The 57671-nt window shown below is 33.2% G+C and carries 55 protein-coding genes, 2 riboswitches and 1 other annotated feature (2 of these 58 cut by a window edge); of the genes, 3 read left to right on the forward strand and 52 right to left on the reverse strand.

Translation table 11 applies throughout. The features are described 5' to 3' along the window. From ACYQ3D_RS03315 to ACYQ3D_RS03350, 8 genes are all read right to left on the reverse strand, one after another. Positions 1 to 1325, reverse strand: the 5' portion of a protein-coding gene (locus tag ACYQ3D_RS03315) for a UvrD-helicase domain-containing protein (RefSeq protein ID WP_459836202.1). The gene continues 388 nt to the left of window position 1, outside the view; only the first 1325 of its 1713 coding nucleotides appear in the window; the start codon lies at positions 1323 to 1325; its stop codon lies off the left edge, out of view. Next, a complete protein-coding gene (locus ACYQ3D_RS03320) occupies positions 1322 to 3073 on the reverse strand; it encodes an ATP-dependent nuclease (RefSeq protein WP_459836204.1) in 1752 nt (583 codons plus the stop codon). The genes ACYQ3D_RS03315 and ACYQ3D_RS03320 overlap by 4 nt, the downstream gene beginning before the upstream one ends. A gap of 719 nt (positions 3074 to 3792) precedes the next feature. Further along, positions 3793 to 3993, reverse strand: a complete 201-nt coding sequence (locus ACYQ3D_RS03325; RefSeq protein WP_459836206.1) for a YjzC family protein — start codon at positions 3991 to 3993, stop codon at positions 3793 to 3795. Between the two features lie 19 nt (positions 3994 to 4012). Continuing rightward, on the reverse strand, positions 4013 to 4327 hold the full coding sequence (locus ACYQ3D_RS03330; RefSeq protein WP_459836208.1) for a hypothetical protein: 315 nt from the start codon (positions 4325 to 4327) through the stop codon (positions 4013 to 4015). Between the two features lie 227 nt (positions 4328 to 4554). Then, positions 4555 to 5016, reverse strand: coding sequence for a PIN domain-containing protein (locus ACYQ3D_RS03335; protein WP_459836210.1), 462 nt, complete (start codon positions 5014 to 5016; stop codon positions 4555 to 4557). A gap of 70 nt (positions 5017 to 5086) precedes the next feature. Next, a complete protein-coding gene (locus ACYQ3D_RS03340) occupies positions 5087 to 6229 on the reverse strand; it encodes a helix-turn-helix domain-containing protein (protein WP_459836212.1) in 1143 nt (380 codons plus the stop codon). Between the two features lie 337 nt (positions 6230 to 6566). Continuing rightward, on the reverse strand, positions 6567 to 7844 hold the full coding sequence (locus ACYQ3D_RS03345; protein WP_459836216.1) for a restriction endonuclease subunit S: 1278 nt from the start codon (positions 7842 to 7844) through the stop codon (positions 6567 to 6569). Between the two features lie 18 nt (positions 7845 to 7862). Then, positions 7863 to 9491 (reverse strand): type I restriction-modification system subunit M, encoded by a 1629-nt coding sequence (locus ACYQ3D_RS03350; RefSeq protein WP_459836217.1) that lies wholly within the window; start codon positions 9489 to 9491, stop codon positions 7863 to 7865. A 246-nt stretch (positions 9492 to 9737) separates the two neighbouring features. Here ACYQ3D_RS03350 and ACYQ3D_RS03355 point away from each other — a divergent pair, with 246 nt between their 5' ends. Beyond that, complete coding sequence (locus tag ACYQ3D_RS03355; protein ID WP_459836218.1) at positions 9738 to 10145, forward strand: hypothetical protein; 408 nt, start codon at positions 9738 to 9740, stop codon at positions 10143 to 10145. A gap of 68 nt (positions 10146 to 10213) precedes the next feature. Here the strand turns inward: ACYQ3D_RS03355 and ACYQ3D_RS03360 are convergent, their stop codons facing one another. The 6 genes from ACYQ3D_RS03360 to ACYQ3D_RS03385 all read right to left on the reverse strand — a co-directional run bounded on the left by ACYQ3D_RS03360 (position 10214) and on the right by ACYQ3D_RS03385 (position 20180). Beyond that, positions 10214 to 14641, reverse strand: coding sequence for an AAA domain-containing protein (locus ACYQ3D_RS03360; RefSeq protein ID WP_459836220.1), 4428 nt, complete (start codon positions 14639 to 14641; stop codon positions 10214 to 10216). Positions 14642 to 15195: 554 nt separating this feature from the next. Continuing rightward, a complete protein-coding gene (locus ACYQ3D_RS03365; protein WP_459836223.1) occupies positions 15196 to 15576 on the reverse strand; it encodes a desulfoferrodoxin in 381 nt (126 codons plus the stop codon). A gap of 214 nt (positions 15577 to 15790) precedes the next feature. Then, positions 15791 to 16921, reverse strand: coding sequence for a glycerate kinase family protein (locus ACYQ3D_RS03370; RefSeq protein WP_459836226.1), 1131 nt, complete (start codon positions 16919 to 16921; stop codon positions 15791 to 15793). Between the two features lie 140 nt (positions 16922 to 17061). After that, complete coding sequence (locus ACYQ3D_RS03375; protein WP_459836228.1) at positions 17062 to 19023, reverse strand: sensor domain-containing diguanylate cyclase/phosphohydrolase; 1962 nt, start codon at positions 19021 to 19023, stop codon at positions 17062 to 17064. A 198-nt stretch (positions 19024 to 19221) separates the two neighbouring features. After that, positions 19222 to 19425, reverse strand: a complete 204-nt coding sequence (locus ACYQ3D_RS03380) for a cold-shock protein (protein ID WP_459836230.1) — start codon at positions 19423 to 19425, stop codon at positions 19222 to 19224. Positions 19426 to 19514: 89 nt separating this feature from the next. Then, positions 19515 to 20180 (reverse strand): hypothetical protein, encoded by a 666-nt coding sequence (locus ACYQ3D_RS03385; protein ID WP_459836232.1) that lies wholly within the window; start codon positions 20178 to 20180, stop codon positions 19515 to 19517. 322 nt (positions 20181 to 20502) lie between these two features. Between ACYQ3D_RS03385 and ACYQ3D_RS03390 the strand changes: the two genes are divergently transcribed. After that, entirely contained in the window at positions 20503 to 21093 is a 591-nt protein-coding gene (locus ACYQ3D_RS03390) for a hypothetical protein (RefSeq protein WP_459836234.1), read from the forward strand. A 33-nt stretch (positions 21094 to 21126) separates the two neighbouring features. On the opposite strand, the gene ACYQ3D_RS03395 is transcribed toward ACYQ3D_RS03390, so the two are convergent. The 5 genes from ACYQ3D_RS03395 to sfsA form a co-directional block, all read right to left on the reverse strand. Next, positions 21127 to 22089, reverse strand: a complete 963-nt coding sequence (locus ACYQ3D_RS03395; protein WP_459836237.1) for a D-2-hydroxyacid dehydrogenase — start codon at positions 22087 to 22089, stop codon at positions 21127 to 21129. A gap of 256 nt (positions 22090 to 22345) precedes the next feature. Then, a complete protein-coding gene (gene metK, locus ACYQ3D_RS03400) occupies positions 22346 to 23524 on the reverse strand; it encodes a methionine adenosyltransferase (RefSeq protein ID WP_459836239.1) in 1179 nt (392 codons plus the stop codon). 226 nt (positions 23525 to 23750) lie between these two features. Next, a riboswitch (SAM riboswitch) is annotated at positions 23751 to 23849 on the reverse strand. Positions 23850 to 23910: 61 nt separating this feature from the next. Beyond that, the gene (locus ACYQ3D_RS03405; protein ID WP_459836241.1) at positions 23911 to 24990 is read right to left on the reverse strand and encodes a GerAB/ArcD/ProY family transporter; all 1080 of its coding nucleotides are present in this window, start codon (positions 24988 to 24990) and stop codon (positions 23911 to 23913) included. Between the two features lie 235 nt (positions 24991 to 25225). Next, positions 25226 to 25789, reverse strand: coding sequence for an ECF transporter S component (locus ACYQ3D_RS03410; protein ID WP_459836244.1), 564 nt, complete (start codon positions 25787 to 25789; stop codon positions 25226 to 25228). 65 nt (positions 25790 to 25854) lie between these two features. Beyond that, a riboswitch (FMN riboswitch) is annotated at positions 25855 to 25980 on the reverse strand. A gap of 90 nt (positions 25981 to 26070) precedes the next feature. Then, positions 26071 to 26766 carry a DNA/RNA nuclease SfsA gene (gene sfsA, locus ACYQ3D_RS03415; protein WP_459836246.1) on the reverse strand — a complete coding sequence of 232 codons (696 nt, stop codon included), beginning with the start codon at positions 26764 to 26766 and terminating at the stop codon, positions 26071 to 26073. 108 nt (positions 26767 to 26874) lie between these two features. Between sfsA and ACYQ3D_RS03420 the strand changes: the two genes are divergently transcribed. After that, positions 26875 to 27510 carry a polysaccharide deacetylase family protein gene (locus ACYQ3D_RS03420; protein ID WP_459836248.1) on the forward strand — a complete coding sequence of 212 codons (636 nt, stop codon included), beginning with the start codon at positions 26875 to 26877 and terminating at the stop codon, positions 27508 to 27510. Positions 27511 to 27599: 89 nt separating this feature from the next. Here the strand turns inward: ACYQ3D_RS03420 and ACYQ3D_RS03425 are convergent, their stop codons facing one another. From ACYQ3D_RS03425 to ACYQ3D_RS03585, 33 genes are all read right to left on the reverse strand, one after another. Continuing rightward, positions 27600 to 27977: a carbonic anhydrase gene (locus tag ACYQ3D_RS03425; RefSeq protein ID WP_459836250.1), complete on the reverse strand. Its 378-nt coding sequence runs from the start codon at positions 27975 to 27977 to the stop codon at positions 27600 to 27602. Positions 27978 to 28056: 79 nt separating this feature from the next. Then, on the reverse strand, positions 28057 to 28773 hold the full coding sequence (locus tag ACYQ3D_RS03430; RefSeq protein ID WP_459836252.1) for an ABC transporter ATP-binding protein: 717 nt from the start codon (positions 28771 to 28773) through the stop codon (positions 28057 to 28059). 2 nt (positions 28774 to 28775) lie between these two features. Further along, positions 28776 to 30419 carry an ABC transporter permease gene (locus tag ACYQ3D_RS03435; RefSeq protein ID WP_459836254.1) on the reverse strand — a complete coding sequence of 548 codons (1644 nt, stop codon included), beginning with the start codon at positions 30417 to 30419 and terminating at the stop codon, positions 28776 to 28778. A gap of 168 nt (positions 30420 to 30587) precedes the next feature. Continuing rightward, positions 30588 to 31694: a group II intron reverse transcriptase/maturase gene (ltrA, locus tag ACYQ3D_RS03440; protein ID WP_459835761.1), complete on the reverse strand. Its 1107-nt coding sequence runs from the start codon at positions 31692 to 31694 to the stop codon at positions 30588 to 30590. A gap of 848 nt (positions 31695 to 32542) precedes the next feature. Further along, positions 32543 to 33595, reverse strand: a complete 1053-nt coding sequence (locus ACYQ3D_RS03445; RefSeq protein ID WP_459836257.1) for a Fe(3+) ABC transporter substrate-binding protein — start codon at positions 33593 to 33595, stop codon at positions 32543 to 32545. A gap of 232 nt (positions 33596 to 33827) precedes the next feature. Continuing rightward, a complete protein-coding gene (locus tag ACYQ3D_RS03450; RefSeq protein WP_459836259.1) occupies positions 33828 to 34625 on the reverse strand; it encodes an ABC transporter ATP-binding protein in 798 nt (265 codons plus the stop codon). Further along, complete coding sequence (locus ACYQ3D_RS03455; protein WP_459836261.1) at positions 34603 to 35508, reverse strand: ABC transporter permease; 906 nt, start codon at positions 35506 to 35508, stop codon at positions 34603 to 34605. The genes ACYQ3D_RS03450 and ACYQ3D_RS03455 overlap by 23 nt, the downstream gene beginning before the upstream one ends. An 11-nt stretch (positions 35509 to 35519) precedes the next feature. Then, entirely contained in the window at positions 35520 to 36506 is a 987-nt protein-coding gene (locus tag ACYQ3D_RS03460; RefSeq protein WP_459836264.1) for an ABC transporter substrate-binding protein, read from the reverse strand. Between the two features lie 328 nt (positions 36507 to 36834). After that, entirely contained in the window at positions 36835 to 37278 is a 444-nt protein-coding gene (locus tag ACYQ3D_RS03465) for an S-ribosylhomocysteine lyase (RefSeq protein WP_459836266.1), read from the reverse strand. 14 nt (positions 37279 to 37292) lie between these two features. Then, complete coding sequence (gene coaBC, locus ACYQ3D_RS03470) at positions 37293 to 38492, reverse strand: bifunctional phosphopantothenoylcysteine decarboxylase/phosphopantothenate--cysteine ligase CoaBC (RefSeq protein ID WP_459836268.1); 1200 nt, start codon at positions 38490 to 38492, stop codon at positions 37293 to 37295. A 9-nt stretch (positions 38493 to 38501) separates the two neighbouring features. Next, on the reverse strand, positions 38502 to 38708 hold the full coding sequence (gene rpoZ, locus ACYQ3D_RS03475; RefSeq protein ID WP_459836270.1) for a DNA-directed RNA polymerase subunit omega: 207 nt from the start codon (positions 38706 to 38708) through the stop codon (positions 38502 to 38504). An 18-nt stretch (positions 38709 to 38726) separates the two neighbouring features. Next, positions 38727 to 39299: a guanylate kinase gene (gmk, locus tag ACYQ3D_RS03480; protein ID WP_459836273.1), complete on the reverse strand. Its 573-nt coding sequence runs from the start codon at positions 39297 to 39299 to the stop codon at positions 38727 to 38729. 24 nt (positions 39300 to 39323) lie between these two features. After that, entirely contained in the window at positions 39324 to 39578 is a 255-nt protein-coding gene (remA, locus tag ACYQ3D_RS03485) for an extracellular matrix/biofilm regulator RemA (RefSeq protein WP_459836276.1), read from the reverse strand. Positions 39579 to 39865: 287 nt separating this feature from the next. Beyond that, a complete protein-coding gene (gene ileS / locus ACYQ3D_RS03490) occupies positions 39866 to 42655 on the reverse strand; it encodes an isoleucine--tRNA ligase (protein ID WP_459836278.1) in 2790 nt (929 codons plus the stop codon). A 246-nt stretch (positions 42656 to 42901) separates the two neighbouring features. After that, positions 42902 to 43131 (reverse strand) — a binding site (T-box leader). Positions 43132 to 43220: 89 nt separating this feature from the next. After that, positions 43221 to 43922, reverse strand: coding sequence for a 5'-methylthioadenosine/adenosylhomocysteine nucleosidase (locus ACYQ3D_RS03495; protein ID WP_459836280.1), 702 nt, complete (start codon positions 43920 to 43922; stop codon positions 43221 to 43223). A 307-nt stretch (positions 43923 to 44229) separates the two neighbouring features. Continuing rightward, positions 44230 to 44475 carry a TM1266 family iron-only hydrogenase system putative regulator gene (locus tag ACYQ3D_RS03500; RefSeq protein ID WP_459836282.1) on the reverse strand — a complete coding sequence of 82 codons (246 nt, stop codon included), beginning with the start codon at positions 44473 to 44475 and terminating at the stop codon, positions 44230 to 44232. Further along, the gene (locus tag ACYQ3D_RS03505; protein ID WP_459836284.1) at positions 44460 to 44978 is read right to left on the reverse strand and encodes a DivIVA domain-containing protein; all 519 of its coding nucleotides are present in this window, start codon (positions 44976 to 44978) and stop codon (positions 44460 to 44462) included. The genes ACYQ3D_RS03500 and ACYQ3D_RS03505 overlap by 16 nt, the downstream gene beginning before the upstream one ends. A gap of 13 nt (positions 44979 to 44991) precedes the next feature. Continuing rightward, the gene (locus ACYQ3D_RS03510) at positions 44992 to 45780 is read right to left on the reverse strand and encodes a photosystem II electron transport protein, Sll1252 family (protein ID WP_459836286.1); all 789 of its coding nucleotides are present in this window, start codon (positions 45778 to 45780) and stop codon (positions 44992 to 44994) included. After that, a complete protein-coding gene (locus ACYQ3D_RS03515) occupies positions 45781 to 46062 on the reverse strand; it encodes a YggT family protein (RefSeq protein ID WP_459836288.1) in 282 nt (93 codons plus the stop codon). Beyond that, positions 46063 to 46875 (reverse strand): pyrroline-5-carboxylate reductase, encoded by an 813-nt coding sequence (gene proC / locus ACYQ3D_RS03520; protein WP_459836291.1) that lies wholly within the window; start codon positions 46873 to 46875, stop codon positions 46063 to 46065. A 31-nt stretch (positions 46876 to 46906) separates the two neighbouring features. Next, the gene (locus ACYQ3D_RS03525; protein WP_459836293.1) at positions 46907 to 47275 is read right to left on the reverse strand and encodes a cell division protein SepF; all 369 of its coding nucleotides are present in this window, start codon (positions 47273 to 47275) and stop codon (positions 46907 to 46909) included. Beyond that, on the reverse strand, positions 47275 to 47970 hold the full coding sequence (locus ACYQ3D_RS03530) for a YggS family pyridoxal phosphate-dependent enzyme (RefSeq protein WP_459836295.1): 696 nt from the start codon (positions 47968 to 47970) through the stop codon (positions 47275 to 47277). Before ACYQ3D_RS03530 ends, ACYQ3D_RS03525 begins: the two co-directional genes overlap by 1 nt. 51 nt (positions 47971 to 48021) lie before the next feature. Then, a complete protein-coding gene (locus ACYQ3D_RS03535) occupies positions 48022 to 49338 on the reverse strand; it encodes a PhoH family protein (protein ID WP_459836298.1) in 1317 nt (438 codons plus the stop codon). Positions 49339 to 49358: 20 nt separating this feature from the next. Further along, a complete protein-coding gene (locus ACYQ3D_RS03540; protein ID WP_459836301.1) occupies positions 49359 to 50282 on the reverse strand; it encodes a biotin/lipoyl attachment domain-containing protein in 924 nt (307 codons plus the stop codon). 95 nt (positions 50283 to 50377) lie between these two features. Beyond that, on the reverse strand, positions 50378 to 51028 hold the full coding sequence (gene phoU, locus ACYQ3D_RS03545) for a phosphate signaling complex protein PhoU (RefSeq protein ID WP_459836304.1): 651 nt from the start codon (positions 51026 to 51028) through the stop codon (positions 50378 to 50380). 62 nt (positions 51029 to 51090) lie between these two features. After that, the gene (locus ACYQ3D_RS03550) at positions 51091 to 51777 is read right to left on the reverse strand and encodes a response regulator transcription factor (protein ID WP_459836307.1); all 687 of its coding nucleotides are present in this window, start codon (positions 51775 to 51777) and stop codon (positions 51091 to 51093) included. 291 nt (positions 51778 to 52068) lie between these two features. Continuing rightward, the gene (gene phoU / locus ACYQ3D_RS03555; protein ID WP_459836309.1) at positions 52069 to 52716 is read right to left on the reverse strand and encodes a phosphate signaling complex protein PhoU; all 648 of its coding nucleotides are present in this window, start codon (positions 52714 to 52716) and stop codon (positions 52069 to 52071) included. A 49-nt stretch (positions 52717 to 52765) separates the two neighbouring features. After that, the gene (gene pstB, locus ACYQ3D_RS03560) at positions 52766 to 53521 is read right to left on the reverse strand and encodes a phosphate ABC transporter ATP-binding protein PstB (protein WP_459836312.1); all 756 of its coding nucleotides are present in this window, start codon (positions 53519 to 53521) and stop codon (positions 52766 to 52768) included. Between the two features lie 12 nt (positions 53522 to 53533). Continuing rightward, on the reverse strand, positions 53534 to 54385 hold the full coding sequence (gene pstA, locus ACYQ3D_RS03565) for a phosphate ABC transporter permease PstA (RefSeq protein WP_459836315.1): 852 nt from the start codon (positions 54383 to 54385) through the stop codon (positions 53534 to 53536). Continuing rightward, positions 54385 to 55278 (reverse strand): phosphate ABC transporter permease subunit PstC, encoded by an 894-nt coding sequence (pstC, locus tag ACYQ3D_RS03570; protein WP_459836317.1) that lies wholly within the window; start codon positions 55276 to 55278, stop codon positions 54385 to 54387. Before pstC ends, pstA begins: the two co-directional genes overlap by 1 nt. Before the next feature lie 23 nt (positions 55279 to 55301). Further along, positions 55302 to 56216, reverse strand: coding sequence for a PstS family phosphate ABC transporter substrate-binding protein (locus tag ACYQ3D_RS03575; RefSeq protein WP_459836320.1), 915 nt, complete (start codon positions 56214 to 56216; stop codon positions 55302 to 55304). Positions 56217 to 56516: 300 nt separating this feature from the next. After that, positions 56517 to 57473: a PstS family phosphate ABC transporter substrate-binding protein gene (locus tag ACYQ3D_RS03580; protein WP_459836322.1), complete on the reverse strand. Its 957-nt coding sequence runs from the start codon at positions 57471 to 57473 to the stop codon at positions 56517 to 56519. A 126-nt stretch (positions 57474 to 57599) separates the two neighbouring features. Continuing rightward, positions 57600 to 57671: the 3' portion of a glycerophosphodiester phosphodiesterase gene (locus tag ACYQ3D_RS03585; protein ID WP_459836325.1), read on the reverse strand. 630 nt of this gene lie beyond the right edge of the window; 72 of the gene's 702 nt are visible here — the last part of the coding sequence; the start codon falls outside the window, past its right edge — the gene reads right to left on this strand; it ends in the stop codon at positions 57600 to 57602.

The raw sequence follows: 57671 nt of genomic DNA on the forward strand, positions 1-57671 counted from the left end.
CTAATTTTTTTATTATTTATATTAAGAAAATCTGATAGCAAATTGTTTACTAAAACTCTAAATTCTTTTTCTTTTTGTAGTTGAATATTATTTTTTAGCAAATGTTCTTCTATATTTCTTTTAATAGCTCTAATATTATTGACTGATTTTTTTCTCTCAAATTTAGCTACAGATCTTATTAAGAAAAAAGTAGAGCTTTTGATATTTTTATGAGGTAAAGCTCCTAATCCTACTAAATTATATTTATCTCTAAGCTGTCTGTTTATTTTAGAACAATCATTCCACCACGGAGATAAAATAGCAATTCCATCTTCTGTTACTCCTGATTTTTTTAATTCATCAATACAATTTGATATTAACTTTATATTATTCTTGCAATTATTATAATGACAATAAGAACAGGATTCGGACTTATTTTTTGAACTACAATTAAATAATTTAACTTCATAATCCAAATCTTTAAATTTTGATTCATTTTCAACTTCAGGATGGTTCTCAAATATTGAAGAATAAGTATTAATTATATTCCAAGTTGAACGATAAGTCTTAATTAACGAAATTATAGAAGTATTAAAATTTTCTTTAGCTTTATTAAAAACTTTATCCATTGTTCCTGCAAAACCCATAATAGATTGTTTAGGGTCTCCAACCATAAAAAAACTACATTTATTTTTCGAATTAATCATTTTAAAAATTTTATACTGAAATTTACTTGTATCTTGAAATTCATCTATTAAAATTTCATAAAATTTATTTGCTAATGAAGTACATACAAAATCATTTTCTTTAACTATTTTATATGATCTATAAAGTATTTCATTAAAGTCTATTAATTGATAATGATCTAAGTATTTAAAATAATAACTTGCTATTTTTTTTAAGGAATATTCATTCCTCCAATCTACAGAAGTATTTATTTTCCCCTGGAAATTTCGTTTTATCTTATTCAGATCTCTAATTTGTAAATCTATTTCTTTATGTTTCTTTAAAATATTTATAAAATTATTTTTTTGCTCATAACTTATAATTTCAGGTTGTTTCCAATCATATAACCAACTAAATGGTCGTAATATATACTCTAAACAAAACTTATGAATTGTTCCCACAAAAAAATCTTTCTTACTATCTAATCGTGAACTTATTTCATCTGCTGCAGCATTAGTATACGTAATAAGGGCCAAAGTTTTCCCCTTAGGCATTTCTTCAAGCTTATACTTAGCTCGTCCTAATAAAGTTCTTGTTTTTCCAGAACCAGGTGAAGCAGAGACTAAAACATTTCCAGACTCTTCAACAGCATCTTTTTGTTTTTTATTTAAATCTTTCATTCTAATTCAATACCTTTTTTCCTAGCTATAAATCTTATTGCATCTTCAATATAACTAGGGATTTCAAATTCTTTATCAATTTCTAAAGTTAGCTGTTGAGCAAATCTACCTTTCTTTATTGTCTTATCTATTTTTGTAATCAGTTTTTCACTCCATTTATCACTTTCATATTTAATTAAATCATTATACGATTGGTTATGACCAAGTTTAATAAAACAATTTCTTAAATAGTCTTCATTAGTTTCGTATGGAAACAAATCAATTTCTAAAGTATATTCTCCATTAAAAACTTCAACTCTATCCTCAATTTCTAAAGCTAGAGCATTTTTTACAGCAGTTGTATATTTTTGTTCTTCATCTTCTATTTCTTTTTTATCTCCATCAATAATTACTGCAACTGGTATTTCTAGGTGCTTATCTTGAAAAAATTTCATAAAATTAGAAAAATGTCTCCCATATATCGGAATTATAGAAATATTATATTCAGCAAGATCAATTCCAAACTTTTTTTCACATATAGCAGGTATTATAAACTGCTCTGCTACTCCCTCAACTAAAATAACCGCTGAAGAGAAAAATAATTCACTTCTAGTAGCATCTAGATATCTTTTTAATAAATTTTCTTCCCTATAAGTAAAATCTGCAGTTAAAAAAGGAGAAAAAGAATCTACCTTTTTATTTTCATCTTCATATAGTAAAGATAAATTCTTAAACTTACAATCACTAGCAATATGAGTAGAATGAGATGTCATCAAAACTTGTGTTGAAGAAAGATCTTGTAAATTAGAAAAAAGAATTTTTTGCAGTTGAGGATGTAAATGTGCCTCTGGTTCTTCAATTAAAACTATATTTATTTCATCTAATTCTTTTTCATTTTCAAGTTCGGCAATAAACAATGTTAAATATAATAGATTTTTTTCTCCTAAACCTAATGTTTTAATAGGCACTTCTTTATTTTTTACTGGTTTATAAAGAAGCTCTAATTCATTCCAAATATCTTCATCAAAATCAGAAGAAAATCCAAGTGAAATAGACGGAGAAAAATAATCCCCTGCAATATTTAAATTATTAGTATTTATATCTCGTTCCATTTTTGGTATAAAAGATAAATCATTAAGCTGCTCAGTTGAATTTTTCAAAATACTACTTACTTTTTCTAATTCATCATCACTATTTTCTCTGGATTGACAGTAGTTACTTAATAAAGATTGATTTTTACCTCTTAAATCACTATATATATTCCTAAAATCATTAAGATAAAAAACATTTATTCCATCTAAATTTCTTAAATAAATCTTTTTTTGTGAATTGACTATCTCTTCAAATTTTAAACTATTACCTCCACCATAAAGTTGCCAGTTAAAATCTTCTATTTTGCATTCTTCCATCTCATCTAATGTACCATCAAACTTATTCTTATGAGCATAAACATAAGTTACCCTCATTGTATCATTTGAAATTTTTAAGCAATGAAAAAGAGGATGTGAATCTAAATTAACTCCACTTAACTCCACACTAATCATAATATGATTATCTAAACAAGGTTTTTCATATCCATTAAAATCTTTAATCTTTAAGTTTCTAACTTTATAAGATAATTGCCTGTCCAAAACTAATCTTATAGCAAATAATAAATTAGTTTTCCCTATATTATTTTCTCCTATTATAGTTTGATAACCATCACAAAAATTTATAGTCATATCTTCAAAATTTCTGAAATTCTTAATTGAAACTGATTTAATATACAATGAATTTTTACCTCCTTTAGATTTCTTATTTTTTTAAGTTTAAATTAAACTCTGATTTATTGCTGATTTTCCTCAAATCACAAAAGTAATCAGTCCAAATCTCATCTAACTTATCCATTCCCCATATAAATCTACTTTCCCTATTAATATGAAAGGAATTTATTATAGCTTGTAATCGCGCTTTATCATAAAAAACTAAACATACATTAATAATTACTACTACTTATCAATATTTTTAACCTTTGAATACTTATTCAATAATTCATTCCAAAATTTTCAATCATCTACTGTTCTAAAAAGATCAGTTCTACCATCATAAAATCTAAGCTCAATAACTGTTCTTCTATTATGTACATTAGAAAATCCATTAAGAGCATAACCTAGGTGCTCAGATAAATTATTTTTAATTACTAATTCTTTATAACTTATAAATCTTTTATTTTCTAGATGTGTAAAAACTAAATTTCAAACTGATTTTCTAATATTATATCTGAATCTTCGACTTACTTTTTTCATAATATTATCAATAATTCTCTCAATTTTAACTTTATATATCCCTCCATATATTTTTAACATATTTCGATAAAATAAAAAAATAAGTATATTTAGTAATTATATTCCTAAATAGTTATTTCTATATTCTTCCCTTATTCCCTTTAAATTGACAAAATAAAAAGTACCGAAGAAACCCCGGCACTAAAAAACAATTAATTCAACTATTATGCATATGAAGTCATTCGCCAAATAGCACCTTTATCACAAGAATTTATAGGAGAAAAAACCTCCCCTCTTTTTAATCGAATCTTCTTTTCCTCAGCCGTTGGTCTAGGAGTAGTCGTACCATCAACATATCTTACCCATTCATAATAAGCATTAGCAGATGAAGTATTACCAGTATTATAAGTATCACCAATTGCCATAAATATCACTCCTTTTGTTTTAAGAATATTGTCCCCAATCTCTATCTACAAACCAATTAGGTTCCCAATGTACATAATTACCTGGTTTAAAGCTTTTTTCTAATATCTTCAAATCAACCAACTGTCCAGGTAATATAGATAAAACATGAGATCCTTCAGGACTATTTAGATCATGAAAATGAAATCTATTTCGCTTATCCTTATACTTTCGACTCGGGCCAAAATCAAATGGAACACATTTTCTAGTGATTCTTCCCTTTTCTTTACTATCAAACACTATCTCTACTAATTTCTTATTTTTAATTGCAGAGATAAAATCCTCACGTAAAGACATATTTACACCTCCTTTATCTTTCCTAATAATTACATTTCAATATGTAACTCTATTTTCCTTCATAATAAAACCAATAATCCATTTTATATCTAAAAAATAACATTTTTCTACAAATAACCAAGTGGATAATATCAACTATTATTCCTTCTTTTATTACAAGAAGATCAAATAGGCACACAATAAAAAAAGCAGCCGAGACCTTGTTAAGGCCCAACTGCTTTAAAATATCATTCAATCGAATAATGTCCAAAAACTATATCTTTCAATCTATTACTCAAATAACAAGTAGACTCCTCAGAAAATAAAAATTTAAGTCCTTGTTTCATTATTTCAAAAGATATCAAATTATTCTCATAAGCCGAACAAATAACACCTAAAGCTCCAGTAATCTCTATATCATACTTTTTACATATTTCTCTTACAGGCTTATCATTACTAATTGCCAGTATATCTGCTTCTCCTGCAATAGCTATTACATGTCTATCATACTCAGATAACTTTTTAGCCATTTTATCACCAGAATTTCCTAATTCCTTAAAAATACCAAATCCTAAATTAGTTTCAAAAACTCCCTCTTTATACTCTAAATCATCTAAACTATCATGAATATTCTCATCCTCCAAAATAGGTATTGGGATAATAACTTCACTAAATAATTGATTTAATATAAGCATATAATTTTCTTCCAAAGCCGCTGTTAACTCCATAAAATCAGTTAATATATTTTTATCAAGAACTACACTTTTACCATAAAAATTCTTAAGCCGATTCGTATCCAGTATTCTTCCACCTCTTAACTTTCTTTCTCATCTCTAAAACAGATAAATTTAAGGCTTCAGCGGCTTTATTAACAGTGATTTTCTCCTCAATAACTAATTTTCTAACTAAAGCAACTAACTTCTCATTCTTTTTAATATATTCTCTTGAATTAGGCTCTTTAGTCTCAAATCCCTTTTCCCTTAATCTCTTAAACAATGCTCCTAAAATCCTTCCATCAATTAAACCATTCTCCTTTAACGCCATAATTAAACACTTAGCACTTACTCCAAACTCCTGTTTTTTCTCAATAATTAAGTCCAAATCAACATAACCATCAAAATAATAACTATAACCCTCAAATACCTTCCCGGGTACTAAAAATGACATAGCAAAATGATCGGCTGCTTTCTCTCTAATATCCTTAATTTTTGAATTACTATATTTTAATTCATTAAATTCCTTACTATATTCCTCTCGATGTAAGATTAAATGACCTAATTCATGAGCAACCGAGAAAACCTTTCTCTCCTCTGGAATATCCTCTCGATCATTAATAAAAATAAAAGCTCCCTTATCTTTAGAATAAGCTGATAACGCATCTAAATTTTGATCATCAATCTCTTGAGCTACAATATTTATATTATTCTCTTCAAATAAAGTAAAAACATTAATATTAAGAGCATCATCTACTCCCATATACCTTCTCTGCTTTTCAGCAATTTTTTCAATTATTTTCTTCTCCTTATCAGATAACTTATCTCCTTTGAGCTCTAGATTATACTCTTCAGGAATATAATCCTTAATTTGAATATCACTCAATTCAATTATCTCATGATAAAGATTAAACCTTTTACTTATTTTCTCCCTTAACTCCTTATCAAAATTATTCTCAGGATCATCAGCTCTAAACATAAAACCAATATCAACCACTTCACTATCCTCAGTTAAAAAATAATCAATTGATTTATTAAAATGTTTTGCAATCTGATATAACTTACCACTATCTAATACCCTTTCTCCATTTAAATACCTAGCTATAGTCTGACGAGTAACACCAATAATATCTCCCATCTCTTCTTGGCTATAATTATACTTATCTTGCATCTTTCTTAAATTCTCGCCAATTACTTTAGCAATATTCATCTTATTACACCTCCTATAATAATATATAATTATCTCAACATAATGTTATTATTTATTTACTTTATTGTTATATTGTATTTTATATTGTAACCAATTATTAACATTATTATACCATACTTTCTTAAATATTAAAATCACTTCCTATAAAAAATACCGGACTTCCTAGCCCGGTACAACATAAACTCTATTTTATTATTTTTAATTTAAATTCTTTCTTTTAATTTTCAATTATCAATTGTCAATTCGTATTTCCCTACGAGTCTTAAAAAACCCTCCGTGATTAGTGATATCCTCTATCTTTAATTGATTTTTCTATTTATTATCTATTCTTTACTCTTTATTCATTAATTCTTATCTCCCCTGACATCAACTTAGGAAGTAAAGCGTCTCTCAATTCTTTTAAAGCTTGATTTTCTTCTTTATTTTCTATTATTTTAGTTCTTAAACTTTTAGTTATCTGTTCAAATTTTTTCAACACACCATTATCTTTAGGCAAAGCAATTTTTTTATTTAATATATATTTTTTATCAGCATGAGGAACTGCAGAACCTGTAGTATTATTCATAAACTCTTCCTCATAATATTTCAATAGAAGGTATATAAACTCTTTTGAAACTCTATCATCTATAAGTTTTATTTTAGCTAAAGTAGATGCTACTATTCCAGATAAACCGAAAAAAACTTTCCCAGACCTAGAACCATCCATTACCATCATTGTATCATTCTCATCAGCTAAAACTACATTTTCGGGTTTACCATATCTTTTCTTTTTACCAGTTAAAACTGATATAGTTAAATACTTTAAATATCCTTCTTTTTTCTCCTTAACTTTATCTTCTGGCGTTTTTCCTTTTACAAACTCAAACAAATCACCAAATTCAACTATATCCCATCCCTCAGGAATTTCACCTAATTCACTATCTGCAAAATTTGCATCTTCAAATTGATTAAATTTAATAAACCAACCTTTGAATATTGATTGTATCATTTCTTCTAAAGTTTCATTCATTTGATTATTTATTTCTATTTTTTGATCAATTGTTGATAATATATTTGCTATTTCTTTTTGTTCTTCTAAAGAAGGTAATAAAATTGGTAGTTTCCTTTGAGCTGTAATTCCTAAATATAGCCTTGTAGAACCACCAGCCCAATTTTTTAATAAACCTTGAAATTTATGAAAATCAAAATAATATTTAAGAAAATAATTATCTAATTTATTAGTATCCTTTATTCTATAATAGGTTACCTGAGGCGTTAACATTATATACTCTGTATCTATATTCTCTACTATTGCTGTTCTACCTATAGTACCCTTATGAGATAACAGTACATCCTCATTTTCTGAAAATCCTTTTCTCAAATTATCTGCTTGTTCCTTCTTAATAAATTTGCAACTATTAAAATCTATCTGCCCATCATCACTAATATCAGCAGCCATTATAAATGGAATCCCAGAATCAACATAATCATTACTTTTAGGATGTCTACCTCCATGATTACCATCTAAAGGTTTATATAAAACTTCTTCATCCATTAATTCCTTAACTGTTTTAATTTCCCAATCATAAGGTATATCACCTATTAAACTATCCTTACATTCAGTTTTACCTTCCATACTATCCCCCCCTTTCTCCTAAAATTCAAATCCAATTTCCTTTAAGTTTTCTCGAATCTCATCTTCTAACTTATTAGACTTCGCAAATTGTTCAGCTAATTCATCAGTTAATCTATCCATTTTATCTTCAAATGGCTCATCATCTTCATCTTTCTCAGGAATACCAACATATCGACCTGGCGTTAAGATATATTCATGTTCCTTGATTTCATCTAGTGTAGCCGATTTACAGAATCCTTTTACATCTTCATATTCAATTATTGCTTGTTCTTCCTCTTCTTTAACTTCTAAATGTTCTCCTCGTTTTATTTCTTCTTTATCTTTAGTTTCAACCATCAATTCTTCATTATCGACTCTCAATTGTTTCTCTGGTTGTTTCCACGCATGATAAGTATCGGCTATTTTCCGAATATCCTCTTCTGTTAATTCTCGATGAGCTCGTTCAACTAGTCTTCCTTGTTTTCGAGCATCTATAAATAATGTTTCTCCTCTTCTTTCTCTTTCATTAGGTTTTGCTTTATTTCTAGTTAAAAACCATAAACTAACTGGAATTCCAGTCGAGTAGAATAATTTATTAGGTAAAGCTACAATACAATCTACCAAGTCATGTTCTAATATACTTTCTCTAGTTTCTCTTTCATTCGATTGGTTAGTTGATAGTGAACCATTAGCTAGTACAAAACCTGCCGTTCCATTTGGAGCCAAGTGATGAATAAAGTGTTGAATCCAAGCATAATTAGCGTTACCATTATACGGGATTCCATATCTCCATCTTCTATCATCAGCCAGATGTTCTCCTCCCCAATCACTTACATTAAATGGAGGATTAGCTAAGATATAATCAGCTTTTAAATCCTTATGTGAATCATTATGGAAACTATCAGCAGGCTTACCACCTAGATTCCCTTCAATTCCTCGAATCGCCAAATTCATCTGACACAATCTCCAGGTAGTAGGATTAGATTCTTGACCATAGACAGACAAATCATCTAATTTCCCCTGATGTTCTTCAACAAACTTTTCACTCTGTACAAACATACCACCACTACCACAACAAGGGTCATACACCCTACCTTCATAGGGTTCAACCATCTCTACTAATAGATTAACTATAGAATGTGGAGTATAGAACTCCCCTCCACCTTTACCTTCTGCACTAGCAAATTTAGATAAAAAGTACTCATAAACCCGACCTAATACATCCTTTGATTTACTTTCTTTATCGCCTACTTTTATATTACTAACTAAATCTACTAATTCACCTAATACTCTTTTATCTAATGTGGATCGCGAATAATTCTTACTCAATACTCCCTTTAATCTACTATTCTCCTTCTCAATTGCTACCATTGCATCATCAATAATCTGCCCAATCTCTGGCTTTTTAGCATTAGCCTTAATATTCTTCCAACGAGCTTCTTTAGGCACCCAAAAGATATTCTCCATTAAATATTCATCTTTATCCTCTGGGTCAGCATATTCAATCTCTTCTAATTCCTGATACCGTTCCTCAAAAGAATCAGAAATATACTTTAAAAATATTAATCCTAATACAACATGCTTATATTTAGCAGGATCCATATTATTTCTTAACTTATCTGCTGCTTTCCATAAATCTTCTTCAAATCCAACTTTAGCTTTTGACATATATTTAATCCTCCTAATTAATATTTTTATTCTATGTTCTTTACCCTCTACTAATTAAGATTTAAATATAAAAGACTATTATCCTTCCTAGATTATAATAATTACTAAAAAGAAACCAACCTTTAAAAGAATTGATTCTTTTATGCTTTATAATAAAATCTCTTCTAGAGAGCCAATATTAATTCTTCATATCCTAAAAACAAAACTAATATAAATGATAATGAACAAAGGTGGGAGGTGATTACAGTGGACTGGGATATCTTGGACAGTCGTGAGTTATCAAGTGGATCTAATGGCTCAGGAGAAGAATGTTTTGTTTCAATTAGCCCTCGTAGAATCTATATTAGCAAAAAAGCAACTAACTTAATCGGAGTGGATAAAAGATGGGCAATGTTAGGACTTAACCAAGATGAAAACTTGCTAGGAATGAATTTATTATCAGAAAAAAAAGATGGTGCATTTTATCTTAAAGAAAGTAGCGGAAAAACAAAATCATTATGTATTAATAGTAAAAATCTAGCTAAAAAAGTAATTGGGTTTGACATAAAAAAGAGAAAAAGATATCCAATCCATAAAGCAACTAAAGAAGAAATTAAAAAGTATAAGATACCCGAAAAAAATATGTACATTATAGATTTAAACCAAGAATTATAAGTTAAAAACTATTTAATATAAGCTTAATTATACCCCTGAGTGTTATACTCAGGGGTATAACCCAACTTTTATTCTTCTTTAGTAACTGCTACTTCTTTAATTTCTTCCTTTAGCCTTGGCTTAATACCTAACTCTTCTAACCGAGGTAGAATCGACTTCATAGCTCCTTCAGGATCTCTATAGAATTCAGTTCCTGATACTCGCCAGAACTTCCAACCTACTCTCTCTAGCTGACGCTGTCTCATTCTATCATCCCACCATTTTTCTGGTGGATGCCATCTATCTCCATCACATTCTACTGCTAAACGATTCTTAATTCCTTCAACTACCAAATCAATTCTATAGTTTCCTACCTCTACTTGAGGAGTAACCTGATACCCCCTCTCTGTTAACCAATCATAAACTTCTTCTTCAAAAGGAGAATCCATCACTTCTTTTGGATTCTCTAGTTCTTCTCGGCCGACAATTCCATTCTCGATATAGTTTAGTAATTTATAACGCATATCTTTTAGATTCTGTAAATCCGCTCCTAATTCTACAGAATGGAATAAAATCAACTGATCTTTAGCTCTGCTAACTGCTACATTAAATCGTTGTTTTTCACTTTCTTTAGTCAAAGCTCTAAATCTACGATTATTTGCTACTACCATTGATAAAATAATTACATCTCGTTCATCTCCCTGGAAGGCATAAGCATCACCAGCTAAAAAGTCATGTTCCTCCTGTTCTCTAGGAGTTAAATGATTATCTATCTCATTAAAAATGTATTTTGCTTGTGCTTTACCCTTTAAAGAAATAACGCCAAATGTTTTATCTTCATACCGAGGATCATTAGCTAATTCCTTTAACTTTTTACAAATAGCTTCTGCTTCTGGTTTATTTATTCTACCTCTATCATCTATATACCCTTCTTCGATAAGATTACTTTCTAATGTAGGTTTTAATTTTTCTGATTCAGGTACATTTCGTAATGGTAATATTTCCTGATTATAAAATTCTTGATTACTAAACTCTATGATCTCTGGCACACAACGGAAGTGTTCTTTTAACATTAATTTAGCTTGAGCATCAAATAACATATCTGCTATATCATACAGACTAGTTTTTAAATCCATCATATTACTATAAGGTACATCTTCTAAGTGCTGCTCAATAAAAGAGTTTACTTGGTCATGAGGAATTCCTACTGCACTTGGACTGATCTGTTGGTCATCTCCTACTACTATTACCTTCTTAGCTCTAGATAAAGCTAATAAACTTCTGATATCACATTGGCTTGCTTCATCTATAATTAAGACATCAAAACAACCAAATTCTTTAGGAATTGTTTCTGAAATTCTATAGACAGACATTACCCAGACTGGAACAGCATTTTTTGCTTCTTGCATATGCTTTTGCGCCTCTTTTCTCCATTTTGGTGCATACTTACCTGTTCCTTTACCTAATCTTTTAATCGCTTTCTTCCAAGCATTTAAAGCATTCACATCTGCTTGAGATATATTCTCTTGTAGATTTAATTTAGTCATTACTAATACTAACTTTTCTTTTATATCTCTTAACTCTTGTTCAAATTTCTCTTGTTCTGTTTCTAATTGAGCAATTTTACTTTCTCTCTGAGCTATATCATCTAAATAAGAATCTAAAATTGCATGTTCCCAAGCTTCTTCCCAACTATTAAGCTGAAGATCTTCTTGTTTTAAATTAGGATCTAACCAGTTATTGGCCCAATTAGGAGCTTGAGTTGCTAACTTATCCACTAATTTCTTAAACTGTTGATAATCAGGAGTAAAATTTTCTAATTCTTTAACTTGTTTATAACTTACTTCCCACTGTGAAGTTTTTTCTTTAACTTGGGCCAAATCAGCAGGTAAACAAGCTACTAAATCTTCTACTACTGGATGAGCCTTCTCTTCTTGCAAAATAGTTAAGTTCTCTTTTAATTCTTGATAAGTTTTTTTAGCCTCGGTAAATTCTTTTTGCTCTTGCTTAATTTTTAACGCTTGATAAATATTCTCTAACTCTTGGTCTAATCTTTGGTCTATAACTTTATCTACTCCTACTATACTCTGTGCTAATTCAGTCTGTAATTTAGGTTTTAGTTGATATTGGTATTCAAAAGCAGACTTTAGTTTCTGATGAACTTCTTTAATTGATTGAAAATCAGCTTCAGCTGATAATTCTGGTAATTGATTACCTAGATTCTGTCTTAATCCTGACCAAGCTGTTATAAATTCATTAATCTTTAATTTTAATTCAATATATTTTTTTACTTGTTGCCAATCTTCTTGCTCACTAGGTTGTTTATTATTAACTCTTACCTCTTGTAAAGCTTCTGCTTTACCTCCATCAAAGAATTTAGTAATAAAGCTTAACCAACTCCAAAGGTCTTTCCCTGATTTTACTCTTTCTAAAACATAATCTACAAAATCTTTATAATCAACTAAAGCAACATCAGACTTTAATTCTATATTAGTCATTAAGCTTAAACTTTGTTGTAAATTATCTATTGTGATAAAAATAGAATCTAATTCATCTATTGCATCCTGTAATTGATCTTTAAGTTCAGTTTTTTCCTTAATTAAAGTATAGGCCCAAGAACCTTTAATTAAATTATAAACTTCTACCCCCTCTGCTACTAGAGTAAGAACTTGATCTAAATCTTGATCAGCTGTTAACAATAAATCAGAAAAATAATCAGCAGCTTTTTCTTCTAATTGATTAATTTTGTCTAAACCTTGAGCCAACTCCCTAAATTCTTCCGGTGTAACTAAGTTACTTAACTTGGGAATTTTATAATTAGATAACTCATTAAGTCTTGGTAATAACTTAGCTCGTAAAGTTATTAATTCTTCGAACTCACTATCGGTTATAGGAATTTCAGCTTCTAACTTAATAACATCTTGATTATCTAGTTTAGTTCTCTTAGCTTTATAATCCGGTTGGTCAATAAACCAATCATAATCACTTTCTTCCTCTGTTATCTTTTTAGCTACTTCTGCTGGGGTTAAAGGATAATTTAAACTAGCAGTCATAACTTGCAGCTCGGCTTCAGCTAGGTGTTTAAGCTCTGTTTCAATCTTTTGTAATCGTTTTTTGTGAGTAGAAAATTTATCCTTTAGTTCCTTAACGTCCTCTTTTAATTTACTATGTTGTTCATTAGATACAATTTCTGAAATATAAGAAACCGCTTCTTCTAGCTTTTGTTTCCGATTAGCATCATCTTGTAAGACACTCATACATAATGCTCGTAAAGACTCTGGTAACATATCTCTTAAAACTTTTAATGCTTGATCTTTTTGACTAGTGACTAATACTCTTTGCCCCTGAGCCATGAAGTGAGAAACTAAATTGGCAATTGTATGACTCTTACCAGTTCCTGGTGGCCCTTGCACAAGTACTCCATCTGATTGTTCTAAACAATCTAAAATCTGGATCTGTTCCTCATTGGCAGCTTTAGGAAATAAAACTTCTTGGTCTAATAATCCTGTCCATTCATCATGAAAATCTCTTTGCTCCCAACTAAAGGAATCCTGTTCTGGTTCAGAAATTATTCTTTCTAAGCTACCAGGTAGCTTAATGTCTTCTTCTTCTAATTGCCGATTAAACTCTCTAATATCCTTCAGTAGTTCATTTTGATTTCTTTTTCTTACAAATAGAACCCAACCATTAACTATTTTTAAATTTTTAGTTGGCCTTAAATTCTGTTTAGCAAAATCAACTACTCTTCCATCTGCTGTTAAACCACTAGCTTCATAAAATAAATCTAAATATGGATTATCATGTTCATGTTTTAAATCATTAAATACCTTTCTTATATTCTCTACCTTAGTAACCCCTATATCAATTAGTGGTTCTAATTCCAAACTCCAGTCTGCATCATCAGGAACTACAACTTTCATTTTATTTTCTTTAGCCTGATGTTTAATGATCATATTTTGGGTTAATAAAGGATGTTTAATTAATTGATTATTTTCTTTCCAGACTACTAAACCATAACCTAATACTAACTCTAAATTTTCTTCGTACTGTAATTCTTTATGCACATTAAATAACTCATCAAATAAATTTATATTTTCCTGTAAAGGCTGTACTTCTTTGGCCCATTCGCGCCACTTTTTTATGTATTCTATAAAAGCAATTCTTCGTTCAGGAAGATCATAAAATTTTCTCTTGCCCTTAGCTTCCTTTTCCAGTTGAGGGCTAATAATCTTTGGTTCTGTAGTAGGATCCTCTGCTACTTCAACCCAACCTTCTAAAATAGTAGGTAAAGTAGGTTGGGGAGGTAAGTCACTTCTTTTTAATTCTAATAATGAATCTTGTAAATGATAAAACTGATCTGCTATCTTTATATCATCAACTTCTGGTAACTGATCTTGATATAATAAAAACTTATTATGATCTTCTAATCTATAAACAACTTTATGTCCTAATTTAACTATATCATCTAAATAATCAAATAATCTTGTTGTTCTATCGACTAATTCAGACTGCGCCACTATTGGCCCTCCTTTTTTGAAATTCATTACAGTTTATATATCAACTATTTACTTAAAAATTACTTTTTCTAATTTTAGTTTATACCAAAAAAATTATTCTAATAAATTCCAATTATAAAAAACAGCCAATTTAAACTAGTCCCCACATTAATCTCGCATAATCATGCCACTAATAATTTAAATTCCTATACTAGCAGCTATCACTGCAATAGCAATCGGACCGATAGTCCAAGGTGCTGCTGGAATTATAGTTCCGTATAGGTTCATATAAAGATGACCAACCATTTTTCTATTATATCATATATATCCATTGACCACTTTCATTTATATGAATAAGTAGTTAGTTACCATTCTTTAACCTAAATGAGGGAGCTCATTATAGTATTATCTTACCAATTAGGCTACTTTAACTCATACTTCCATCTAACATAATATTCATCAACTAAATCTGATACTTTATCATCTTTAATGGCTCTAAAAATATTTTTTATAGTTTCACCTAAAGATAAAGAGCCACAGGAATATTCCTGTGGCTCTTTATCTTTAGATTTTATTTAATTTTTCCATAATCCATGTACATTACAATATTCTCTAACTTTGAGTATTTCATCTGCAGCAACAGCAAATACAGCTTTTGGTTCATCACTAGAACTCAATTCAGCTCTTAGTACTTGATCAGCAGTTAAAACTTCAATAAATCTAATGGAATGTTCCTCTTCCATTGGATGCAAAGTTGTTCCAACTACAACTTCAACGCCTTCTTCTACTTCATTAACTACTGGAACATGTTTTTCATTAGCTGCATCCTCAGTTTGTTCCTCTAATTTTTTCATATCTTCTCCACAACATACTAAAGCAGGTTTTCCAGCTTCAGCAACTTCTACTACATTACCACAAATATCACACTTATAAAGGTCTCTTCTTTCAATACCCATTAATAATTCCCCCTTTAAATTATTGAATTAATTTTAATTAGTTATTACTAAATCTAATTAAAAATACCAATATTGCCTCTATGTATTATTATTCAGGAAAGTAATAATAATTCCTGCTTATTTTCAAAATTATTAATAATCTGATAGTTTATTAAGTCTACTGACACTAAATCCCTCCTTTTTATTAGCTACTTAGCAGTTAAACACCTAACTGCTAAGTAGTAATTAACATTCGTCCAATATTTGCTCCAGTTTCTACTAATAACTCTGGTGTTTCTTCCATAGCCTCCTCTAATTCTAATGGTCTATTAATTATAGAAAAGCAAGCATCAATCCCTATTTCATAAACTTTATCAGCCTGAGGACCTAAGCTACCTGCTACCCCAATTACCGGCAATGAATATTTTTTAGCCACTCGAGCAACTCCAGCAGGCACCTTACCATAAATCGTCTGTGAGTCAATCAATCCCTCACCTGTTATAACAAGATCTGCTGTTTTCACCTTTTCTGCAAAATTAATAGCTTCTAATATAATATCTATTCCTGACTTCAAATCAGCCTCTAAAAAAGCCAATAAGCCAGCTCCTAGCCCTCCTGCTGCGCCTGCTCCTGAAATATCATTAACCTCTATTCCTAAATCTGAGTTGATTACAGCAGCAATTTGTTGCAAACCTTGATCCAATCTTTCCACCATAGCAGGAGTGGCTCCTTTTTGGGGGGCATAAACATAAGCAGCTCCTTGTTTACCATAAAGAGAATTATCTACATCACAAGCAACTTGAATAGTAGTCTCCTTAAGTCTAGGATCCCTATTAGATAAATCAATCTTTTCTATCTGTTCTAACTGACCTCCTCCAAAACCTATTTCTGTTCCTTTAGAATTTAGAAATTTGACTCCTAGTGCCTGCGCCATACCTACTCCACAATCATTAGTAGCACTACCTCCAATCCCAATAATTAAATTTCTACAGCCTTGATCTAAAGCAGCTTTAATCAATTCTCCAGTACCATAAGTAGTGGTCTTGGTCGGATCTCTCTTTTCTTCTGGAACTAATGGTAATCCAGACGCAGCAGCCATCTCAATCACTGCTGTGTCATTATCTCCTAAAATCCCAAAGTAAGCTTCAACCTTATCTCCTAATGGGCCAACTACCTCTGTGGTTATTAGTTGACCATTTGTAGCAGCAATTAAAGAGTCAACTGTTCCTTCTCCTCCATCTGCCAAAGGAACTTTCTCTACTGTTAATTGGTCACTAGCATTTTTTAATCCTTGCTCCAAATTGTTAGCTACTTCGCTAGCAGTCAGACTTCCTTTAAATGAATCCGGAGCTATTAATATTTGCAAGTTAATCACCTCTGTTATAGATCTTATTACTACTTTATCTTTTCCAACAACTCATTAGCCTGGGGATTAGCAGGATAAATAGGAAGGGCTTGATTTAAATATTTCCCTGCTAATAAGAAACAAACTTAGTAACTGGCTGTTTACTTTCTATAGCCATTATTTCCCCTCCTATCATCCACAAGTTCAATAAATAAATCTGCTAGTTGGGGATCAAATTGACTCCCAGCTCCTGCTTTTATTTCTTCTAACGCTTGTTGTTTACTCATGGCTTCTTTATAAGGGCGATTATTAGTCATCACATCATAAGCATCTACAATAGAAATTATTCTAGCACTAAGTGGAATTTCTTCCTGTTTTAAACCTTGCGGATAGCCTGATCCATCCCACCATTCATGATGGCTTAAAATACCTTGGGCAATATCATATAATCCGGAAGAGGATTCTACAATTTGAAACCCTATTTTAGGATGCCTTTTCATTTCTTCCCATTCTTCTTCAGTTAAAGAACCCGGCTTTAAAAGTATTTGATTGGAAATTGCTACTTTACCTAAATCATGTAATCTAGCAAGCAATTTTAAATTATCTAATTTAGAATCAGATAAATTTAATTCTCTTCCTATTTCTAAAGCTAATTCTTTTACCCGTTTACTATGTTCTACAGTTTCATTAGTTTTCTTTTTCAACGTTTCTTCTAAGGAAGAAATAACACTATTGTGAAAACTTTTACTTTCGCTCAATTTTTTATTATACATCCAATCATCAGCTTCTTTCCACACTTCATCTATATCTTCATTAATATTTGTTTTAGTTGCATAACCTAAACTAATACTAACTTCTAACAAGTCCAGATTCCTTTGCTTACATTTTTTCTTGATTCGGGAACATATTTTCTTAGTATTTTCTTTAGTAGTTCGAGGTAACAAAATTACAAATTCATCCCCGCCCCATCGAGCCACTATATCTTCTTTTCTACAAGAATTTTTTAATATTTGAGCTGCTTCTGCTAATAACTTATCTCCAACTTGATGACCAAAGGCATCATTAGTTAACTTAAGTCCATTAATATCCCCCACTATCATACTTAATGGTAATTGGCTTTTAGAATTTAATTCTTTAAGTTTTTGTTCAAATCCTCTCCTATTATACAACCCAGTTAGGCTATCATGAAAATTCAAATATTCAATTTTCTGATTAGCTTTTCTATTTTCAGTTATATCTTTAGCATTACAGATTAAATATTCAACTTGGTTATCTTCATCTAATTTAGGTGACATAGTAACTAATAATAGTCTTTTTTCTCCTTGATAATTTTTAATCCAGGACTCAAATTCAATTTGTTTCTTGTTGTTAAAAACTAACCTATTAAGAGCAATATACTTTTTAGCTTGTTGAGGACTAAAAAGTGACCTTATATTTTTATTTTTCAATTTTTCTTTGCTACTTCCTAAAAAATTAGCATGTGCGTCATTAACAATTCCATATTTATTTATATCTTTTAAATACCAGACTTGAATTTCTATGTTATTTAATAAAATATCTTGTTGTTCATATAAGGTAAAATATCTTTCTTTACTCTCTTTAAGCTCAGCTAAAAATTGTAATCTTAAACTATGAATAACATAAGATGTAAAACTGATTAAGAGTACAACAAACACATATAAATGCTTATTTAGCAAAGAATCAGAAGTTAAAAAAACAGATAAACTAACTATTAAAGCAATAATTGCATTATAATATCTTAATTGCAAGATTGTTCTCAACATAAAATCAGCAACTATAATTACTGCTAAAATACTAATTGCATAATTTATTGAATATTTATTCACATAAGCAAAATATATCAGCTGGAAGGTAGAAATATATATCAGTAAATAGATTATTTTATATAAATTACTTTTTATTACATCACTAACAAAAGAAAAAAATAAAACGATTAAAAATAACAAAGAGGTGAGCACTCTTTGGTGCCTAGGGAAAGGATCAACTCCAGAAGCACTTATTTTATAAACTAAACCAAAACTAAGATATAAAAGGATTATGATCACTAAAATAATCCGATAAATCACTACATCATTACTTGCACTAAATATCTTTCTTATCATTTTATATCCCTCACTACTTTTAGCAATAAGAATATTAATCCTTATTCTCTTTCTAATTTTTAAATCTTTAAATTTAAATTTCTATAATAAGTTTATTATTCCTTTGATTTTTACAATACTTTCTTATCTAAATAAATCATACAAAAAATAACAAAACCCCCGGAAAATTCCGGGGGTCACAGCCGTAATCTATATTAGTTATAGCTTAACGACATCTTCAGCTTGAGGTCCACGATCTCCCTCAACTACTTCAAATTCTACTGATTGATCATCTTCTAAATTCTTGAATCCATCTTCCTGAATTGCAGAAAAATGTACGAATACGTCGTCTCCTTCTTCTCGCTCAATAAATCCATAACCTTTCTTCTCATCAAACCATTTAACATTACCTTGTTCTTTCATTATACAAATTCCTCCTAGTAGTTTAAAAATTTCTTTCTCAATCCATTTAAAATAATAACACATAACCCCTTGCTTGTCAAATAATTTTCCTAAAAGTTTGCTTTTTCCTCCAATTGACGATAAGCAGATACACAAGCTCCTAAGCTACTAGGATAGGTTACAAAAATCAGTGGTATCAAAAAAGGATGAACTAAACTAACTGTAATTAAAGCTACTACTAAAAATAATAGAAAAAATATTTTTATACTGACACCTCTAGTTAAGGCAAAACTCTTTTTAAAAGCTGCAAATAATTCTATTTCTTTATCTAATAATAAATAACTAGCAAATAAAAACTTAGTATTTAAATAAGCCAAGCCACCTAATATAACAACCAATAAAATACTTAAAACTAACTCCGGATGTAAATTTAGAGCCATATTAAGTACTACAATTGGCATAACTACTACTCCTAATAAAACTAAAAAGCTTAATAAAAACATAAATAATTTAATTAGTGTATCAAAGTCAAAGATAAAATCTTTAAATTCAGCTTCTTGCTCATCATATAACTTAAAGATCAGATTAATTACACCATAAGTAACCAGCACTCTAAGTAGATTGAAAATAACTTCCCCTTTAAAGCCAAAAGATCTTCCTAGCTGTAATAGAGAAAACCACAAAAAAGTTGGTAAAAAGAATAAAGTGAAATTATTCTTTAGAATCTGCCATCCAACATCAAATGCTTCCGTTAAAGAAAAATCCTTAGCCGTCATATAAGTTCTCTCCTTTAAATATTATTTGCCTTTTTAGCTTGAGTAGCAAACTCTTCCTCAGATAAATCTTTATCTTCTACATCATCAATAATCTTCTAATTCCCTTTTTCACTTTATATATGTATTATCTTAAATACTACTAATTAAATTCCTTGATTCAACATAAATATATAATTAATTAGTAGTTACTAAAACTATATATCAATTTTATAATAAATAGCCTTCTAACTACCTTAGGACTAGCTAACTAACCTAAACACTACTATAACAGGATTATAATCTAACTTAAATTTCCGATAATATTATTAAAGGAGGGGCTACTATGAATCAAGATGAAATTAAAAAAATCAAAAAGACGTCCCCTATCGTTAAGACAAATCAATATCATAATGACCATACTGCTCAACAAAATAAGGGCCAACAACAAAAGAAGCCACGACACAGTGACTTTCTTACTTTAACAGAAGAGTACAAACCTGATAAAAACCAAGAAAAACACCAAGAATCCTACCCAGACTTAGAAGAAAAATTAAAAGTTGATACTAAACAATGGGGAGTAGAAGTGATTTCAGAAAAAATTTTAGATTTAATTAAAGAAAAATATCATCAAACTCCTACTAATTTAAAGTCCTTTGCTCATCAAATTAAGAAAATTATTAATATCAGTTATAAAAAAGCATATACAGCATTAACACCTTTACCTACTGATAGTCATAAATTAATCAATGCTACCTATAAACAGACAAGAAAAAAATTAACTGAATGGATTGCAAATAAAACTGAACCACAAAAATTAGTATCTCAGCCTACATTAAAAAATCTACAATTAGAAATAACTGAACTTTTCTTAGAACAAGGTCGTTATTTCAAAGAACAAAACACCTTACAACCTACTATCAATCTCCAAGGGTAAAGCCCGGGAGATCCCGGGCCAACTTTCTAACTTTTAGTAACCTTCCTCAAAATCAACTACATTCTCCAATTCTTCTCCCTGTAGATAATGTTTTAGGTTTTCACTAAAGATATTGAAACTTCTAACTCGATTAGTTGGTGAAGACCCAGCATGATGAGGAGTTAATAACAGATTTGATAAGTCCCATAATGGACTATCCTCAGGTAATGGTTCCGGAGTAGTAACATCCAATCCAGCTCCTGCTATCCAACCTTCAGTTAAGGCCTGTAGCAAAGCAGATTGATCTATTAAACCTCCTCTACCAACATTAACAAGAAAAGCATCCTCTTTCATCAATTGCAATTCTTCAGTTCCAATTAAACCTTTTGTTTCTTCGGTGATCGGTAAAGCTAATACTATATAATCTGACTCCTGTAAAACCTGATTAAGTCCTGTAGTATCATAAGCTTGATCAACATAATCCGGTACCTGATCCACACTTTTTTCTACTGTTACTACTCTAGCTCCCCAAGCATGAGCTCGCCAAGCAACTTGTGTTCCTATATCTCCTAAGCCAATAATTCCTAACTGAGACTTAGCCAGGTCTTTAGTAACTTCTAAAGGTTGCCACTCTTTCTTTCCTTGTTGTTCTAGATACTGAGGTAAATTCCGATTAAAAGCTAAAATTAAGCTAAACACATGTTCGGCAATCGGAAGACCATACACCCCACTAGAATTAGTCAAAATCACATCTTGATTAGGATACAAATCCCGGTCAACAAACTCACTTGCTCCAGCACTAGGTAAATGTAGCCACTGTAAGTTTTTAGCTTCTGCTAATTGCTCCTCCTTTGGCCAACCAAAAATAACTTCTGCCTGCTGAATCAGCTCCCTAGTAACCTGACCTGGTCCAACCTCTGTTAGCTTAATTGAAGAATCTAATTCTTCCAGACTAGATAATTGTTGAGTAGTAAAATCATGATCAAACATCATAAGAATCTCTAATTTTTCTGGCACCTTATCCCTCCCTTTATTATAGTTTACAACAAATACAGTCTATAGTCATTATTCTCCTGATTAGCTGTGTGCTATGAGTTATGAGTCGTGAGCAAATTCAAAATCATAAATACAGTTCAAATCTCTTTAAAGGTTTTGAATTAGCTCATAGCACACGACACATAGCAGACAGCTAATAGCTATTGCCAGAAAGTATCACTTAAAACGATATTTAAAATAATAAATACCGCCCTACTAACAGGCGGCATCACTTAACTTATAAATTTGCTTTTTCTTTTAAACTAACAGCTTTATCAGTCCGTTCCCAAGGTAAATCCAAATCAGGCCGACCAAAGTGACCATAAGCAGCTGTAGACTGATAGATAGGCTGGTTTAAAGCAAGATCTGTAATAATCTGCCCCGGCCGTAAATCAAATTCCTGCTCAATTAAATTTTCAATTTTGCTTTCAGCAATCTTAGCCGTACCAAAAGTATCAACCATAATTGATACTGGCTGAGCTACTCCAATAGCATAAGATAGCTGTACTTCACATTTATCTGCTAAGCCTGCAGCTACTATATTCTTCGCTACATAACGAGCTGCATAAGAAGCAGACCGATCTACTTTAGTAGCATCTTTACCAGAGAAAGCTCCTCCCCCATGACGAGCACTACCCCCATAGGTATCAACGATTATCTTTCTACCTGTTAAGCCAGCATCTCCCTGGGGACCACCAATTACAAAACGTCCAGTAGGATTAATATAATATGTAGTATCTTCATCTAACAACTCATCAGCAATTACAGGCTTGATTATCTCAGCAATCACATCTTTTCTTAGTTTCTCCAAGCCAATATCAGGATGATGTTGAGTCGAAACTACCACAGCATCAGCCCTCACTGGTTGATCATCTTCATACTCTATTGTTACCTGTGTCTTACCATCAGGTCGCAAATAATCCAGTGGTCCTTCTCTTCTTACTTCTGCTAACTTCCGGGCCAACTTATGAGATAGGGTAATCGGCAACGGCATCAATTCTTCTGTCTCATCAGTAGCATAGCCAAACATAATACCTTGATCTCCTGCCCCAATCTCCTCAGCTTCTCCTTTTTCAGCCTCTAGTGCTTCATTAACTCCTTGAGCAATATCAGGTGATTGTTCATCAATTGATGTTAATACAGCGCAAGTTGCCCCATCAAAGCCATACTTGGCTCTAGTATAACCGATATCCTTAATCGTCTTCCGGGCAATTTTAGGAATATCTACATAACATTCAGTAGAAATTTCTCCTGCAATTAGTACCATCCCTGTAGTTACTGTAGTCTCACAAGCTACTCTAGCCTGGGGATCCTTAGCTAAAATAGCATCCAAAATAGCATCAGAAATCTGATCTGCTACTTTATCTGGATGTCCTTCTGTAACTGATTCTGAAGTAAAAAAACTTCTCTCTGTCATATTAATAACTCCTTTCTCCACAACGAGATCTAATAGTGTTTCACTTTTTAATAAAAAATAACTAACAAAAATTCAACAGCTAGTTCGGAAAAAAGCTTACTTGCAAGCTTTCCGGAATGAATTTTAAGATTGCAGAGATTAAAGTGTAACTTTATAAAGTTACACTTTATATCAAAAAAATCAAATAAAAAACTCTCCTAAATACAGGAGAGATAGCAAACTGACTAATACATCTCCCCAGTGATCTGGCAGGAATTAGCACCTTTCCTAAATAGGCGGTTGCTGAGCTTCATCGGGCCTGTCCCTCCACTACTCGTGATGCATTACCTTATTCTTTTTTTGTCACTATAATCCTATCATAACCACAAGATTATGTCAATCACCAATTAATTTCTGCCTGCTTTATTACCTAAGAATAAATAAATTATCATAAATAAGATCGGTAAAGGTAAATAAAAATAAATTATTTCAGCAAAAACAATATTTCTTATGATAGCTTCTAAATACACGTCTTTATATTGAAATAAAGAAAATGAACCAATAAAGACTGCAATAGGAATAATAATACTTTTATCATTTCTTAGTTCAAACCACTCTACAACTACTTTATGACCAACAAAATAAAAAATACCTAATTTTAATGCTGCTCCAACCACCCAAGTTGAAAAAACAATAATTTCTAATCCTCTAATACCAAATTTAATTATATCATAAAAAGGAAAAGTCAAATTAGCAACTAAATCAACCCCTAACAAACTTACAGACAATATATATAACATAATAGTTATTAATTGAATAACTAAATTACTCCCTAAACTATAATAAATAACTTTAGATTTATCTTTAAAATAAGGCTTGAGCATTAATAACAAATTAGGAACTAATAAAAACCAATTACTAGGAAAGATACTTCCTCGCACTATTGTCAGCAGATCAAATTCTACTGGTTGCAGACGCTTAAAATCCAATACACCTGGGTTTAAAAGTATAAGTAAAAAAGAAATCATAATCATAGCAAGCACAGCTATCATACCTAAGTGAACAACTCTTGCTAGCGATTCAATACCTACATAGACTAAATAAACTGCCAACCCACTTAAGATCAGATAAATAAAACCATAGGATATACTAGGCATCACAAATTTAATATAATAAGCCTCTTCAAATAATATAAAGCCTGCATCATATAAAATTATAATCATATAAGGCACAACTACTAATTTCCCTAATATTGGCCCTAATAACTTTTTACAATCTTGGACAATAGTTTGATTAGAAAAATTAAAACTCAACTTTAAAGTGAAATACTGTAATATACCTCCCAATCCCCCCGCTACCATAACTAATACCCAGCCTAATTGCTTGCCGTCTTCAGCTAATCCAGCAGCTGCTGTTAAAATAAGTGTTGGTAAAACAATTGCTAAGCAGATATAAAACACTTGATTTGCAGTTATCTTTTTCTTCATCTAATCACCTAATTATATAATCGATGCTATGATTAGTTTTATTAAGTAATTAAATATTATACAAAATATACTACATTTTTCATAACTTAATTGCTATAGAGTATTTCCTCTCTTAACTACTAGATAAGAGTGAGAAAGCTCTTACCTAATACACTACAAAAATTACACTTTATATCAAAATTATTTTAGTAAATAAAATGATCTCTTGCTCCCCCTAATAATATAGCTTGTTTTATTAAACATTATCAACTGAATCGACAGTAGAATATAATAAACCCCTTCTTCGTAAGAAATTGGCTAATCTTTTATAGACTAATAATGTAACTCCTGAGTTGATAAATGCCTTACTTAAATTAAAGGGGATAATTCCTGGTAGTAACATCTTAAGTGTCTTCACATATGGAATTCCATAGAAGATAGGATTTAAAACTAAATTAGCTATACTCATAACCCCTGTCATAGTAAGAGATCCACAAACTAGTCCTAAAATAGCTCCCTTTATATTATGAAACTTTTTATAAATATACCCTGCTACTCCAACTAAACAGCCAGTAGCTAAAAAATGCATAACAGCTCCAAAAGGGCCTCCTAGCCCTGTAAATAAAGACATCATTATTGATAAAACTACTGTAGCTGTTACAGCTGGAATTGGCCCGTATAAAAAAGTAATAATTAAAAGTGGTATATCACCTGGTTCATAAATCAAAAATGGTTGAAACAATGGAAATCGAACTGCTATCATTAATATTAGTGACATTGCTACTAATACCCCTATGTTGGTTATTTTTCTAATATCCATTTTAATCCTCCTTTTAAATTTATCAATCCAAAATAAAAATCCTGGATCAACTCCAGGATGACTAGCTACTACTTCTTTCCTCCGGACTATACCGTCGGTACTGGAGTTTCACCAGTTCAGCTGAAAGCTCGTGGACTATAACCACCGGTCTGGATTCAGAAATTAATCCTCACCATCCCCTGAAGTTTGATTTGATTGTAAAAACTTAGTTTACATCTATTATATACTAAAAATAAGTAAAACACAAAATAATTTAAAATCTATAGGTGCTTATTTATTACTCATATCCTAACTTCTATCTCTTTATCAAGCTTAATCCTATCTCTATTTGTCTCACAAGCATAAGCATAAATTTCTACTCCTGCCTCTCTAGCTGCTTCCAACTTGTCGGCTAACTCCAGGTCAATTCTGCGACACGGAGTAAAATAATCAATATTTTCTCGCTGAATAACAAATAAAACTATACTACGATAGCCCTTATCAGAAGCTGCTATCAACTCCTCTAGGTGTCTACGACCTCGTTTAGTTGGTGCATCAGGAAACTTAGCTACATTATCCTCTACTAGAGTAACTGACTTAACTTCTATCAAGCACTCTTCCTCCTTATTTCGTAAAAGAAAATCTAACCGACTATCACCAATAGTATACTCAGCTATTATTTCTGAATAAGCCCTAAACTGGGGAAAATAGTCTTCTTCTAACCCCTTAGCTACTAACTTATTAGGCAATCTAGTATCTAAAGAAACTAATTCTCCCTGATGCTCAATTAATAATAAATCATAATCTGTTGTGCGTCCTGGTTTGGCTTTATACTTAACAAATACCTTAGCTTCCGGCAACATTAATTCCTCTAATCTACCTGGATTAGGTACATAAGCCTTAACTTTCTCTCCCTCCAGATTTACTTTAGCTACAAATCTATTAGAACGTTCAATTAATCTTCCCGCTTGTAAATAACCAAATTTAATCTCCGCCATTTCTATCTCTCCTTCAAATTGTAATTAAATTACTAAAATTTACAGGTTATCAAGGTGATATTATATATGTTACTATAAGCATATCCAAGTTAAAGGAGGTATCCTAAGTTGTTAGCAAATAAAATCAAAGCTAGTATTACTTTAATAGTTATACTATTCTTACTTACTTCACTAACAGCAATTAGTTATGCTTATTCCCAGTATACTATTAACCAAGACGATTCCTTATTTAAAATTTCCCGTCGTTTTGATACTAGCTTAGCAGAATTAACATCATTAAATAACATTAATAATCCCAATCTAATCTACCCTAATCAAGTATTAATGCTACCGGATAATAGTTATCAGGATCAACCTAGTCAATCCCAAACTGATTATTCTAACAAAGTCATTAGTGTAACTAATAAACCAAACAAAACTAAACATACACCACAAATTTTAAAAGTACTCAAAAAATATGATGTCCAAGCTACCTTCTTTTTGTTAGGCAAATTAGCCCAGAAAAATTCACAGGTAGTCCAACAAATTAAAGAAGATGGACATGTCATTGGCAATCACAGTTGGTCACATGCTGACTTGACTACACTAAATGAAGAAGAACTTAACCAAGAATTAACTGCTACTACAGAAGAGATTGAAGAAATTATAGACCAGACACCTATTTTGCTGCGACCTCCCTACGGAGCTATTTCTGGTGAACTACTAACTAATCTAACAGATACAAATTATAAACTTGTCAATTGATCAATTGTATTCTCTACCAACTTATAGCTAAATTCATCTTCATTTACTTATAATAAAGTTAATGGGAACCGTTAGGTTCCCAGCCCTACTTAAACTACCTTTTCTACTTGCCAGTCCTGATTAACCCATAATCCAACTACCTCAAGTTCATCATACCAATCTGTAACTTCTTCAACGCCCTCTTTAATCTGAGCTAACTGGATCTCTTTATCAGCTGGATTACCAGCACAATCCCAGTGACCAATTACTGCTACTACACTAGAACCATGCTTATTAACTGAAATATCAACGCGTTCTCTAATAGAAGCTAACTGTTCTCCTCCAGTAGCTAAAATAGCTTCTGGACCAGGCTCAGTAATCATATCAACATGATCCGCTTTAAATTCCTCTGTCATCCACTCTACTACTTGAGTTTGAACTCTCCCATCCATACAATTAATAGCTGTTACAAATTTTCCTTCTGCCATTTTAATTCCTCCTCTACAATGAATAACTATCTTAATTTATTATTTGATTATCCACTTCTCTAATTCCTTTATTTATCGCTTAAGAAAATAACCCAGCCACATAAGCAGAAGCAGGGTTAGAGTTAATCTCCTGGGGAGATCCTGTCTGAACAATCTGTCCATCTTTTAAAACAATTATTTTATCAGCTATACTAAGGGCATCATCTTTATCATGGGAGACAAAAATAGAAGTTATTCCGGCCTGCTTAATAATTGACTCCAATTCCCCTCTAATCCTGGCTTGTAAACTAGCATCTAAACTACTAAAAGGTTCATCCATAACTATCAAAGCAGGATCAATAGCTAAAGATCTAGCTAACGCTATTCGTTGTTGTTGACCCCCACTTAATTGGTGAGGATAGCTAGTTTTAGTCTCCGCTAGATCAACTAAGTTTAAAACTTCCTCTAACTTATCTTCCTTATAGTCTTGATCTTTATTTTTGATTCCAAATAGTATATTTTCTGCTACTGTCATATGAGGAAATAGAGCATAATCTTGAAAAACAACTCCTATTTCTCTATTTTCAGGTAACACAAACCGGTTATCATCTACTACAATCTGATCATCAATCTCAATCAGCCCCTTCTTAGGAGTCTCCAATCCAGCTAATAACCTTAAAATAGTACTTTTACCACTGCCACTCTCTCCTAAAATACAGACTATAGCCCCTTGTTGGACGTTAAAATCAATTCCTTGCAGAACATTTTCTTTAGAATTTGGATAGTTAAAACTTAAATCCTCAACTGTTATAAACACTATTAGTCCCCCTTGCTCCCCTGTAAGTTATGAATCGTATAAATAGCTACTCCACAAACCAAAATTATTAGCAGTGATGATACAGCAGCTTCATGAATCATCTCATCGCCAGCATACTCAAAAGCCTTACTAGCTAATGTATCAAAGTTAAAGGGTCGTAAAATCATAGTTAACGGCAGTTCTTTTAAAATTTCAATCAAAACTAGTAAAAAACCACTCAACAGAGCGGGTTTAATCATTGGTAAATCAACTCTAAAGAAAGTCTCAGTAATTCCGGATCCTAAAGTACGGGAAGCCTCAGCAAAACTAGTCCCGACCTTAGAAAAGCCTGATTCTATAGAATTATAACCAATCCCTAAAAATCTAATTACATAAGCAAAAATAAGCATAATGATACTTGAACTAAGCATTAAACCACTAACTTCTAGCCCAAATAGCTTAAATAATTGTTGTAGTTGATCATCTAAGGTAGTAAAAAATAATAATACTCCGACAGCTATTACAGCCCCAGGAATAGAATAACCAAGAATTGCAATTTTAGAGTAAATCTTAGCCACTAGATTATCATTTAACCGAACAGTATTGGCTATAATTACTGCTACTATGACTGTCACAGCCGAAGCAAATAAAGCAACTGAGATAGAATTAAAGGCAAATAATAAAAACTCCCAATCGAGTATTTGGGCATAACTTATCCAGGCCCAATAAAGAAGTTGTAAAGTAGGGATTACAAAACCTAATCCTAAAATAAGAGAACATAAACCTCCAGCTAACTTTGCTGGTAATCCTGTCAACTTACGACGAGCAATAGGCTTTATTTGGGTACTACTATAACTATATCTTTTGCCGCCCCGAGAGATTTTTTCTAATAACAACATAACAAATACTAACCCCATTAACAAAGCAGATAATCTAACAGCTGAACTTAAATCCCCCATAGCAAACCAGCTTTTAAAAATAGCTGTACTAAAAGTCGGAATCCCAAAGTACTTGACCACTCCGTAGTCATTTAAAACTTCTAACGTAACTAAACTAACTCCTGCTACAATAGCTCCTCGCGAAATCGGTAATGCAATATGGAAAAATATTTCCCAGGAACTACGGCCTAAAGTGCGCCCCATTTCTATTAGACTGCCTGACTGCTTAGCTAAAAATGATTTACTAATCAAATACACATAGGGGAATAAAAAGATAATATAAATAAATATTGCCCCTTCAATAGTCATGATATCAAAATAAGCAGGATCAACCTCCACTCCTAGTTTTGTTCGTAATAATGTCTGAATCAGTCCTGTATAATTCAGCAGTCCCTCATAAGTATAAGCTCCAATATAAGGAGGAATAGCTAATGGCAACATTAAACTCCAACTAAAAAAATCACGTCCAGGAAACTCATACTGCGTAATCAACCAAGCAGGTATAAAACCAATTGTAATAGAGCCTACTCCGGTAAAGAAAACTAAGATAATAGAATTAATTATATAATCCTGTAAGAGATATTCCTTAATATGTTCCCAGTTCTCACTAGCTGGTTTAAAAATATTCAACAAAATATTAAAATTAGGAATTAAGACTAGTAAAATAAAAATAAAACTTAAAATAAACCAACTATTCCAAGTCGATTTTAAATCTCTTGTAGTCAACATTATAATCACCCACTTCTAAGTTAATAAAGTAGGACCAGCTTCACAGCTGGGACCCCTTATCAAACTGCACGAACGGTTTTCCCGTATACAGCTTTCGGTTATTGGTGCTCCATATCAGAGAGTAAGTCAGCGACTCTATGTTACCATAGATGTATATTTCACTCTCGATTACAGCACATCAGTAAGCAGTGAATCTAGTCCTTCTTCTCTTAAAAACTTATTCGATAAGCGATAATTCTGATGAATTATCGCTTTCTTTCCTTCTATGAAAGAACGTATTCTCATTCTTATCCATTTATCTAATTTCCTATATAATGTTTTGATATTGCCTATTTTAAAGTAATGTCCCCAGCCTTTTAGTACTAAATTTAACTCATCAATTATTATTTCCAATTTCTGAGGTCTATTTCTTCTAGTTATATCTCTTATTCTATCTTTAAAGTTATTTATTGCTCTATCTCTTGGACTTTTATAATACCAATGATGAAATCTAAATCCTAGAAATTTAAACCCATCATAAAAGTTTGTTATCACTGTCTTCTCAGGATGGAGTTTTAATTTTAATTCATTTTCTATTATCTGACGAGTTACTTGTAATGCTCTTTTGGCTTTATCTTTACTTTTGGTCAATACTACAAAATCATCAGCGAAGCGAACTAGTTTATATCCCCTTCGAGTCATCTTCTTATCAAAGTAATGTAAATAGATATTAGCTAATAAAGGAGAGATCACACCTCCTTGAGGTGTTCCTTCTTTAGTCTCTTTTCTTCCTTCTTCGGTCATGACTCCTGCAGTTAGCCACGATCTAATTAAGTCTAATACCCATCCATCACTTATATATTCTACTATAAAATCCATTAATAAATCATGGTTTATAGTATCAAAATAAGATTTTATATCTGCATCTACTACCCAATCGTAACCTTGCTGTTTATATTCTTCTATTTTCTCTATTGCATCATGGGTTGATCTGTTAGGTCTGAATCCAAAAGAACATTCACAAAACAATCTCTCAAAGTATATTTCTAAGATTTGTTTGACTGCTTGTTGGGCAATCCTATCTTTAATTACTGGAATCCCTAGTGGTCTCTTTTCTCCATTTTCTTTTGAGATATACGTTCTTAGTACTGGTCGTGGCTCATATCTATCCTCTCTTAACTGCCTATATAATTCTTGCATATTCAGTTTATAGTTATTTCTATATTCATTGATACTTACATTATCAATTCCACCACAACCACCATTAGCCAGCACTTTTTGTCCTGCCTTATGCATTCGCCATTTATCTGTGATTAAATCTTTCAGACTGTATAAGGTTCGAAAAATTTTTTTTCACCTATCCTAATTTCACTACTTACCAGTTCTTTCTTTCCTGTCTCGATATCTTAACCCTTATCTTCATAGTACTCCTAAGCACGTCTTTAGGCTCTCACCAATCGCACCTCTTAGTTCACTACTACTTAAGTCATGGTATTTCCTAAATTCATCATATTTTCAGTTATTATTTCCTGTCTATATTTCTTTTAGAGCTCACTATCTTTAATAGCGTCTAAACCATTCTTATTAAGATATCATTGACAGTCTATTCTTAACTTCAATAACCTGACTATCCTTCACTGTAATCAACTTTCATTGATTTTTTTCGCTACTATGATAGCTTCTGAACTCTAATATATCCTCACTCTGGCTTTCCCATTTTAGGTTATACCATCATTTATCTCTATAGATTTCTATACAGAACTATATTAGAGACTCCTCTGGTCAATTACGAAAACTATTATAGCCATCCCAACCATAATCACACCTAGTAATTCGACATGGACACTCTCGTTATCTCGCTTTTTATCCAGAGCCACCTGCATCCCCCAAGTCGACATTGGACTTCTTCATTTTTATGGTGAATCGCCACTACTAAATGCCACCGACGGTTCACATATTGTTTTAGGCTGACTATTCACCTCAAACTCTTCAGATTCTATCTCACGATAGACACCCTGTTACTATTGGTTTCACACACCGATACGACGAAAACAGCATGGATAGAATTCTCATCTACTATTTTCATAATCTACAGAGCACACATAAAAAGCAGGCAGCCTACTTAGGCTGCCTAAATTAAAAACTTATTGCCATCCTACTTTATTAAAGATCTTAACTGCCTTTTCATTTAATTCTCCTAACTTAGTTAAATCAATATCCTGTGCTTCAAAATCTCCCCAGGACTTTAGTAGATCAGATGGTTCCACATCTGGGTTAACTGGATATTCATAATTTGCTTCAGCAAAGAATTGTTGTGCTTCTTTACTAGATAAGAACTCCATTAATTTAATAGCATTTTCTTTATTCTTAGCGTGCTTAGTTAAACCAACCCCACTAACATTAATATGTGTTGGTTCAGGGAATAAAATGTCTATATCTTCTTGAGCTACTTTAACTTGTTGTTCCTCAGAAGAATTTAACATCTTACCAAGATAATAAGTGTTCATAATAGCTAAATCTCCTTTATCAGCAGCGATTGCCAGAGCCTGTGCTCTATCATTTCCTTTTGGTCGTCTAGCCATATTATCTACAATACCTTGGGCCCACTCAGTAGCTGCCTCTTCACCATGAGTAGCAATTAAAGAAGCTAATAATGATTGGTTATAAATATTAGAAGAAGATCTAACTAATATCTCATCCTCCCACTTATCAGCTGTCAAATCTTGATATGTATCTATTTCATCAGGATCAACCTCGTCCTTATCGTAAACAACAACTCTACCACGAACAGTCAATCCAAACCACTGATTGTCTGTATCTCTTAAGTTTTGTGGTATATTACTAGTTAAAGTATCAGTTGTAGCAGATTGTAATAACCCTTTTGACTTAGCTCGATGTAACCTTCCCGCATCAGCTGTAATCAATAAATCTGCTTGTGTATCTGCTCCCTCTCGATCAATTCGTTCAATTAACTCATCAGATCCACCTTTTAGCACATTTACCTCAATTCCTGTTTTTTCTTCAAACTTGTCTAGTAATTCCTCATCAGTATCATAATGTCGATTGGTATATAGATTAACCTCACCTTGATCATTCCCAAATAAAAAGTCCATAAACCCAGCAGATGCACTAGAAACTGTAACTACAGTCAAGACTAAAACTAATGAAAATATAACTAATGATTTTTTAAAACGCACACTAATCTCCTCCTTGAATTATATGATTTTTGAATGAAAATAATTATCATTTACAACAGTAATTATAATAAAACCTATTGGTTTTGTCAAGATAAAATAAAAAATATTTCACAAAAAACTAAAAATGAGCTATGGAATAACCATAGCTCATTAATTACCACTATTCGATTACCTTTTCTGCTGCTTTAAGATTAACAGCTAAATTAGAATCTTTTAATCCCCCTTCTCCAAATTACTGGGCTAGTAAAACTCGATCATTAGTTAACCGATGGCCACTAACTTTAGTAAATTGTTCTAATAGATCATCTATTGTCATCTGACTTCGTTGCTCACCAGCTAGATCAAGTACTATTTGACCATTATCCATCATTATAGTCCGCGTACCTAACTCTAGGGCCTGATCTAAATCATGAGTCACCATCAAAGTAGTCAGGTTATACTCCTCTACTATTTTCGTAGTAATTTCAACTATCTTTTCTGCTGTTTTGGGATCTAAAGCAGCTGTATGCTCATCTAAAAGCAAAATCTTAGGCTTTTCAATTGTGGCTAGAATCAAGGTTAGAGCCTGCCGTTGCCCCCCAGATAATAAACCTACCTTATCATCTAACCGATTCTCTAATCCCAAATCTACTAACTCTAGCTTTTCTTTAAACTTTTCTCGTCTCTGAGAGGTTACCCCTTTACTTAAACTTAACTTCCCGGTTCGTTTTAACGCCAAAGCTAAATTTTCAGCAATAGTCATACTTGCTGCTGTACCTTGTAAAGGATCTTGAAAGACACGACTGACTAAGTTGGCCCGCTTATGGTCAGCCTTATCTGTTACATCTCGCCCAGCAATAATAACTTCCCCTTTATTTATTTGGTAGCTGCCAGCAATAACATCTAACAGAGTTGATTTACCAGCTCCATTACTCCCAATAACAGTTACAAATTCACCCTTCTCCAGTCTTAAATCAACTTCTTGGAGGGCTATATTTTGATTTACAGTACCTGGATTAAATACCTTTTTAACCTTGTTTAGCCTGAGCATCTTCTACCACCTCTCTTGTACTCCACTGCTCTCTAATAGTCGGGGCTCCTAGGGCTATAATTACTAACAAAGCAGTCACTAATTTGAGATCATTAGGATTCAGATTAAATCGTAACGCTAACGTAATAACTGACCGATAAATAATTGAACCCACTACAACCCCAAAAGTTGCCCAGCGAATACCACTTTTATTAATTATTGTCTCTCCAATAATAACTGAAGCTAAGCCAATGATAATCATCCCAATCCCCATCTTAACATCTGTAAAACCTTGGTATTGAGCTACTAAAGCTCCTGCTAAAGCAACTAATCCATTAGATAAAGCTAAACCTAAGATTACTGTATTATCAGTATCTACTCCTAGACTCCTAATCATATCTTTATTATCACCAGTAGCACGTAAAGCAAGACCTAATTCTGTCTTTAAGAACCAATCAATAACTAACTTAAGTACTACTACAATTACAATAAATGATACTAAGATATTCATCTGATCTGATAAACCTAAGAAATTAAAAGAAGTAAAAATCTTAGGCTGGCCTAATAAAGGAATATTAGCTTGGCCCATTACCCTTAAATTAATTGAATATAAAGCAGTCATTGTTAAGATTCCAGATAATAATCCAGTAATCTCTAATTTAGTATTTAACAAACCAGTAATCACACCAGCAATCATACCTACGCCAAAAGCTATTAAAGTAGCTACTATAGGATGTTGGCCTGCTAAAATTAATCTAGCAGCAACAGCTGCCCCTAAAGGGAAACTTCCATCAACTGTCAGATCAGGAAAATCCAAAATTCTAAAACTTAAATAAACTCCTAGAGCCATAACTCCAAATACTAGTCCTTGTTCTATTGGACTTAATAGTATATTCCAATTCATATTTACCACCTCTACTTAATCACTTCTGCTGCTTGATTAACTAATTCCTCTGGTAAATCTACATTCATTTCTGTGGCCGCCTGACGATTAATCACTAATTTAGTTTCTTTAGCATATTCAATTGGTAATTCACTAGGAGTTTTTTCTTCTTCTAATACCTTAACTGCCATCTTACCTGTTTGGCTACCTAATTGATAATAATCAACTCCTAAAGTAGCCAAAGCTCCAGATTCTACTGAATTACTCTCACCAGTAATCAATGGTAAATCATTTTGATTAGCTACTTTAATAACTGATTGAATAGCTGATACTACAGTATTATCAGTAGGAACATAAATACCATCCACGCGACCAGTCAGTGATTGAGCAGCTTGATAAACTTCACTGCTAGAAGTTACTGTTGCTTCTACTAACTCTAAATCCAACTCTTTTGCTTTCTCTTGGGCCAACTCAGCTAGAAAAGTAGAATTACTCTCACCAGAATTATAAATGATTCCTACCTGGTTGATATCTTGATTTAATTTATTAAATAAATCTAGTTGTTTTCCTACTGGAGTCAAATCACTAGTTCCTGTTAGGTTACCACCAGGCTCTTGATAACTATCAACTAAACCTGCCTCTTTAGGATCTGTTACAGCAGAAATCAAAATTGGTGTCTCGTTAATTGCATTTGCTACTGCTTGAGCACTTGGGGTAGCAATTGCTAACACTGCATCCAGATCATCCTGAGCAAAATTAGTTGCTATTGTCTGTGCTGTAGACATATCTCCTTGAGCATTCTGGAAATCATAACTAATATTCTCTCCTTCTTCGTAACCCTGCTCCTGTAGTTGGTCCTTAAAACCATCCTTTACTGCATCTAAAGAAGAATGCTTTACAATCTGGGTAATTCCTATCTTTACCTGTTCTGTTTCTTGGCTAGCCTGTTGACTGCCACATCCTACTAATTGTGTCACTAGCAATAATAAAGCTAATAAATAAAGTATTCGTCTGCTCATCTTCTCCACTCCTCCTTGTTGTTTGCTATGTGTCATCAGCTGATTCAAAACACTTAAATTCTAAATCTAAAATCTCATAATTGCTGTATCCTAAAAAATTAAACTACATCTTAACAACCTAAAAACAAAAAAATCCCACTCCTCAAGAGAAGTGGGTATAGCTATCCATAATTTAAAATATAATTACTACTTTAGCTACTACCCTACTATTTTTACTCGTTTCTTAAGCTTAATCTCAAACTAAAAATCAAATTTAAACTCCTACTTAACTACTACACTACCTTGCTAAAATTATAGTTAACTACTAAGCTCTTGTCAAGAGAAGAGCTTAATTTCTAAATCCTTCTAAAACTTGCTGAGCATATTCCTGAGCCCCAAATAAAGAGTGATCTCGGTAATTACCACATTCTTTAGCCGTTGTAGCCTCTACTTCTTGAGCTTCTATAATGTCTTCTAAAGCTGCTACTAACGCTGTTTCAATCTTCTCTACTTCCGGCTCTCCTATCTTACTTAAGTAAAAACCAGTCCGACAACCCATAGGAGATAAATCAATAATATCATCTATTCGCTGCCGCATAAACTTAGCTAATAAATGTTCTAAACTATGCATAGCAGCAGTAGATATTACCCCTTGGTTAGGTTGCATAAGTCGTAAGTCATACTTAGAGATAATATCTCCACTTGGCGTCTCTAATCTACCAGCTTCTCTAACATAGGGAGCATCTACTTCTCTATGATCTAACTTAAAACTCTCCACTTCTACTTCGGGCATAATCTCTATCCCTCCTAATTAAGAATTTGATCTATCTTATCTAAAATTTGTCCAGCTATCACTGCTTTATTAGCAGCTGGCAATTCTTTCTTTTCTTGCTGGCTAATAAGTGTAACTTGATTATCTTCAGCTTGAAAACCAGCATTTGTTGCTGTAATATCATTAGCCACAATCAAATCGGCTTGTTTAGCCTTTAATTTTGCCTGGGCATTAGCTACTAAATCATTGGATTCAGCAGCAAAACCAGCTAAAACTTGTCCTGTTGATTTATTACGACCTAAAGTAGCTAAAATATCCTTAGTCCGTTCTAAATTTAAGGTTAAAGATCCAGACTGCTTTTTAATTTTATCCTCAGCCACTTCTGCTACCCTATAATCTGCTATTGCAGCTGCCATAATAATTACATCCTGGCTCTCCTGGCGATTAATTACTTTTTGGTACATTTCTTGGGCAGTAGTAACCGTAATTGTTTCACAGCCTTTAGGCTGGGTTAAATTCGTTGGTGCAGATACTAGGGTAACCTCAGCTCCTCGAGCCTGAGCAGCTCGAGCTAAAGCATATCCCATTCTACCTGAAGAGTGATTGCCAATATATCTTACGGGATCTATAGCTTCTTTAGTACCACCAGCAGTAATTAATATTTGCTTATCCTGTAAATCTGATTTAGTCTGATTGAGTAAATAAGCACTGCTAGTTTTAACAATCTCTTGTGGGCTCGGAAACCGCCCTCGGCCCTGATAGCCACAAGCTAAATCACCTTTATCAGCTGAAATTATCTGATAACCGTGGTTTTGTAGATAAGATAAATTCTCCTGGACAATTGAATTCTGGTACATATTTACATTCATTGCCGGGGCCAACACCACTTCCGCCTGAGTAGCCATCACAGTAGTTGATAACATATCATCAGCAATACCATTAGCAATCTTACCCACAATATTGGCTGTAGCCGGAGCTAATAACATTAAATCAGCTTTATCAGCTAGAGAGATATGTTCTACATCCCACTGTCGTGGTTCAGAAAACATACTAACTGCTACTGGATTATGGGTCAGCGAACGAAAAGTTAACGGCTGAACAAATTCTGTAGCTGATTCAGTCATAATAACATGTACTTCTGCCCCTAACTTTCGATATCGACTGGCTATCTCCACAGCTTTATAAGCAGCAATTCCACCAGTAACTCCTAAAACAACTGTTTTAGATTCTAACATAAATTACACCTATTCTTCTTCAACATCAGGTACAATTTTTCCAGCCGCAACTTCTTCTAAAGCTTTAGAAACTGATTTATGTCCTTCATACTCTTCTAGTAATTTTTCAGATCCATCCTGTAATTGTCTAGCCCTCTTAGATGCAGCTAAAATATTAGCAAATTTAGACCGGCCATTCTTTAAAAGTTGATCCATAGTAGGTTCTGATAAATGCATTTTAACTCCTCCTTAGAATTATAATTTACATCTTTCAGCAATAATAATTGCTTTAATTTTTTCTACTGCCTCAGCTAATTTATCATTGACAACTAAATAATCATATTTTTCTTTTTCTGCCAGTTCTTCTTGGGCATTCTGTAATCTAGTCTCCATTGCTTCTTTACTTTCTGTACCTCGTCTACTAATCCGTTTTTTTAACTCCTCTAAAGAAGGTGGAGCTAAAAAGATAAATACTCCGCCCTTAAATCTCTCTTTAACTTGCTGGGCTCCTTGAATATCAATCTCTAGGATAACATCACTACCTGCTTGGAGTTTATTCTGTACATAGTTTTTTGGTGTGCCATAATAATTATTATGTACCTTAGCCCATTCTAAAAATTCTTCTTGGTTAACTTGCGTTTCAAATTGATCTGGACTCATAAAAAAATAGTCTTCACCATCTATTTCGCCTTCTCTAGGCCGTCTAGTAGTAGCTGAGATAGAATAATAAATATCATCATATTTCTCCAATAAAGCATCTAGTACTGTTCCTTTACCTACCCCCGATGGCCCAGAGAGGATAATTAAGTTACCTTCCTTGTTAGCCATTCTACTTCGCTCCTTTATAAAAAATTATTCTTCCTCTGTAGTATCATCTAATCGCTGCGATACAGTCTCTGGCTGTACTGCAGATAAAATAACATGATCACTATCAGTAACAATTACAGCCCTTGTGCGCCGACCATAAGTAGCATCGATTAACATTCCGCGATCTCTAGCATCCTGAATAACTCGCTTAATTGGTGCTGATTCAGGACTAACAATAGCAATAATCCTATTTGCTGCTGCAATATTACCGAAACCAATATTAATTAAATTAATCCCCATTATTATACCTCCTAAAACTATACAATGATATTTACTATTTTTAATTAAACTACTTAATAATATACCACACATCTTATCTACTTTTCAAGTTGATCTAGTTATCTGTGACTACTTCAGCTCTTAACTAATTCTACTATAATTATAAACTTTACAATGATCAATATCAATCTTTAATTATTCTAAACTTAAATTTTTGACTTAATTAACTAAAACTAAAGTAAAACATTTTGTAGTTTAAAATATTAAAAAGGCTTGTAGCTAACTTAGCTACAAGCCTTACTTTAATTTTATAATGCTTTAACAACTTCTAGACATTCAGTACATAAATCAGGATGATCAGCATTATTACCTACTGTTGGACTGTAATGCCAACACCGATCACATTTTTCTCCTTCAGCTGGAGCAACCGCTACCTGAAGATCTGTATTCTGGCCTGTATACAGATTCTCAGCAGTAGCATCAGCCTCTGCTGGGGCCAACTCCACCTTAGAAACAATTAGTAATTCATCTAATTTAGCAAACTGGGCTAAAAAGTCTGCTTGCTCAGCTGTAGGATACAACTTAACTTGAGCATCTAAAGAATGACCTACTACATCCTCTTCTCTAGCTAATTCAATAGCTTTCGAGATATCTTTTCTGATCTCTAAAAATCTCTTCCACTTCTGGGCCAACTCTTGATCTAAATACTTATCTGTTACCTCTGGCCAATCAGTCAAGAAGACACTCTCGGCAATATCCTCTTGTGGTAGATTCTGCCAAATCTCTTCAGCAGTATGAACCAAAATAGGAGCTACAATCTTAGTTAAAGTAGTTAAGATCTCATACATAGCAGTCTGGGCTGAGCGACGCACCCGATTATTCGGCTCTAGAGTATATAATCTATCTTTTAGTACATCCATATAGAAAGAACTCATCTCTACAGTACAGAAGTTATGGACAGCATGATAGACTTTGTGGTACTCATAATCCTCATAAGCTGTCTTAGCTACCTCTAATACTTCCTGTAACTTTAGTAAAGCCCACTGATCAATTTCAGTCAACTGCTCATAATCTACTGTATCTTCTTGCGGATTGAAGTCAGCTAAATTACCAAGAATATACCGCGCAGTATTTCTGATTCTACGATAAACTTCAGAGTTTTCATTTAAGATCTTATCAGAAATCCGGACGTCCTCTTTAAAGTTAGAAGAAGCAACCCATAATCTTAAAATATCTGCTCCGTATTGATCAATAACTTCATGAGGGGATACAACATTACCAACTGACTTAGACATCTTCTTCCCATCTTTATCTGTGGTAAATCCATTAGTCACAACTGCCTTGTAAGGAGCTTCTCCCCGAGCAGCAATAGAAGTTAATAAAGAAGAATTAAACCAACCTCGATACTGGTCTGTTCCTTCTAAATATAAATCAGCTGGTCTATCTAAGATATCATAATTCTCGAGTACTGAAGCATGACTAGCCCCTGAATCAAACCAGACATCCATAATATCAGATTCTTTAGTAAATTCATCATGACCACAGGCTTGACAAGTAGTTTCAGCTGGTAAAATTTCTTCTGCTTCTGTTTGATACCAGCTACCAGAACCTTCCTCGGCAAATAATTCTTTAACTGCCGCAATACTTTCTTCTGTAATCAGTGGTTCTTCACAGTCAGCACAATAAAAGATTGGAATTGGTACACCCCAGACTCGCTGCCGAGAAATACACCAGTCATTACGATCCTCAATCATATTAGTCATTCTTCCTTCGCCCCACTCAGGATACCAGTCTACATCTTGCACAGCAGCTAAAGCTTCTTCTTTGATATCTTCTACTGATGCAAACCACTGTTCAGTAGCTCTAAAGATAACTGGGTTCTTACACCTCCAGCAGTGCGGATAAGAGTGATCAATAAAGTTTAAGTTCATTAATAAATCATCTTCTTTTAATAAATCTGTTACTTTAATATTAGCTTGATCATAGTGTTTACCGGCAAAATGTTCTCCAGCTTCTTGAGTAAAGACACCCTGATCATCCATTGGAGCATAGACATCCAAATCATACTCTTGACCGATAACATAGTCTTCGTGACCATGGCCAGGAGCAGTATGAACACAACCAGAACCTTGTTCTAAAGTAACATGATCTCCTAAAAGCAAAGGAGATTCTCGATCAAAGAAAGGATGCTGACAAATAACTCCTTCTAATTCTTCTCCTTTAAATTCTGCTACTAGTTCATAATCCTTAATATCACAAATCTCCATCATCTCGTCCACTAATTCTTTAGCTGCCACTAATCGCCCATTATCTGTCTGGGCAATTACATACTCATAATCAGGATGAATAGAAATTGCTTGATTAGCAGGAATAGTCCACGGAGTTGTAGTCCAGATAACTACATAATCATCACTTGTTAATTCTTCTCCTGCTAGTGTCTTCCCTTCTTTAACAGGAAATTTAACAAAAATAGAAGGTCCATTAATCTCTTCGTATTCAATTTCAGCTTCTGCTAGAGCAGTCTCACAATTAGTACACCAGTGGACTGGTTTCAATCCTCTAAATAATAATCCTTGTAAAGCCATCTGCCCAAAGACATCAATCTGCTTAGCTTCGTAATCAGGCGTTAAAGTAATATAAGGATTATCCCAGTCACCCCAGACTCCTAATCTTTTAAATTGCCCTTTTTGGCGTTCTACGTAATTTAAAGCATAATCTTTACATTGTTCTCTTAATTCAGCTGTTGTTAACTCTTTTCTCTCTTCTTTATCTAACTCACTAGTTACCTTGTGTTCAATCGGCAACCCATGTGTATCCCAACCAGGAATATAAGGACTCTGATAGCCCTGTAAGTGGTGATAGCGAGTGACAATATCTTTCAGCGTCTTGTTTAAAGCATGTCCGATGTGAATATCACCATTAGCATACGGAGGACCATCATGCAAAATAAACTGTTCCTCGCCTTCTCTTTGTTCTAAAGCTCGCTCATAAATATTATTCTCCTGCCAAAACTCTTGAAACTCAGGTTCACGTTCCGAAAGGTTGGCCCGCATAGAAAAATCAGTATCTGGTAGATTCAATGTATCTTTATAACCCATTTTTAAACCTCCATTTATTTAGTTGATAATTTATAATTGACAATTGATAGTTGAAACCAATTAATAATTTACAGTGTACAATGTACAGTTGACAGTGATTTGCACAAATAACCTACGGAATGGCAAGAACATCTAACCCAAGATCAATATTACTATACTTTCTTATATATTACTAGTAACTTTGTGTTTTTAACTGTAAATTGTAAATCATAAACTGTTAACTGAATTAAAAAAACCTCCTCCCAATTAAGGGACGAGGTTAACTCGCGCTACCACCCTAGTTAATATATGAAAAACTAATTATTATCATATATTCACTCTAACAGAATAACGATCTGCCCCCGATTCTTTCTACTAAAGCTTCGAAAGAATAGCTAAGAGATGATCTTCAGTATAGCTTCCGTTGCTAGACTCTCACTATCTCTAGCTCGCTATTAACTTTAACTATACTTACTCTTCTCTATCTTCGCCTCTAAGCTATATGCAGTTTATTCTTCATTATAGTATAATTAATCTAGCTAGTCAACTATTATTTAAAAACTAATTCAACTTTTATTGAGTAACCTTATAATTCCTCAAGCATCCCAGTAACTATTTGATAAGAATGACTAGCAGCTAACTGAACAAACTCATTAAAAGAAATATCAGCCTCTCTATCTGCTTTATCAGAAATAGAACGAATAACCACAAAAGGAAGATCATTTAAATAAGCTACCTGGGCTACAGCTGCTCCTTCCATTTCAGTACATAAGCCCCCAAAAGTCTCACGCAAGTTAGCTACTTTTTGCTTATCAGCAATAAATTGGTCGCCTGATAAAACGCGTCCTGTAACCACCGCTATCTCCTCTTGAGCAGTTACTGTCTTTCCTATCTCTGCTGCTAGAGAAAGTAAATCTTTATCAGCTTTAAATGCAATCTTGTCCAGTCCAGAAATTTCCCCTCTTTCGCGACCAAAAGAAGTAGCATCCATATCATGCTGGACTAAATCAGTAGAGATAACTATATCCCCTATATCTAGCTGAGAATCAATAGCACCTGCTACCCCAGTAAAAATAATCTGATCAACACTAAATTGATCAATTAAGATCTGAGTACAAATCCCAGCATTAACTTTTCCAACCCCACTTCTAACTAATACTACTTCTTGCCCTTGTGAATTACCTTGATAAAAATCCATCCCTGCCTTATGTAAAGTAGTCTCTAATTCTAAATCATCGCGCAATAATTCAATTTCTACTTCCATAGCACCAATTATTCCTAAAGTCATTATTCTAGCCCCTCACTTCATATTTATATTGTGTCACCAGAGGTGACACAGTCGTGTGTCGTGTGCTGTGTGCTATTAGCCAGTTCAAAACCTTTAAATTCAATATCTAATTCCTCTATCATTGCTGTATTTTAAGGGATTGAACTATATTTATAGTTTTGAATTGAAGAATTTGAATTAGCTCACGGCTCACGACAGACAGCTGATAGCTGTGGCACGAAAGTGCCACTTTATATCAATATTGCTTTTTTATGTACATTATTTTGAATTTAATTATTAATTCTAAATTATCAATTGTTAATTGTTCTTATGTCGCCATCATTGTCTTAACTTCAACCCCTGATATATTACCTAATTTACCAGCTAAAGCTCCTAATTGATCATTAGTTCCATCCACAATCAAAGAAATAATATTCAATCCTTTATTATCATAAGGTAACCCCATCCGACCAACAATTAACTCTCCATAATCACTTAAAATACTATTTACTTCTTCGGCAACTTCTTGGCGTTTATTAATGATAATACCTATCACTGCTATTCGTTGCTCCATTCTGACTCCTCCTCAATATCTTCTTTAAGTAACTCAATATTAGTTTCCTTATCTTCTAACAACTCTAAATAGGACTTTAATTGTGATTTAAACTGGACTTTAAATCTTCTTTTAGACTCTACTAATTCCTGGTATCTACGATACTCCTCCCGAGCTTTATCTTGGGCTTCAGCTATAATTTGATCTGCCTTTCCTTTTGCTTCCTGAATAATTAAATCTGCTTTTCTTTCTGCCTCCTGCTCTTTACTGCTAGCTGTTTCTTTAGCTGTATCTAATGTTTCCTGGAGAGAGGCTTGAAACTCCATTTGTTGTTGCTTACAATCCTCTAATTTTGCTTCTAATCTCTCAACTTCTGCTTCTAATTGTTTATTCTCCTCTATTATTTCCTCATAATAAGTCCCTACCAGATCTAAAAAATCAACTATTTCCTGGTCATCATAGGACCACAACGAAAAACTTTTACTAAATTCTTTGTTATAAATATCTTCTGGAGTTAACGTCATTCTAATACCTCCTTTACAAATATCGCTTTAGCCTTAATTTAATTCTACCTCGTCTAGATTCACCTAATAACTCATCAATTTCTACTCTACCTCTACCTCGCATAGAAAGAATATCATCCTCATCTACCATATAAGAAGTATCCTCAACCACTTTCCAATTCACTTTAACTCTACCCTGTTCGATATATTTACTCATCTTAGTCCGAGAAGTAGAAAACCCCGAACTAGCTACGGAATCTAACCTTAAAGAAGCTACAGTATCTCGAATTTCTTTGGTTCTAGCAGGTTCTATGCTTAAATCTGCAGTAGAAATTTCCTCTACCGTAACTCCAATCTGATGTACTTGTTCTAAATTCAACATTAAATAATCTTTCATCTCTTTAGCCACTATTGCTTGACAGCCATCTTTATAAAGCACTAGATCTCCTACTTTTTTTCGTTGAATACCAGTTCCTAAAATAGCTCCTAAAAAATCTCCATGATTGACTTGCTGAAACTTAAACTGGCCAGTAATATCTAACACAGTTAATGGAGAATCAATCATATCCGGAATATAATAATCAGGAGTTACAGCTAACCGCTTTCTTTCCGCCTCTTTATAACCACCATACTCCAAAAACTTTATATCTCTAACTTGCTTTAATACTGGTTTAGCTACATATAACTGACGTGGATTTAAAAAATCAGTGAAAAAAGGTTTATGTTTGCGCAGGGCTTGCTCTGCTTTATCTAATATTTTATCAACTCTAGTTGCTTCTTCATCAGCTAACGAGGCCAATAATTTCTGTTTATCAAACATCATCTAATAAACCAACACTCTTAACAAATCCATCAAACCACCCTCAATAATATCTATAGCTATAAAAGCAATAATCGGTGACAAATCTATTCCAGGGATAGGAATCATCTGTCTAATTGGAGCTAAAACTGGCTCAGTAGTCTGATAGACAAAACGTAAGAACTGTCGCATAAAGCGCCGGTCAGTTGGTGGTTGTACCCAAGAAGAAATTACTCTAGCTAGTAACAGGAAATCAAATAAACTGAAAGCAAATCTAATTACCCGAATTAATAAAGATAATAACATTTAATCACTCTCCCTTAATTCTTGTGACTTATTTGCTGCCTCTTCTACTGCTTGATATAAACTGGATCTCAAACCTGTTTCTTCCAGTTTTTGTAACCCACTAATAGTGGTTCCACCTGGGGAAGTGACTGCATCCTTTAGTTGGGCTGGATGTTGTTCTAATTGTTGGACCATTTTTCCGGCCCCTAATAGAGTCTGCTGGGCCAACTGGTTGGCCTTTTCTCTCTCTAGACCCATCTTAACTCCTGCATCAGACAAAGCTTCTAAAATCAGATAAATATAAGCTGGCCCACTACCACTTAAACCAGTTACTGCATCCATTGAATCCTCTGTAACCTCTACTACTAGTCCTACAGAACTAAATATATCAGTTACCAACTGTTTATCCTCTTCCTGAGCAGCCTGGCCTAAAGTATAAGCTATAGCCCCCTCGCCAATTAAAGCTGGAGTATTAGGCATTAATCTCACCACTGGCACTTCTGAAGCTAAATTTTTCTCCAGTTGGTTAGTAGTTATCCCTGCTGCAATAGAGAATACTTTCTGACTAGTAGTAATTTCAGTTCCTACTGTAGTTAATACTTTAGAAACTACTTTAGGTTTAACTGCCAGCACAATATAATCCACTTTAGTTACTAACTCGTGATTATCCTCTGCCACTTGGACTTGATAGTTATCTTTAAGTTCTTTTAACCGCTGATTATCAATATCACTGAGCAAAATTTCTGCTGGGGCGAATAACTCCGCTTCCAAAACTCCACTGAGCAAAGCTTCTGCCATTGAACCAGCACCAATAAACCCTAGTTTACCTTGCACACTACCACCTCATTATTTATTAACTTCAAATTTAATAATTTATTTCAATAGTTGCTGGAGTAAACAAAAAAACATTCTCCTCTATCTTCTCCGAATAACCATCTAAAGCATAAACTGCTCCACTAACAAATTCCACAATCTTAACTGCTTCTCCTCCAGTAACCTGAGTTAACTTAACTATTACTGGACTGCCAGATGTTAAATGGTCAACTATCTGTTGGACTTCAGCAAAGGAATCCGGTTCTATAATTGCTACATTTTCCTGATCAAAGCTTGTCTTCTGACCTAGAGCTTCTTTCTCATCTGTCGTAATTTCTTTTTGATCAGGACTAGCAACCTGTAAATCAGCTATACCAAATACATCACCTACACTAGCTAATACTTTATCTATTAAATCCACTATTCATACTCCCGAGCCCCGAAGATTCCTCTTCCGATTCTAACAATGGTAGCTCCTTCTTCAATTGCCACTGTAAAATCATTAGTCATCCCCATTGATAACTCTTCCATTTTAACTCCTGGAATTTTCTCTTCTTGTAATTCAGTTGCTAGCTCTCTTAACTGGGAAAAATAAGGCCTAGCTGCTTCTGGATCTTCTAAATAAGGAACTAAAGTCATCAACCCTTTAATCTGTAAGTGGGCTAAAGAAGCTATCTGCTCTAAAAACTCTCTGACCTCTTCCGGAGCAAAACCATATTTATTTTCATCACGAGCTACATTAACTTGGACTAAAGCATTCATCTGTCTATCTTCCTTAGCGGCTCTATCCTCAATCTTTTTAGCCAATCGTAGACTATCCAAGGAGTGAATTAACTGACAGTTATCCATTCGGGCTAAATATTTGACCTTATTTCGTTGCAGATGCCCTATCATATGCCAGTTTAACTCTGGTTTGTGCTCATACTTATCCCTTAGCTCTTGGACTCTACTTTCTCCAAAATCAATAATTCCTTCAGTAGCTAGTTGCTTAATCTGATCTAAACTATGGTTTTTAGAAACAGCTACTAACTTAATTTCTTCTGGGTCACGATTGGCTCGTTTAGCTGTCTGTGTGATTTCTTCTTTAATTTTAGCTAATCTATCTGTTATCTGCACATATACCCCTCCTATTGTATTATAAAAGCAAGGGCCTAATAATTCAAACCCCTACAAAGAACTAGCAGCTATTTCTGCTAATTGTGATCTTTCTCCTTTGGATAAAGTAACATGGCCTACTATTTCTTGCTCCTTCATTCTCTCAACTACATAAGTTAAACCATTGCTATTGGCATCTAAATAAGGGTGATCTATTTGATAAGGATCACCAGTTAAAATAATCTTAGTTTCCTCACCTACTCGAGTGATAATCGTCTTTAGTTCATGAGGCGTTAAATTCTGGGCTTCATCAACAATCATAAACTGATTCGGAATACTACGCCCCCGAATATAAGTTAAAGCTTCTAATTCAACTAAATTCATCTCCTCTAATTCAGATATAACTTCAGATGGATCTCGATCATCACCACGAACTAGATACTCCATATTATCGAAAATTGGTTTCATCCAAGGCCGTAATTTTTCTCTTTCAGTTCCTGGTAGATAACCTAAATCTTGGCCCATAGGTACAATTGGCCGGGCCACAATCAACTTTTCGTATTCCTTCTCCTCTACTACTTTTTGTAATCCCGAAGCTAAAGCTAATAATGTCTTACCAGTACCAGCCTTACCTACTAGACTAACTAACTTAATATCATCATTTAATAATAACTCAAAAACACATCTTTGTTCGCGATTACGAGGACTAATCCCCCACACTTCATCAGTATTGAAAACAAAAGGAGTAATCAACTCCTGTTGTTGGTCATAAATACCTAATGCAGACTGGGATCCACTTGCTCTATTCTTTAGGTTAACAAATTGGTTAGGAAATAATTCTTCTGTCTCTAATTCAGAAACAGCTAAACCTTGCTGATTAAAAAATTTATCTATCTTATCTGCTGGCACCTCTAGATCCAACAAACCAGAATAAAGTTCTTTGATATTTACTACATCAGTTTCATAATCTTGGGCTGTAATCCCTACTACATCAGCCTTGATTCTAAGATTAACATCTTTAGATACCACTACAACAGGCAGCTCAGTCTCTTGACTAATATTTAAAGCATAAGCTAAAATAATATTATCCGGTTTTTCATCATCTAACTCTGCAGGAAGGTCAATCCTAGATTGTTGCTCTAAACAAGTCTTCAGTACACCACCCTGCTCAAGATTAACCCCTTGGGATAAATTTCCTTCCTCTCTTAGGTCATCTAAATATCGCGAGAATAAACGGGCATTCCGACCTACTGAATCCTGTCTTTTCTTTTGTTCATCAACCTCTTCAATAACAACCATAGGAATCAACACTTGATTATCTTCAAAAGAGAAAATTGCTTGGGGATCATGTAAAATCACATTAGTATCTAAAATGTAATTTTTTTCCACAGATTATCAACCCCTTTTATTTAGTTAAGTACTACCCTTGCTCCAGGAAGTACCCCTTTTACCACTGCCTGGCCATCTATTCTAGCTTTAACATCTACTTGAGAAAAATAAGTCTTGACATATCCTTGGACCCAAACTCCTAAATCACCTTTACTATTCTTAACTAAAGCAGCTTCAGGGACTACAATTCCAGTATATTCTTTCTTAATTACTCTCACTTGTGTACGCCGCTGGTCTATCAATTGCCGACTGAACTTATTTAATTCAATAATCATTACATTTTGTGGTTTATCAGTTAATATCAGATCAATCTTAGCTGCAAAAGAATGCAAATCAAGATCAGTAAACTTAACTTCTACCTCAGTATCTACTTCATAATTACTTAATTCTTTCTGGGGTAATAAAACTGCTAAATAAATCTTAAAATTATCAACTATTTTAAATAAAGGACGGCCAATATTTACTTTCTCCTGGGGTTTAATCTGGGTTGTTTTTCCGGCTAACTCCTTGAATTGTTGATAACTTAAATCAGCTCTATTTTTAGGACTTAATGTCGCTTCTAGCCCATCAACTTTATAGCTTACAATTCCTGGTTGATAATTATAAAGCTCATCTTTATCGCCTTCATTCTGAATAGTTACTATCTGGTTACCAGCACTTACTCGCTTTCCTTCTGGGACTTTAAGGTCTACTTCGCCTGCTTGAGAAGCAAAAATTACTTCCTCTTGGCGTAATAATAGACCAGGCGTCTTAAATTCTTGGCTTAAAACCTGATATTTAGCCTTTGTAATCTGCGAAGAATGATAACCTAACAGATTAACTGCTACTAAAACACCTAGTCCCAGACAAACTATTAAAAACATACCCCAGACTAACTTACTATGACTTCTGTTATTATCTCCAGTCTCTTCTTGCGGATCACTCACTCGTCCAAAATCTTTCATTCTAACCCTACCTTTAATAATTAATTATTAGTGGTAGTTAGTTATATTCTTTACTAAAGTTAGAATCCCTGCTTTTAGCCCAAATTTTAGACTAGTTAATAGTTTATTCTTTTAGCCGTTAGCATGTATATAATCTGTTCACAGATATTAGTAATATGATCCCCAATTCGTTCTAAATAACGATTAATAAATAACAAACTATTCCCTGCTTTAATTAATTGTGGTTGCTGATTCATCTGTTGTAATAACTGCTGAACTAACTGATAATTTAAATTATCAGTTAGTTCATCTTTCTGGGCTACTTCATAGGCCAACTCCACCTGCCTGTCACTGAAAGAAATCATTGCCTGCTGTAATCTAGTTTTTAGCATATCAATCAGCTCCAATAACATAGCAGGAAGCTCATAAGCTTCTTTTTTCGATAGTAATTCCCAACTCACCTGAGCAATATTTTGAGCTAAGTCGCCTATTCTCTCTAGATCAATACTAATCTTAGAAATAGCAATAATAGTCCGTAAATCATTAGCTACTGGCTGTTGTAAAGCACATAATCTAACGCTAGTTTCTTCTATCTTTATCTGCAACTTATCTATCTGCTGATCATTTTCTATAACTTCTTTAGCTAAATCTTCCCTTTGCTTACGCAAAGATTTAATAGCTAAATTAAATGCTTCTTCAACCATACTTTCTAGCTTAACCAGATCAGATCTTAAATCGTCTAATTGCTGACTAAAATTTTGACGCACTAGGAATCTCCTCCATAAGAACAATTTATCTAATTTCTATGCCCTTAATAGATCAGATATACTTAATCTGTCAACTGTAAACTATAGCCTCGTCCTCTAATAGTCTTGATTTGGGGATTCTCAACCTCATATTCTTGAAGTTTCTGCCTAAGATTTCTAATGTGAACATCAATAGTTCGCAGACTAGCTTTCGACTCCGAGCCCCAAACTTGCATTAACAACTCCTGTCTAGAACAAACTTGATTCTGTCTAGTTAATAATACCTTCAATAAATAATATTCCTTATAAGTTAAATCTACTGGTTCATTGCTAAATAAAACCTGGTGTTGTTTATCAGTTAACTTAATAGCACCTAACTGGAGACTAGCTTCTTGACTAGTTTGCTTTCTAGTTAAAACAGCCTTGATTCTAGCTAATAACTCGCGGATACTAAAGGGTTTTTTTACGTAATCAGCTGCACCATAATTTAACCCTTGGACAATGTCCTCTATTTCATCCTTAGCACTGACAAAGATAATCGGCACTTCTCTATACTCTTCCTTACTCTTTAACCTCTGACAGAGTTCATAACCATCTAATTGTGGTAACATAATATCCAAAACAACTAAATCAAAGTCATCCTCTCTTAGCTTAGCTAGAGCTGTCTGACCATCAGTAGCTAAAACTGGATGGTAATCTTCTTGTTGGAGATTAAATTTAAGTAACTCCAAAATATTATCCTCATCATCAACTATCAGAATTTGGCTCATCTCTATCACTCCTTATTCAACTTCTAATTTATACCTTATTATCACAGATAAAGATTACAATTAGATTACTACCAAGTAAATATTAGGTTAAAATTTATCAGTCCGGGCTACAAAAAAGAAAAAGACTCTGGTTATTAACCAGAGTCTTTACACTTATTTATTATTTAAGAAGCTAATGTATCTTTATCGTCTAATCCTACTTCTACCCCAGATGGTAATTCTTTAACTGGTTATCCAAAATAATAAGTCCAGCTTAAGCTGGACTTAAATAAAAATATATATTAAACAGTACTAATAATGAACTCGCTCACCATTAACAATATAAATTACTCCTTCAGAAATATTTTTAGCATGGTCTCCAATCCGCTCTAGATGCTTACTGACAAACATCAATTTATTTCCTTGTTTAATAGCATCTGGATTCTCCATCATATAAGTTAATAATTCTCGCAAGATTTGAGCATCTAGTTCATTAACCTCTGTATCTCTAGTTCCTACTCTCTCTGCTTGTTCAGCATCTGAATTAACAAAGGCATCTAAAGACTCACGGACCATTTCTTGAACTACTTCTCCCATTCTCGGCAAATCAACTAAAGGTTTAATATATTCTTCTTCTGATAATTCATCAACAATTCGCGCAATATTCTGGGCCAAATCTCCTATTCTTTCCAGATTAGTTGCCATCTTAGAAATCATATCAATCCGCCGTAGGTCCTTAGCTACTGGCTGTTGTAGAGCAATTAATTTAATACACCGCTCTGCAATCTTCGCCTCAAAATCATCTATTTGATTATCATTAGCAACTACTTCCTGGGCCAATTCAACATCCTGTTCCTTTAAAGCAGTAATTGATTGATGAATCCGCTCTTCTACCATACTCCCTAACTTTAATAGATCTTGATTTAAATCATTTAATTTCTGTTCAAAATTCTTTCTCATTTACTATCCTCCTCCACTAATTAATTATCCAATATTAAAATTTACCGATTTATCCAAATCTACCAGTAATATAATCCTCTGTCTTTTGATTTTCCGGCATTTCAAAAATCTTTTCGGTTTTATCATGTTCAATTAATTCTCCCATATAAAAGAAAGCCGTATAATCTGAAATTCGCGCTGCCTGTTGCATACTATGAGTTACAATTACAATTGTATAATCTTTTTTTAAGTTATCAATTAAATCCTCAATTTTAGCTGTAGCTACTGGATCCAAAGCAGATGTTGGTTCATCCATTAATAATACATCTGGTTCTACAGCTAACGCCCGAGCAATACATAATCTTTGTTGTTGCCCTCCAGAGATACCAATAGCAGATTTATCCAATCGATCCTGAACTTCATCCCATAAAGCAGCATCCTGTAAACTTTTTTCTACAATTTCATCTAATTGTTCTTGGTCTTTAGTACCATGCGCTCTTGGCCCGTAAGCTACATTATCATAAACAGACTTTGGAAAAGGATTTGGTTCTTGAAATACCATTCCTATTTGCTTTCTTAATTGTACTACATCAACATCTTCTTCGTAGATATCCTGCCCATTAAATAAAACTTCACCATCTACACAAGTACCATCAATTAAATCATTCATCCGGTTAATTGTTCTTAAAAAAGTTGATTTTCCACAACCAGAGGGACCAATTAAAGCTGTCACTTTATTTTCGGGAATAGCAAAAGATATATCTTCTAAAGCTTGAAAATCTCCATAATAAAAATCCAAGTTATTAATTTCAATTGTATTACTCATAACTTTTCCTCCCTATTCTTTCCTATTTCGCAATTTATATCTTAATAAGATAGCAACTAAATTCATAATTAATACTAGAGTAATCAATACTAAAGCTGTTCCATAAGCTATAGGTTTTACCTTAGCTATATCATGATGTTGGGTAGCTAATATATATAAGTGATACGGTAAAGCCATAAATTGACTGGATAATGATTCAGGTAAAAAAGGTAAGAAAAAGGCAACTCCAGTAAATAAAATAGGAGCAGTCTCCCCAGCAGCTCTAGCCAAACCTAAAATAGCTCCTGTCAACATCCCTGGAATAGAATATGGTAAAACATTAGTTCTAATAGCATGCCACTTACTAACTCCTAAGGCTAATGCCCCATCGCGGTAACTATCCGGAACTGATTGCAAAGCTTCCTCACTAGCTGTAATAGTAACAGGTAACGTCATTAACCCTAAGGTCAACCCCGAGGATAAGATGGAAGTCCCCAAACCTAAAACTTGGACAAATAATGCTAGCCCAAATAAACCAAATACAACTGAAGGAACACCGGCTAAATTTCTAATAGCTAACTTAATCAATCTTGTTAATTTTCCTTGGTTAGCATATTCACTTAGATAAATAGCAGTAAACATCCCAAAAGGAACAGCTACAATTCCAGTAATCAGTGTCACTAAAAAAGTACCAACTATAGCGGGATAGATCCCTCCTTCAGTCATTCCTTGTTTAGGAGGATCAGTTAAAAACGACCAATTAATAACTCCAATTCCCTTACTAATAATATCATATAAAATAAAACCTAAAATACCAACTACAACTATAGCCGAAATTCTAAGTAACCAAAAACCTATTTTTTGTTGTTTACTTTTAGAAAGCATTACTTCACCTCCTCATACTTGTGCAAAAAGATATCGGAGATTAAATTGACAATAAAGGTCATAATAAATAATACTAAACCAATAGCAAATAAAGCATAATAGTGAGTAGTATTGTAAGGAACTTCACCTAATTCCACTGCAATAGTAGCTGTCATAGTTCTGACTGAAGAAAAGATACTATCAGGCATAGCAGGAGCATTCCCAGTAGCCATTAAAACCGCCATTGTCTCTCCAATTGCCCGGCCCATACCTAACATTATCCCAGCTACAATGCCTGATAAACCTGCTGGCAAAGTTACCTTGACTAATGTTTGCCATCTATTAGCTCCTAAAGCCAAAGAAGCATGTTTATAATCCTCAGGTACTGCAGTAATAGCATCCTCTGAAATACTTATAATAGTTGGCAAAGCCATAATTCCTAATAAAACAGATCCATTGATCATATTTAAGCCATTAGAAAGGTTAAAAACGTTAGCTATCATAGGGCCAATAGAAACAATCCCTAGGAAACCAATCACCACCGAGGGAATCCCCGCTAAAATCTCAATGACTGGTTTTAATATCTCCCTTACTTTAGGAGGAGCTACTTCAGCTAAATAAGCAGCACAAGTAATCCCGAGCGGAACAGCAAATACCATCGAACCAAAAGTAACCAATAAGGTACTAACTACCATAGATAATATTCCGTAACCTGCTTGTTGCAGTGAAGTAGGATTCCAGCGAGCAGTAAATAAGAAATTAAACAAACTAATCTCCTCAAAAGCAGGTATACTTTCACTAAGTAGCAGATAAAAAATCCCTAACAGAACTAAGATAATCAAAATACCATTTACAAAAAAGAAATTTTCAATTAATTTTTCTTTTATCTGGGAGAACTTACTCTTCTGTTTCACTTTTCCTCCTCCTCATAACAAATTTATTGGCTTAATTGTTTTTCATTTTCTTGGCTATATTCCTCTGTAACAGGATAGAATCCTTTTTCCACAGCTATTTCTTGACCTATCTTACTTAATTCATACTCTATAAAATCCGATACTTGATCTGTAGGTTGTCCATCAGTATACTGATATAAAGGACGAGCTAAAGGGTAAACACCAGACTTGATATTAGCAGGATCTAATGGAGTAGCAGGTTCAGCACCTTCATCTTGAGCTACATTTAAGATCTCAACTCCCTCTACTGGCTCATCATCCTCTAAAACATAACCAATACCTACATAACCAATTGCTGAATTATCCTCTTTAACTGCTTCAACAATCTGCGCGTTACCATTCATCCGATTCATATTTGCAGAATAATCAGCTTCTAATACATTATCTCTAAAATAAACAAAAGTTCCGGAATTACTTTGGCGACCATACAAAGTGATCTCTTGATCTGGCCCACCAATTTCCTGCCAGTTAGTAATATCTCCTCTAAAAATTTCTCCAATTTGCTCAACAGTTAAATCGGCAACTGGACTATTCTGATTAACAATTACTGATAAACCATCCATTGCCACTACAAACTCTACTGGATTGACTCCATTATTCTGAGCCTGTTCTTTTTCTTTAGGTTTCATCTGGCGAGATGAATTAGCAATATCAACTTTATCATTAATTAAGGCAGCAATTCCTGTCCCAGATCCGCCACCAGTTACTGAAATACTTGTTTCCTCTTGGTCTGCCATATATTCTTCTGACCAACTTTGCGCTAAGTTAACAATAGTATCTGATCCTTTAATTTGAATATAAGATGACTGATTACCAGAATTATTATTGCCTCCACATCCAGCTAATAAAGTAACTACTAAAACTAGAATAAATATACTAGATAATTTTTTGTTCAACATTTTTTGGCCCCCTGTTTGATTTTTATTGACCGTCTTTAAGTATAACAAATAGCAGATCTAAGATTGTTACAATTTCGTTAAAATTATGTTAATATTCTATTAACATTTTCATAAATCTTTAATAGCTCATTTAATAATATATCCTAATTTTTATTCTTTATTGATTAATTTACAGACCAAGTATTAAATTCCTGGAAAATATTATTTAAATCTTCCCTCCAATCTGTTACATTTTATCAGCTTAACAAATATAAACCCAGCTTATCTAGATAAGCTGGGTAGTAATTAAGATTGAATTTACTACATATCTATTCCATTCTCAGCATTGATTTTTTGGTACTTAGGACTTACAGGATAGAAACCTTCTTCAACAGCAGTCTCTTGTCCTTCCTCACTTAATTCATATTTAAGAAATTCTAGTACTGCTCCACTTGGTTGACCATTAGTATATTGGTTTAGTGGTCGAGCTAATGGATACTTTCCAGTCTTAACATTTTCCGGCTTTAAAGGAGTAGCATAGTCAGAAGAAGAATCTTTAGCTACATTTACAATATCAAGCCCCTCTGTTACATCACCATCGTCTACTACATAACCAATTCCCACATAACCAATTGCAGACTCATCAGCTTTAACAGCTTCCACAATCTGAGCGTTACCATTCATTCGATTCATATTTGCAGAATAATCAGCCTCTAATACATTATCTCGGAAGTAAACAAAAGTTCCGGAGTTACTCTGTCGGCCATAAAGCGTGATCTCCTTATCAGGTCCCCCAACTTCTTTCCAGTTAGTAATTTCTCCTCTATAAATTGCTCCAATCTGATCAACTGTTAAGTCAGTTACTGGACTATTCTCATTCACAATTACTGATAAACCATCCATAGCAATTACATACCTATTAACATCTACTCCATTATTCTCTGCCTGTTCGATCTCACTTTGCTTCATAGCTCGAGATGCATCAGCAATATCCACTTTATCATTGATTAAAGCAGCAATTCCTGTTCCCGATCCGCCTCCAGTTACCGATAAAGAATGGTTCGGATTATCCTCCATATATTGTTCAGCTAATGTCTGAGCTAAGTTAACAATTGTATCAGAACCTTTAACCTGGACATAAGCCTTTTCCTGTTGCGCCTCTTCTTCCTGATCATCACCAAAGATCCACCAAGCTCCAGCCTGTCCTGTTAAATTAACTACTACACCAGCTGTCAAAATCAACACTAAAGATAAAGCTAAAGTTTTCTTATTAAACATTTAATCTGCCTCCTTTTTTTATGTAGCTTAGATTTCTTATCTCTCTTACTTTGCACTTCCAAGTATAACATCCCTTTTTTACAACTTGATTAAGTTAGTGTTAATATTCTGTTAAAACTAATATTTTTATTTAAATAACCTAGGGTCATCAGTTATAATGCCGTCTACTTCTTTGTGTTGTAAATCTTTAATTACTTG

The sequence above is a fragment of the Halanaerobaculum tunisiense genome (assembly GCF_054657635.1).

Excerpts from the sequence above, each read along its gene's own strand:
- metK (WP_459836239.1), bottom strand. The coding sequence starts at position 23,524 with ATGACAGAGAGAAGTTTTTTTACTTCAGAATCAGTTACAGAAGGACAT.
- ACYQ3D_RS03515 (WP_459836288.1), bottom strand. The coding sequence starts at position 46,062 with ATGTTATTATCTTTATTAATTCGGGTAATTAGATTTGCTTTCAGTTTA.
- ACYQ3D_RS03550 (WP_459836307.1), bottom strand. The coding sequence starts at position 51,777 with ATGAGCCAAATTCTGATAGTTGATGATGAGGATAATATTTTGGAGTTA.
- ACYQ3D_RS03390 (WP_459836234.1), top strand. The coding sequence starts at position 20,503 with ATGAATCAAGATGAAATTAAAAAAATCAAAAAGACGTCCCCTATCGTT.
- ACYQ3D_RS03465 (WP_459836266.1), bottom strand. The coding sequence starts at position 37,278 with ATGCCCGAAGTAGAAGTGGAGAGTTTTAAGTTAGATCATAGAGAAGTA.
- remA (WP_459836276.1), bottom strand. The coding sequence starts at position 39,578 with ATGGGGATTAATTTAATTAATATTGGTTTCGGTAATATTGCAGCAGCA.
- ACYQ3D_RS03365 (WP_459836223.1), bottom strand. The coding sequence starts at position 15,576 with ATGGGTATTGAAAGAAGAGACCTTTATAAGTGTGATATTTGTGGTAAT.
- ACYQ3D_RS03580 (WP_459836322.1), bottom strand. The coding sequence starts at position 57,473 with ATGTTTAATAAGAAAACTTTAGCTTTATCTTTAGTGTTGATTTTGACA.
- sfsA (WP_459836246.1), bottom strand. The coding sequence starts at position 26,766 with ATGGCGGAGATTAAATTTGGTTATTTACAAGCGGGAAGATTAATTGAA.
- ACYQ3D_RS03410 (WP_459836244.1), bottom strand. The coding sequence starts at position 25,789 with ATGGATATTAGAAAAATAACCAACATAGGGGTATTAGTAGCAATGTCA.
- ACYQ3D_RS03425 (WP_459836250.1), bottom strand. The coding sequence starts at position 27,977 with ATGGCAGAAGGAAAATTTGTAACAGCTATTAATTGTATGGATGGGAGA.
- ACYQ3D_RS03510 (WP_459836286.1), bottom strand. The coding sequence starts at position 45,780 with ATGATGTTTGATAAACAGAAATTATTGGCCTCGTTAGCTGATGAAGAA.
- pstA (WP_459836315.1), bottom strand. The coding sequence starts at position 54,385 with ATGCTTTCTAAAAGTAAACAACAAAAAATAGGTTTTTGGTTACTTAGA.
- rpoZ (WP_459836270.1), bottom strand. The coding sequence starts at position 38,708 with ATGCATTTATCAGAACCTACTATGGATCAACTTTTAAAGAATGGCCGG.
- ACYQ3D_RS03540 (WP_459836301.1), bottom strand. The coding sequence starts at position 50,282 with ATGAAAGATTTTGGACGAGTGAGTGATCCGCAAGAAGAGACTGGAGAT.
- ACYQ3D_RS03450 (WP_459836259.1), bottom strand. The coding sequence starts at position 34,625 with ATGCTCAGGCTAAACAAGGTTAAAAAGGTATTTAATCCAGGTACTGTA.
- ACYQ3D_RS03385 (WP_459836232.1), bottom strand. The coding sequence starts at position 20,180 with ATGACGGCTAAGGATTTTTCTTTAACGGAAGCATTTGATGTTGGATGG.
- gmk (WP_459836273.1), bottom strand. The coding sequence starts at position 39,299 with ATGGCTAACAAGGAAGGTAACTTAATTATCCTCTCTGGGCCATCGGGG.
- pstB (WP_459836312.1), bottom strand. The coding sequence starts at position 53,521 with ATGAGTAATACAATTGAAATTAATAACTTGGATTTTTATTATGGAGAT.
- ACYQ3D_RS03500 (WP_459836282.1), bottom strand. The coding sequence starts at position 44,475 with ATGGAGCAACGAATAGCAGTGATAGGTATTATCATTAATAAACGCCAA.
- phoU (WP_459836309.1), bottom strand. The coding sequence starts at position 52,716 with ATGAGAAAGAATTTTGAACAGAAATTAAATGATTTAAATCAAGATCTA.
- ACYQ3D_RS03380 (WP_459836230.1), bottom strand. The coding sequence starts at position 19,425 with ATGAAAGAACAAGGTAATGTTAAATGGTTTGATGAGAAGAAAGGTTAT.
- ACYQ3D_RS03495 (WP_459836280.1), bottom strand. The coding sequence starts at position 43,922 with ATGACTTTAGGAATAATTGGTGCTATGGAAGTAGAAATTGAATTATTG.
- ltrA (WP_459835761.1), bottom strand. The coding sequence starts at position 31,694 with ATGCATAAGGCAGGACAAAAAGTGCTGGCTAATGGTGGTTGTGGTGGA.
- ileS (WP_459836278.1), bottom strand. The coding sequence starts at position 42,655 with ATGGGTTATAAAGATACATTGAATCTACCAGATACTGATTTTTCTATG.
- ACYQ3D_RS03375 (WP_459836228.1), bottom strand. The coding sequence starts at position 19,023 with ATGATAAGAAAGATATTTAGTGCAAGTAATGATGTAGTGATTTATCGG.
- ACYQ3D_RS03325 (WP_459836206.1), bottom strand. The coding sequence starts at position 3,993 with ATGGCAATTGGTGATACTTATAATACTGGTAATACTTCATCTGCTAAT.
- ACYQ3D_RS03405 (WP_459836241.1), bottom strand. The coding sequence starts at position 24,990 with ATGAAGAAAAAGATAACTGCAAATCAAGTGTTTTATATCTGCTTAGCA.
- ACYQ3D_RS03460 (WP_459836264.1), bottom strand. The coding sequence starts at position 36,506 with ATGAGCAGACGAATACTTTATTTATTAGCTTTATTATTGCTAGTGACA.
- ACYQ3D_RS03330 (WP_459836208.1), bottom strand. The coding sequence starts at position 4,327 with ATGTCTTTACGTGAGGATTTTATCTCTGCAATTAAAAATAAGAAATTA.
- ACYQ3D_RS03435 (WP_459836254.1), bottom strand. The coding sequence starts at position 30,419 with ATGTTGACTACAAGAGATTTAAAATCGACTTGGAATAGTTGGTTTATT.
- ACYQ3D_RS03350 (WP_459836217.1), bottom strand. The coding sequence starts at position 9,491 with ATGTCAAAAGCTAAAGTTGGATTTGAAGAAGATTTATGGAAAGCAGCA.
- coaBC (WP_459836268.1), bottom strand. The coding sequence starts at position 38,492 with ATGTTAGAATCTAAAACAGTTGTTTTAGGAGTTACTGGTGGAATTGCT.
- ACYQ3D_RS03340 (WP_459836212.1), bottom strand. The coding sequence starts at position 6,229 with ATGAATATTGCTAAAGTAATTGGCGAGAATTTAAGAAAGATGCAAGAT.
- ACYQ3D_RS03455 (WP_459836261.1), bottom strand. The coding sequence starts at position 35,508 with ATGAATTGGAATATACTATTAAGTCCAATAGAACAAGGACTAGTATTT.
- ACYQ3D_RS03345 (WP_459836216.1), bottom strand. The coding sequence starts at position 7,844 with ATGGAAGGTAAAACTGAATGTAAGGATAGTTTAATAGGTGATATACCT.
- ACYQ3D_RS03505 (WP_459836284.1), bottom strand. The coding sequence starts at position 44,978 with ATGACGTTAACTCCAGAAGATATTTATAACAAAGAATTTAGTAAAAGT.
- ACYQ3D_RS03575 (WP_459836320.1), bottom strand. The coding sequence starts at position 56,216 with ATGTTGAACAAAAAATTATCTAGTATATTTATTCTAGTTTTAGTAGTT.